This is a genomic window from Neobacillus solisequens (genome assembly GCF_051233465.1).
Classification (GTDB): Bacteria; Bacillota; Bacilli; order Bacillales; family Cytobacillaceae; genus Neobacillus.
The window spans coordinates 1-57245 of sequence record NZ_JBKFGJ010000001.1 but is presented as its reverse complement, the minus strand read 5'-3'; the positions used below and the strand labels follow the sequence as shown (position 1 = coordinate 57245).

Genomic DNA, 57245 nt, shown 5'->3' with positions numbered 1-57245 from the left:
TTCTTCTGTAATCCCGAGTTTTAACGCGATCTTTCCACCGTAGAAAAATAGTTCCTTGTTAAATTGATCTTCCCTGATCCCCTCTTGAATTGTTTTCAAGCTGTTCTCTAAATCTTCTTCCCGCTCGTAAGCCTTAGCAAGATGTAAATATAGTGAGTGGTATTCTGGATCAAGTTCTTTCAGCTCAGTAAACTTTTCAATAGCTGTACGATTGTAGCCTGCCTGTAGCGCGGTAAAAGCATAGCCGAATAAAGTATTAATTTCAAGTTTTTCTTCCAATGCTTTGTCATAATAAGGCAAAGCTTCTTCAAATGCTCCTGAAGAACTTAAAAGGTCAGCGATTCTTTGATGAATATTAACTCCCGCCATTTCGACGACTTCCTTTAAAACGCTTTCATATGCATTCATTGCCTTAGTTACTTCACCTTGCTCGCTGTAAAGTTCTCCCATAGCAAAATCAATCACGATCTCATTTGGCAATACTTCTTTTGCTTTTAGTAATTTGCTTTCGCAAACTTCGTAAAGCCCTTGTATTTGATAGAGATCTGCCAGAAGAAGCAATGATTGTCCAAAATGCACATCATGTTCAGATATTTTTTCTAGAACAAGAATAGCAGCTTCTTCTTCCCCAGCCTCAACGAGAATTTCACCCAATAGAACAAGTATTTCCCCTTCTTCTGGATAAGTTTCAAGCAAGTTTTCAGCAAGAGCCTTGGCTTCCTCCAGAAATCCTAATTGAAATAATTCCTCACTTAGAAGAAATTTCTCTTCAGGCTTTCCTTTTGTTAATACAACATTATATTCAATTAGAGCTTCATTATGTTGGCCATTTTCCAGCATCTGAATAATTTTATTCACTCTGTCCATAGTCTGATAACCTCTTCCCTTTACTTTAAAAAGAAATAGCATTCCCTGTTCTCTTTCCTTTTCAGGATGACCAAATCTTAGTTTAAAGTAAACATTTCAGCCTTGTAAATGCAATAACTTGTCTATTATATCATGATACTTTTTCTTTTCGACAATTAGGTCTCTACTTCCTTCTTTTTTAAGTAAAAGGGGTTAAAAGAAAATATTTTATGATGCATGTCTATATGTAAAACTATGCAGACATGAATTCGTCTATGACTTCAATAGAAAAAATAAAAGCTGCATGCAAGCAGCTTTATCTTGAAAGTTTATCTAAATGTGTAAAGAAATTTGGATAGGATACAGAGATGGCCTCTGATTGGTCGAGTTGAACTTCATCATCGCACAATAGAGCTGCTATAGACAGCATCATGCCAATTCTATGATCACCATGACTTGAAACTTGTCCGCCCATTAATTTGCACTTTCCATTAATAATCATACCGTCATCTGTTGCCACAATAGAAACACCCAATTTTTGTAATTCATGAACAACTGTATCGATGCGATTGGTTTCTTTTACTTTTAATTCTTCAGCATCTTTAATAACGGTTACTCCTTCAGCCTGAGATGCAAGTAAAGCAATAATTGGGATTTCATCGATTAATTTAGGAATTAATTTCCCTTCGATCACGGTACCTTTTAGGTTGGAAGTTCTAACGACCAAATCACCTGCTGGTTCAAATTGACTTTGGTTTTGCTGGACGATCTCCAAATCTGCCCCCATTTTTTCCATGACTTCGATGATTCCGGTACGAGTCGGATTTAAACCAACATTTTTCAAGACAATCTCACTTTCAGGTAATATTGCTCCTGCAACTAAGAAAAACGCAGCGGAAGAAATGTCTCCAGGTACATGAATCTCGGTGCCGGTTAATTTTTGCCCACCCTTTACCTTGATTACATTGTGATCTTTTTTAATTTCTCCTCCAAACCAACGGATCATCCTTTCAGTATGATCACGGGTTTCAACCGGTTCGATAATAGTTGATTCCCCATCAGCTTGCAGACCTGCCAAAATTAGGGAAGATTTCACTTGGGCACTTGCAACCGGAAGTTCATAATGAATTGGTGCAAGACTGCCTCCTCGAACGGATATAGGTGTGTAACAGCCATTATTCCGTCCATCAATAGCCGCTCCCATTTTGGATAATGGTACGGTGACCCTAGTCATTGGTCTTTTGCCAATGGATTGGTCCCCTACTAAGGACGAGTGAAACGGGCGTCCTGCTAAAATTCCCAGAAGTAATCGAATGGTTGTTCCAGAATTACCTACATCTAAAATTTCTTTTGGTTCCGTTAATCCTGAGTAACCATTTCCACTAATTCTTAGCTTTTCACCGTCTTCCTTAATAGTAACTCCTAATTTTCTAAAACAGGAAATGGTGCTTAAGCAATCCTCACCAGGAAGAAAGTTGGTAACTATTGTTTCCCCATGTGCAATGGAACCAAACATAACTGAACGATGGGAGATGGACTTATCACCTGGTACAGTGATTTCTCCTCTTAAGCTTTTTACTTTTGTCTTAAGTTTTAATGAAGACATCTTATCACCTTTTACAATTCATTTAAGTACCTATTGATGTTGCATAGCTTGAATAGGTAAGAATACACTTTTCTGCTCTTTGCCGATCTTCCTCAGTTTGAAAACTGATGACTAATACTCCATTAATATCCTCTCGTGTTTCGAGAATTCGAATGTTGGTAATACTAATTTGTTCCTTAGCCAAATAACCTGTAATTTCAGAGATGACCCCCGGATAATCCGGTACATCCACAAATAAATCATAAAAAGCAGGAATAGCACCTTTTTCTTTTGCCGGCAGTCCGTCGCGAAATTGCTTCGCCTGCTGAAAATACTGATAAATATCATCTGCATTGCCATTCTCTAAAATACCCTTTACCCAATTCATCTCATCTTGCCATTCCGTTAATAATTCGACTAAATTTTCACGATTATGGAGCAAGATGTCCTTCCACATTTCCGGACTACTTGAGGCGATTCTTGTGATATCCCGAAATCCCCCTGCAGCCAAACGCGGAATTAATGTTTCTGTTCCCGCCAATTTCTCTGTCTGCCGTACAATGGATGCAGCAATAATATGAGGGAAATGGCTGACAATGCCGGTCAAATAATCATGTGTTTCAGGTAAAATAGTCAAAAACTTTGCATGTGTTCCTTTTAACCAGGTTTTAAGTAATTCTACCTGGGCGTTTTCGACATGATTTTCAGGTGTCAAAAGATAAAAGGCATTCTCAAATAAGATCTCTTTTGCAGCCGTAACTCCACTTTTGTGAGAACCAGCCATTGGGTGGCCGCCGATAAAAGTAAATCCTTGTTCTTTTAGACAGTTTGCAGAATTAACAATGGTCCGTTTCGTACTGCCTGTGTCTGTTACAATTACATTTTTCTTCAATGGTAAATTTGCTAATAATTGAATAATGGATTGTGTTTCTTTAACCGGTGCTGCAATGATAATTAAGTCTGCTGAAATAGCTCCGTCACTAATATTTTCAGCAATTTCATCGATTACACCAAGCATCTTGGCAAGCCTTACCTGCTCACTATTGATATCGAATCCGAAAATAGAAGCAGTCGGATGCTCTTTTTTAATACATAGTGCCAATGAACCTCCGATTAATCCCAAACCTACTATAAAAATGCGGCCGTTCAAAAAATCTCCCCCTGCCCTAGGCCTTGCCTTTAGCGATTCGCCAAAAATTCCTTAATCGCACCTAGTACACCTTCATTTTCCTCATAAGAACCCACAGTAATCCTCGCCCCTGTTGGAAAACCTAAAGCTTTTCCAGAACGGACAATATAACCTTTTTCTAATAAATATTGAAATACTTCATCCCCGTCTATCTTGAAATCAATCAAAATAAAATTGGTTTGTGAAGGATAGTAATTCAAGCTATGCTGTTCACAAAAATCATAAAATTGTTGTAAACCCTGCCGATTTTTTTCTTTGCATGTTGTAATAAACTCTTGATCATCCAAAGCAGCTGCTGCCACCATTTGTCCTAATGTATTTACATTAAATGGCTCCCTTGCAGGTTCCAATGCTTTGATAATTTGTGGATTGGCCACACCATACCCGACTCTTAAAGCTGCTAATCCATATATCTTCGAGAATGTTCTAAGCACGATTAAATTTTGATACTTACGAGTCAATTCAACGGATTGATAGTAATCTTCAGCTACCACATACTCGAAGTAAGCCTCATCGAGAACGACAAGAATATGATCCGGTACTTGAGCTAAAAATCCGAGTAGTTTTTGCTTCTGAATATATGTACCAGTCGGATTATTCGGACTGCATAACCAAATGATATTTGTCTGTTCATCAATCGCTGCTAGCATAGCTTCCAAATCATGCTCACCATTTGCCAATAAAGAGATTTCTTTGAGTTTTGCTCCCTCAATAATGGCATTATGACGGTACTGCGAGAAACTAGGAGTTGCCATAATCGTGTTAGCACCAGGATGCAGTAGGGCCCTGGAAATGATTTGAATTATGTTATCAGAACCATTCCCAAGAATAAGCTCATTCTCCCTTACCTGTAAAAAAGCAGCAAGTTTTTCTCTTAAACGTGTCGCATACCCGTCAGGATAAATGGCCAAGCTATTCGGATTTGTTTGAAGGGCTTCATGTGCCAATGGTGAACATCCAAATGGATTTTCATTAGAAGCAAGCTTAATGATTTTATCTAAATTAAATTGTTTTTTTACAGAGTCAATTGATTTCCCCGGCTGATAAGGAGTTAGTGATAACAATTGTTCTTTCCATCTCATTTTCCCCACTCCAATTCAAAAAAATATTTTATAGGGCTAAGCTATTTGGCAGGTCTGGTCTTAGTACCTTTGCTCCATTTAAATATACATGTTTTATTTCAGATTGAGGTAATTCAGTATTTAAATGGATCATGATACGCACACACATTTTTAGTGCATTAGGAACAGATATCTCTTGCATACACATAACTGGAACATATGTCCACCCTTCAAATTTTCGTAAAGCCCTTGCTGGAAAAGCAGCAGTCAGATCATTAGTAGTTGAGATAAACACAGAAGCAACAGCTTCGGCTTGTATATCATTTACTTTTATTAATGCAGCAACTAGTTCCTCAGTCGCAGAAATAATGATATCCAGATCATCCATGTGAACCGTGGTTGCTCCTCTAACCCCTCTAATCATGAGATTCCTCCCCTCAGTTGAAATGATTTAGATTGTCTAATATGACGGTATCCGCTATTTTTCTTAAAACTGGCTGTCCTACTTGTTCAAGTAACACAAAATGGACAGACTCCCCAATCGATTTTTTATCCTGCTTCATTTTATCCAATAATTTTTCATTGGTAAGATGATTAGGAAAAACGGTTGAGTAACCAAGTTTTTCAACCCATTTCTTAAATTCTTCTACATTAAACGAAAGACCCAGTAACTGATTACTTAACTTTAATGCGAAAATCATTCCAATCATGACAGCTTCACCATGGGTAAAATTACCATATCCCATTTCTGCCTCAATCGCATGTCCCAACGTGTGACCAAAATTTAAAAAGGCACGAACCCCTGTTTCTTTTTCATCCCTGCTGACAAATGCATTTTTAATCTTAATACCCTGGTTTAAAGAATAGGACAACTGTTGTTGATTTAGCTGATTTAAATCACATATATTCGTTTTCAGCCATTGATAAAAATCCGCATCATAAATAAGAGCATGTTTAATAACCTCGGCAAACCCCGAGCGAATTTCACTAGGAGGGAGGGTTTTTAAAAAATCCAAATCATAAAAAACTGCCTCAGGTTGATAGAATGCACCAATCATATTTTTACCTTGAGGATGGTTGATTGCCACCTTACCACCAACTGCACTATCATGAGCTAAAATAGTTGTCGGAATTTGGATAAACGGGACACCTCGCATAAAAGTAGCCGCCACAAATCCTGATAAATCTCCAATTGCTCCTCCACCAAATGATAATACAATCGATTTTCGATCTAGACGGTTTTCAAGTGCAACAGTAAGGGCTTCATAGTATACTTCGAAGGTTTTGGCTTTTTCACCGGTTGGAGCCGTAAAAACAATCGGATTCCACTTTCCCAGAACACCTAACAGACGCTGAAGATGCAGCTTAGAAACGGTTTCATCTGTTATAATTAATATTCTAGTTAAGCTATTAAAATGAGTCTGTAAAAAAGAACTTAGTTCTTTAATAACACCTTCCCCCACAAAGGCATTGTATTGTTTTGACTCAGCTTGGATTTGAATAGTCTCCATTAAAATTCCCTCACATATTCTCGCTGCTTTTGAATCTCACTCGCTAAGGTTTCGAAACGGTCGCTATAAAACTGGTCGATTAATGCATTGGCAAGCTCCCAAGATACTACACTTTCTGCAACGACAGCTGCAGCTGGAACCGCACAACTGTCTGAACGCTCAATACTTGCAGAAAAAGGTTCTTTTGTTTCAATATCCACACTCATTAATGGTTTATATAAAGTAGGAATAGGTTTCATAACCCCACGAACAACAATCGGCATTCCAGTTGACATTCCGCCCTCAAAACCGCCAAGCCTATTCGTTTTACGAGAATACCCCTTCCCTTGTTCCCATATAATTTCATCATGCACTTCACTTCCAGGCTTTCTTGCTGCCTCAAAGCCGATTCCAAATTCAACACCCTTAAACGCGTTGATACTAACAATTGCCGCTGCAATTTTTGCATCTAATTTTCGATCGAAGTGAACATAACTACCGACTCCTGCTGGCATTCCTGTCGCAACTACCTCTACTATTCCACCGATAGAGTCTCCATTTTGTTTCGCTTCATCAATGGCTTGCATCATTTTTTGCTCAGCATTCTCATCAGCAGTACGTACTGGTGAATTTTCTGTAATTTCCTTCAATTTCTCCACGGAAAGTCCCGGGTTAATACTGGCCTTAATTCCGGCTATTTCCACTACGTAACCTACTACCTGAATCCCCAATAAAGATAATAGTTTTTTTGCAACGGCACCTGCCGCTACACGTACGGTAGTTTCCCGAGCCGAAGACCGCTCAAGGACATTTCGCATATCCCTGTGGCCGTATTTCATGGCACCGTTTAAATCAGCGTGTCCAGGACGAGGGCGGCTGACTTTTCGTTTTACTTCTTCCTCAAGCCCTTCATCAAGAGCTTCGGATCCCATAATTTTTGTCCAATGTTTCCAATCATTGTTCTTTACGACAAGGGCAATCGGTGAACCGAGCGTTTCACCGTGTCGAATTCCGGACATAATTTCGGCCGTATCCTTTTCAATTTGCATTCGTCGTCCCCGGCCATAGCCTTTTTGTCTTCTCGCTAATTCCTCATTTATGTCCTCAACCGTGATTGGCATTCCAGCTGGGAAACCTTCGATGATTGTCGTTAATTGCGGTCCATGGGATTCACCAGCTGTTAGGTATCTTATCGCCATTCTCTTTCCCCCTTCAACTCATTAAAGAATTATGTATCAATATAACATATCATGATGAAGAATCATAGTAGAACAATTCAGAAAATAGGTGTAAATTTTTATAAATGCGCTTACAAAAAAAAGCACTTGTATTTAAATACAAGTACTTTTTATGTGCTAGATTAATAAATCCACTCGTTAACAAGCTTTGCATATTCGGTTAACTCAGCTGTGTTAAAGAATAAACCGATTTCGCGTTCTGCACTTGCCGGGGAATCAGATCCGTGAATAACATTCTTACCAACAGTTATTCCAAAATCACCACGGATTGTACCAGGGGCAGCATCTTTAGGATTCGTTGAACCCATCATCTGTCTAGCAGTTGCAATAACATTTTCACCTTGCCATACCATTGCAAAAACAGGACCTGAAGTAATAAAATCCACTAATTCGCCAAAGAACGGACGCTCTTTATGCTCTCCATAATGCTGTTCAGCAAGTTCAGCAGGTATTTGCATTAATTTAGCTCCAACTAGTTGAAAGCCCTTTCTTTCAAAACGTGCGACAATTTCACCGATTAAATTGCGCTGTACACCATCAGGTTTAATCATTAAAAATGTTTTTTCCATTTGCTCCACTCCTAAACCATATGTATGATTGTAGTCTCTACAACCCACGAAAAATATTACCATTGTTTTGAATATTTCGCAACACAGAAAAGCGGAAGCGCCTTGGTCAGGGGCTGGAGCTAGACAACATAGAAAAGCTCCAGCACCTAAGTCAAGGGCTGGAGCAAAACCATTCTCGATATCCAATTAAGGAGCTCTTCCCGATACGGTTAGAAATTAGGATTTACGGCGGCCAATGTTTTTGGCGATATCGTAAAGTGCTTTTCTTGCTTTGTTTTGTGGTAACTCGTCTAAAACAGCAAGTGCTTTATTCAAATATAAATCACTTAATGCAAATGATTTTTCAATTGCACCTGATTGTTTGATCATTTGAATAATCTCTTTCATTTCATGAGGTTTCGTTGTTTCATTTACCGTTGAAATTTTACTTTTAATTTGCAAATCCTGCTCCATAGCAAACAGTGCTGGGGCAGTGATGTTTCCATGCAAAAGGTCACTGCCAGCAGGCTTCCCCAAATCCTTTTCCGTTGCAGTAAAATCCAAAATATCATCCGTAATTTGAAAAGACATACCGACATAATAACCATAACGGAATAATTTTTTATGGACGGATTCTTCAACACCTGCTGCAATGGCTCCCAATTGACAGCTAGCGGCAATTAACAAAGCGGTTTTACGCTTGATTCTTCGCAAATAATCACGAAAATTTTGATCAAACCGATATTTATCTTTAATTTGTTGAATTTCTCCTACAGTCACTTCGACAATCGTATTAGATAGTATTTTGTGTGCGAGCGGACTTTTGACATTTGTCATAAGCTCAAGTGCAAGAGCAAAGACAAAATCACCCGTATACATAGCGATTTGACTATCCCATTTCGATTTTACGGTTGGCTGTCCTCTGCGAAGGTCGGCATCGTCTATTACATCATCATGGACCAAGGAAGCCATATGTATGAGTTCAAGAGCTACAGCTACATCTTTCATAATGTGAATATCATAATGACCAAATTTCCCTGCAAGCAAAACAAAAACAGGACGAATTCTTTTTCCTCCGGCTTGTAGTGTGTGCATTGATGCTTGTTTTAGAAGAAGAGAATCAGTATGGATTGTCTCTCCCAGTTTTTTTTCAATTAAGTTAATATCCGAATTCAAAAATGAATACATCATTTTTAATTTCATTTGTATTCACCTGACTTTATCCTGTCTTTGTTTCCGTTTTTATCTATTTCTTATATCCAATATGAACAGCAGCTGCCCCACCGCTATATGCTTTATACTTTACTTCGTTGAAACCGGCTCTTTCAAATAATCGCGCCAATTCTCTCATTCCAGGAAAATCACGGGCTGATTCCTGAAGCCATGAATATTCTTTATAGCTTTTTGCAAATAACTTTCCAAAAAAAGGCATGATGAAACGGAAATAAAAATAAAAAAGTTGTCTATAACCAATTAAGGTAGGTTGAGAGGTTTCTAAACAAACAACGAGCCCGCCCGGTTTAACAACACGATGCATCTCTTTTAGTACCTCGAGGTAGTCAGGAACGTTTCTTAAGCCAAAACCGATTGTTACGTAGTCAAAACTATTATCCGGAAACGGTAGATCCATAGCATTTCCATGAACTAATTCTGCTTGTTTAAGACCTAACTTCTTTATTTTTTCTGCCCCAACATTAAGCATGTTTTGACTAAAATCAAGGCCAATCACCTTGCCATTCGGCCCCACAGCATCTGCCATTGCAATCGTCCAATCAGCAGTTCCACAGCATACATCAAGGGCTTTTGAACCAGGTTTTACATCCATTCTAGTCATAGTGTCTTTGCGCCATTTTATATGCTGTTGAAAACTGATTACAGAGTTCATTTTATCATAGTTTTCGGAGATTTTTTCAAATACATGATGAACTCGTTCTTCTTTTGATTGCTGCATGAGTTTACCCTTCTTCCACGATTGTTTTTGCATAAGGCTGATGTTGAGTTAATAAATTCGTTACTCTCTTACTCAAAAATTCATTGACAAAAGGAATATGCTGAAGGCCTTTTTCAATGACTCCTTTGGAGATCTCTAGATAATGGTCACACACGTTCAATAGTTGTTGTTTTTGTTCATGGGATAATTCCCCGAAGTTGTATTCTGAAACTGGTACAACTATTTTCTTTAAAGACTCAAATAGAAGTGAAGACTCCTCACGGATAAACTGGTATTTCTCTTTAAGTAACCGCTTAAAGAAAAAGAGATGAATGATTACATCTTTCCAGATATCTGCCTTAAAATATTCTGTGAACCTGACAATAATGGAACTCTCAATCATCTTAAGACTTGTCATTAATGTTTCTATTTCCTTAGAATCTTTATGATAAACCGAGATTTTGTTTTCATTAACTTCCTTTATACCTTGGGATAATGCTCTTATCAGCATAATATTTTCTGACTCTGCCAGAAGTTTATAGTATAATCCGCTGTAATAATCACCCGTTAGCACAGTAAGTTCCCGGGTTTTATCGTCTACTTTATACTTTGAGATATGTTCATGTGTATCCAACGCAATTTGAATAAGCATGGTTGAATGGGCAAAATTCTCCATTTCATTATACGGAACTTTTAACCATTCCATAATAGATATAAGAATTAAGAGTTTATCTTCATCAATCAACGGTGTTTCAATATATTTTAGCAAGTAAGTGTCAAAAACACTTTTTTCGACTTTCTCTTTAACGGATATAAATTTTTGTCGAATATCCTGCATTTTCATCACCCTTGCTTCCCCGAAGTAATATTTATATGTATGTTTACTGTTCTAATTTTTATATAACTACTAAATCTTAAAGATAAAAAATAATTCTTTATTAAAACAAGGCAGAAACCATTATAACATAAAAGCAAGTATAGGCACATAAATTTACAAAATAAATATACTTCCAGCTTGTTTGAATGTGAATAAAAGGTTATTGATTTATTTTTCCCTTATTTCTTGATTTCACTTTCAATTTCTCCAAATTGAGTTAAGATTTTTGCATTTCCCCTAATTTTGATGGCAGACGTATGCTCTGTAAATTGGGCAATTAATACTTCACCTTTATCGAGCTTTTCTGAATGATGAAATCTCGTATCAGATCCCCTCGTTAAGCCAATAACATTTACACCATCTTCACTTGCTTTAATAACTATATATTCACCATTTTGCTGACGTTTTTCCATAAACATCACTCCAAACAAAAAATTCTATCTTATTAAGCTTTAATCAAATTGAGTATCTCAGAGCGGGCGATTGGATTATCCGACAAGTTTCCACGAACCGCCGTTGTCACAGTCTTTGAGCCCGGTTTTTTAACACCGCGCATGGTCATACACATATGTTCCGCTTCCACCACAACCATAACCCCATGAGGATCAAGTTTTTCCATTATACTGTCTGCGATAGTAGATGTAATACGTTCCTGTAATTGTGGTCTTTTTGCCACGGCTTCTACTGCCCTTGCCAGCTTACTTAAACCTGTAACACGGCCATTTTTTGGAATATAAGCCACATGTGCTTTACCAAAAAAAGGAACAAGATGATGTTCACACATTGAATAAAATGGTATATCCTTAACTAATACCAATTCTTCATGATCTTCACTAAATATGGTTTCAAAATGGAGCTTTGGATCTTCATTTAAACCACTAAAAACTTCTTCATACATTTTTGCTACTCGTTTTGGTGTATCAAGCAATCCTTCGCGATTTGGATCTTCACCGATTGCCTCTAAGATTAAGCGTACAGCTTGCTCTATTTGAACGCGATTTATTTCTGCCACAATAATTCCCCCTATGCTAGTCAATTCATATTGACAAATACATATTAGCATACTAGCTGACATACAGGCAAAAAAGAAAAAGGCCATGGAATTTTTCCATGACCTTAGCTCTTAAGCATTCGCTTAAAGCAATAATTTATGTAATTATTTTACTGCGTCTTTAAGCGCTTTACCTGGTTTGAAAGCAGGAACCTTGCTTGCACCGATTTCGATCTCTTCTCCTGTTTGAGGATTACGACCTTTACGTGCAGCACGCTCACGTACTTCAAAGTTACCAAAACCGATAAGTTGTACCTTATCACCAGTTTTTAAAGCATCTAAAATTGCATCAAAAACAGCATCAACTGCTTTTGTAGCGTCCTTTTTTGAAAGCTCACTAGCTTCAGCAACTGCGTTAATTAGTTCTGTCTTGTTCATGCCTTTCACCTCCTCCCAAAGAATTTTCGATAAATAATAATACTTATCTACATTTCTAAACAATTTTTCTAATTTCTATACGTCATAGTGTTGTTTTATTACCAAAGTTATACAATTTTTTTCTTTAGAAGATATAATCTACCGTTTTGGATACAACCCTTTAAATAAAGGCATTACTACAACGTAAGTCTGTTAAAAGATTATCATAATCAAATCAGCATATCAAGAAGAAATCAAGAAATTATGGTAATCTTTTCTTAAGTTCGTCAAAATTCTACTAAATTTGCCTACTATAATAAAAAAAAGACTCCAAATCTGGAGTCTGGATTTATAGTATGATGGCAATTAGGCCGCCAGAACCTTCGTTGATGATCCTTTCAAGTGTTTCCTTTAATTTATATCGTGCATTTTCTGGCATTAAAGATAACTTTCCATGGATTCCTTCACGGACAATCGAACTTAAACTACGGCCGAATATATCAGAGTTCCAAATGGATAGTGGGTCATCCTCGAAATCCTGCATGAGATAGCGAACCAGTTCTTCACTTTGTTTTTCCGTTCCAATGATTGGGGCAAACTCTGATTCTACATCTACCTTGATCATATGGATGGAAGGAGCAACCGCTTTTAATCTTACCCCGAATCTGGCACCCTGGCGAATAATTTCCGGCTCCTCCAAGCTCATATCTGCGAGTGAAGGTGAGGCAATGCCGTAGCCAGTTTGTTTAACCATTCTCAGCGCATCGGCAATATGATCATATTCTGCTTTTGCGTGGGCAAAATCCTGCATCAGTTCAAGGAGATGATCCTTCCCTCTAATTTCAACCCCCACAATTTCTTTTAAAATATCATCATATAATTCATCCGGCGCCATTAAATCAATTTCAGCTACTCCTGAACCCATTTCAACACCTGCTAAACCAGCTCTTTCAATAAATTCAAACTCGCTGAATTGTTGAACTACCCGGTCGACATCTCTTAATCTCTTGATATCTTTTACTGTTTCTTTTACTGCATCCTGATAGCTTTCACGCAGCCAATGATTCTCCCTTAACACCATCACCCAGCTTGGAAGATTGACATTGACTTCAAGTACCGGGAATTCATAAAGGGCTTCTCTTAACACATTAAGCACATCATTTTCTCTCATACTTTCAACACTCATAGCAATGACAGGAATGTCATATTTTTCTGCCAAGTTTGAACGTAAGGTCTCTGTACTTGGATGGTAAGGTTGGGCACTATTTATAACCATGATAAACGGTTTTCCCACTTCTTTAAGTTCTTCAATCACGCGCTCTTCGGCTTCAATGTAGTTGCTTCTTGGAATTTCACCGATTGTGCCATCCGTAGTCACTACAACCCCAATGGTGGAATGCTCCTGGATTACCTTTCGTGTTCCGATTTCAGCAGCTTCATGAAATGGGATCGGTTCCTCATACCATGGGGTGTTAATCATTCTTGGGCCATTTTCGTCTTCATATCCTTTCGCCCCTGGGACGGTATAGCCCACACAGTCAACAAGTCTAATATTAACATTTAACCCCTCATCAACATGAACCGTAGCCGCCTGATTGGGGACAAATTTAGGTTCAGTGGTCATAATAGTTTTTCCTGCTGCACTTTGTGGCAATTCATCCTGTGCCCTTGATCTTTCCGCTTCACTCGCTATATTCGGTAATACAACAAGCTCCATAAATTTTTTAATAAAGGTTGATTTTCCAGTTCTAACTGCTCCTACTACTCCTAAATATATATCGCCGCCTGTTCTCTCGGCAATATCCTTAAAAATATCTGCCTTTTCCAAGTGATCCCCTCCTGATCATAGAGTAAAGTGGGATAAATTCATCCATATAGGTATTTTTGGATAGTATATGTTTATGATGTTGTCCTATCATGTTATGACACTTTTATAAAAATTTTTACCCCCTTATAAAAAATAAAAATTCACAAGAAGCTGTTATAATTCGTGCCATAGCTTTTTGGGGAGGGTTTCCATTTATGTTCACAGGATAGATATTGTCATCTATCACCGAACCAATTTTCCACAAAAAAACCCTTCTCCTACAATATATTTCTTCGGAAAAAGGTTATGACAAAATATATATTCTATTCTTCTAAAAATACTGGTTCATTTGTTTTAGCATCGACCGAAAGAGGAAGCGAAAATGCCGGTACAAACATTGAGTCGTTTGTAAGTATAGAACGGATATCTTCACCCGGCTTAACTCTATTGTTCCCATTTCTAAGGGCCTTGTATAGGTCAGGCCGATAATCTATATAGACTTGGGCTGAACCATTTATCACAAACGATAGATTCTGATTGGTAAAAGGGCTTTCCACTACAGGTTCACTTTTATACCCCAGTTTTTTAAAGTCAAGAGAGTAAACATTATTGGCAAGTTGCTTTTTATAGGGCGGATACCCCATTGCCTTTATTCTTAGATTTAGTTCACGTATGGTTTCGGCCATTCTAAGGTCAAGTAGTTTGACAGTTGGATTGGTTTCTACATCGATTAGGACATATTGAAAAATGCCTCCATTTTCATATGCATTTCCCGGTGGTTCAGCCATATATTTTGGTGTAATTTTTTTAAAGTCAATCGGATATTTTTGATAAATCGGTGTATCCGCTTCCTTTGTTTTAATGGGCAAAATTCCCCCATTGTCCTTTCTAAACTCATCCACTGCAGTTTGGACTGCTTGAATTTGGTCTTTATATGGTATTTGGTTTTTAGCCAATTCTTCCTTCGGATACATGCAGCCGGATAAGAGAAAAACGGATAGTACCATGAAGCATGCGAGCCATTTCCAATTCATAAAATCACCTAATTAATTATTTATTTATTAATTTTCGTTTATGTAAAAAAAACAATTAGTAAAGTTAATCCGGCAATAATCATAAAAATATAAGCCAAAACAGCTGTTATGATTTTAAAGGCTCCTTTTAATTTGAAACGACTTACATATATGGTGACGATAGCCAGCACCATAAAGCCCATTCCGGCAATCGAGATCCAATTTTTCAACATGCCTGGTGTCATTTTTAAACTCCCCCTTTTTTCGTCTGCTATTATACCATAAGAAATACTGTTCTTAAAAAAATAGGCTCTTTTGACTCCCGTCCAATTAACAGGGGAAACAGCTCAACAATGGGCAAAATAAAAAGCTGAAGTAGAAAGGGGCGTTTTCTACTTCAGCTAAGACTAAATAACCCATACTCCTGGCGTCAAACTACCATGTTACTTCGTTGCATTGTATGCATGTAAAAGGTAAAGGGTATCATCTTACGCCTATTTTCTTAGAGAAATGTCAGATATTATTTTGCAGGTATATCCCAAGCATTCATTTCATTCTTTTTTTTGGATCTTTATACATTTCTTTCATCTAGGATATTTACTAAATCTTCCAGTTCGTTTCTTTTTCCGCGAGCCATTAAAACATCTACGCCATCCTTTGGATCCTTACCGTTAAATAAGACGTCATAAAGGGCAGAGGTAATCGGCATTTTCACATCATACTTCTCGGCAAGCTGATAGGCAGCTTTGGTGGTTCTTACACCTTCAACAACCATTCCCATGCTGTCCAGGACCTCTTCTAGACTATGACCCTTACCTAACATGTTTCCTGCTCTCCAGTTTCGAGAATGAACGCTTGTACAGGTAACGATTAAATCCCCAATCCCTGTTAAGCCAGAAAAGGTTAAGGGATTGGCTCCCATTTTCGTACCTAAACGGGCGATTTCAGCTAATCCCCTTGTCATTAAAGCTGCCTTGGCATTGTCTCCATAGCCTAAGCCATCTGTGATTCCTGCGGCAAGTGCAATGATATTCTTTAATGCACCTCCGATTTCTACCCCGATCACATCAGAGTTTGTATACACTCGGAAATTTAGATTTATAAATAAATCTTGAATTTTCTCAGCAGCAGCCATATTTTCGGAGGAAACAGTCACTGTTGTTGGATGGCGTAAACTTACTTCCTCAGCATGGCTTGGCCCAGATAAGACGACAACATCCTTCAAGTAATCCTTAGGCATTTCTTCTTTAATAATTTCCGTAATACGTAACAGCGTATTGGGCTCAATCCCTTTACTTACATGAGTAATGACAATCGGTTTGAAAAGAACCTCTCGGACCCTTCCCAACACTTCTCTAATCGCTTTTGTCGGTACCGCTAAAACGACATTTTCGATACCGGATAATACATCACTCAAGGATCCATATGCCACGATTAGTTCAGGGAGGATAATTTCAGGCAAATACTTTTTATTTGTATGAAATTGATTAATTTCTTTTACCTGTTCCTCATCGTGGCTCCATAAACGTACTTCATGGCCATTATCCGCCAACACCATAGCCAGAGCAGTTCCCCAACTGCCTGCACCTAAAACAGCTACTGCAGCTTTTTTTCCCTCCATTACATTACACCGCCTTCAGTTATTTTCTTTCTCTTGCGTATATTTTTATTGGTGTTCCTTCAAACCCGAATGCATCCCTTATACGATTTTCAAGAAATCTCTCATAGGAGAAATGTAATAATTCCGGTTCGTTTACAAAAACAACAAATGTAGGAGGCTTTACAGAAACTTGGGTGGCATAATAAATTTTAAGACGCTTCCCTTTATCTGTAGGTGTAGGGTTCATTGCCACCGCATCCATAATAATATCATTTAAAACGCTGGTTTCTACACGCATAGAATGATTTTCACTAACCTGGTTAATCATCGGCAGCAGTGTATGAATCCGTTTTTTCGTTTTAGCGGATAGGTATACAATAGGTGCATAACTAAGGAATAAGAAATGATCCCTAATAGTTTGTTCAAATTCCTTCATGGTCTTTTCATCTTTCTCAATAGCGTCCCATTTATTCACCACAATGACGACTGCTCTGCCAGCCTCATGAGCATAACCAGCAATTTTTTTATCCTGCTCGATAATCCCTTCCTCAGCATTAATGACAACCAAAACAACATCAGATCGTTCAATGGCTCTCAAAGCACGGAGGACACTGTACTTTTCGGTATTCTCGTATACTTTTCCTTTTTTTCTAATACCTGCCGTATCGATGATCACATATTTTTGATCATTATACGTATAGGGTGAATCCACTGCATCACGGGTTGTCCCAGCTATATTACTGACAATGACACGATCTTCTCCAAGTATCGCATTGACTAAGGAAGATTTTCCAACATTCGGCCGCCCAATTAAAGAAAACTTAATGACATCTTCATCATATTCCAGTTGTTCATTTTTCGGAAAGAATTTCGCGGCTTCATCCAAAAGATCTCCTAATCCTAATCCGTGTGAACCAGAAACAGGGAAGGGTTCACCAAAGCCTAATGCATAAAAGTCATATAACTGCTCTCGCATCTCAGGATTATCAATCTTATTAACCCCTAAAACAATCGGTTTCTTTGATTTGTAAAGGATTTTGGCAACTTCTTCATCAGCTGCCGTGACTCCTTCTCTTCCGTTTGTTAAAAAGATAATAACATCGGCTTCATCAATCGCCACTTCTGCCTGTTGACGAATTTGTTCTAGGAACGGCTCGTCACCAATATCAATTCCTCCCGTGTCAATTATGTTAAATTCGTGTGTCAGCCATTCACCTGAGCTATAAATTCGATCCCTTGTCACGCCGGGAATATCCTCGACAATGGATACCCTTTCTCCAACAATCCTATTAAAAATTGTAGACTTGCCCACATTTGGTCTGCCTACAATGGCAATTACCGGTTTCACCATATGATCGCCATCCTTTCTATTCTATTATTTATGCAAGTTGGCTTCATGATTCTTCAAAAGATAAGAGATACCCTAAGAAATAAACCCTTCCATTCCTAGAAGGGCCTAACTTATATATTTTAGCAAATGTTAATCCTTTCCCGCAATGGAAAGTATCATTAAAGCTTTCTTTCTTTTTCTAAAAAATGAAAATGGTGTTGTAAAGTGGTTATGGTAGACTCGAGCATCTTCCATCCCACCAGTATTCCAGAAATTAAGGAAAAAACATCCAGATAGGACAGGTCACCTATTGAATAAGGAAATTGGTAGTTACTAATGAAATAGGCGTATAAAAATTCTCCCTGCATAGTGCCACAGGCAATCATTAATAATCTTCCCTTTAAGTCTTTGTGAAGAAGCAGGGCCAAGTATCCAATTACGGCACCCATCATCCACTCACGTTTAAATATAAGCCAAATCGGGTCGAAAATTTCGAATAAGAGAAAAGTAATATACGCGATGGATACAATAAGTGAACAAATGAAAAGATAGAGCATAGCACCTTTTTTTTCGAAACTTAAAAATAAATAGGTAAATAATAATAAAAACAAACCACCTAGGTAAATTTTATCATTTCCTATTGTCAAATAACGATCGGAAAAAATAATAATGACGAGAACAATAGCAGCTAATTTAAACCGATATGGATTTTGCTTACTCAAGATAAAGGTAACATACACCCAAAGCATCCAAAAAATCAAATAAAATAGAGTACCCTCCAAGGTCCACACACCTCCTATTATTTACATTATTGCTATTCTTTATGTACTTTCATACTTGCCTGCATAATATTTTTGGGATGATTTATCTTAATAGAAGGAGGTGCGAAAAGCATGGGAAAAGACCGCCAAGAGAAAAAGTTAAAAGAAAGTAAAAAAGTGGAGTCTGATCGTGATCAGGCATTACACTATCCCGGTTCTACGAAGCTTTCCAGTCCTGAGGAAGCCAGAGGATTAAATGACAATAAATATTAACGAAAAAAGCTCCCGGTTTTTTCCGGGAGCTTTTATATGGAGCGTCTGCTATAGGAACTAGTTTCAATACCTCTTTGAGTTAACCATTGATACGTTTCTCCAGTGATAACTAATGGTACTCTTTTTAAATCAGCCATTCGTTTTGCCCCAAGCGCTGTCATAATCATTTTCACTTCTTGTTGAAGGTTCTCAATTTCGGCAATTAAATGTTCCAGTCCCTTTTCAACTAGGATACGTAATAGATAGCCCGCCATTCCGACGGCATCTGCACCTAAAGCAATGCTCTTAACAATGTCTTCTGCACCCTTAATGCCGCCTGATGCAATCACAAATAAAGGACCTCCAGCCATTGCCTCTACAATTGAGACAGGCGTGGTTATTCCCCATTTTGCAAAATAGGAGAGTGCCTTATTCCTGCGTTTATTTTCAATTTCGGCGAAATTGGTGCCTCCAAAACCACCTACATCCACGATAGATACACCTACGGATGATAAAGCAGCAGCAGTTTCCTTAGACATTCCAAATCCAACCTCTTTAACGATTACAGGGACGTTTACGGAATTGACAATTGTCTCAATCCGGTTTAGAGCACCTTTAAAATCTCGATCCCCTTCCGGCATTGCTAATTCCTGAATAACATTTAAATGTATTTGCAAGGCATTCGCTTGCACCATTTCAATGACTGTTCGTGCCTCTTCGCCCGTTGCTTCACTGCCAATGTTGGCAAGAATGATTCCATTTGGGTTCTCTTTTCTGACTATTTCGAACGTATATCGTTCATTTTTATTTTTAACCGCAGCCATTTGAGAACCGACAGCCATGGCAAGACCCGTTTCTTTAGCCGTTTTAGCGAGGTCCTTATTTATTTGATACGTTTTTTCACCACCGCCACCGGTCATTGCATTGATAAAAATTGGCGAACTTAAATAAAGTTCGCCAATTGATTGGTCTAATCGAACATCGAACACACTAATATTGGGTAAGCTTTGATGAACAAATTTTATGTCATCAAAAGCAGAAGAAGGTTGTTGCCCGGTTTCCAGAGCAAAACGAATGTGGTCCCATTTACGTTCGGATCTAGACAAGTTCATCACCATTATTTTCTTAAATTCTTTAATTTATCGCCAATAACTTCCCCTAGTTGAAAACCTTTTGTTTCTTCAGGAAGTTCATAATCTATTTTTTCTTCCACATCTTTTTCAAGCAGGTCTTTAATACTTAATGATAAACGCTGTTCATTTTCGTTCACATCAAGGACTTTAACAGACACTTCTTGTCCTTCTTTTAATACCTCATGTGGAGTTCCAATGTGTTTATGCGCAATTTGAGAAATATGCACAAGTCCTTCAACACCAGGAAATACTTCAATAAACGCTCCGTATGAAACTAATCGTTTAACCTTTCCAGTTAATGTAGAACCTTTTGGAGCCTTCTCAGAAATATTGGACCATGGTCCAGGCAATGTTTCTTTGATGGAAAGGGAAATTCTTTCATTGTCGCGGTCAACGCTTAATACTTTTACTTGCACTTTTTGTCCTTCTTGAACGACATCCGTTGGTTTGTCTACGTGTTCATAGGATAATTGTGAAATATGCACAAGTCCATCAATTCCACCAATATCAACGAATGCCCCAAAATCCGTAATTCTTTGAACAGTACCTTCAATCACTTGCCCCACCTCAATAGAGTCAAGGCGATTTTGCTTTTGTTTTACCTTTTCTTCTTCTAAAACAGCTCGATGAGAAAGAATTAGACGATTCTTATCTTTATCAAGTTCCACAATTTTAAAAGTCATCTGTCTTCCTTTATAATCACTGAAATCCTCAACAAAGTAATTTTCTACTAGAGATGCCGGAACAAATCCACGGACACCAAGATCTACAACGAGTCCACCTTTGACGACATCTTTTACTTCTGTCTCAATGATTTCTCCGTTATTGAATTTTTCTTCAAGGCTGTCCCATGCTTTTTCAGCATCTACTTTTCTTTTTGAAAGGATGAGTGCTTCCTCTTCAACCTTTAAAACTTCTAGGTCAAGTTCGTCACCTTCAGCAACAACATCTGATGCTTTTTCAATATGGAGGCTGGACAACTCGCTAATTGGAATAATTCCATCAAGTTTACTGTCTCTAATATCAACAAGAACCTGTTTTTCTTCCACTTTTGTCACTTGCCCGGAGACCTTGTCTCCTACCTCAAAATTTCTTACTTCCACTTGATTTAACTCTTCAGACATATGTAATCCTCCTTCATCCATAACTGCAGAAACTAAACTATATATGATCCTAAACGGATTCATAAAAACTAAAGAATATTCAAAAAAAGAATCTCAATTATTAACTTCTTACAAATGCTCTATTTTGTCAAGCAGAACCTATTGATGTTCTTTAATAAGTTTATGAATTTCTGACATAATTAATTCGGTAACTATTTCAGCAGAGGCTTTAGATTTTCTTAATTCATCTAATTGAATGGGTTGCCCAAAAACCACCTTTAATTTATGTAAGCTTTTATATGGTCCAATCACAGCACAAGGAACAACTAAGCAATCCGACCTAAGAGCAAAGAACCCTGCTCCTGCCAAGCCTTTTCCTAAATCTCCTGTTTTACTTCTGGTTCCCTCAGGGAAAAGTCCTAATACATTTCCTTCTTTTAAAACTCCTATACCTTTTCGTAATGCTTCTCTGTCACTCATTCCTCGCTTAACAGGGAAAGCATTACATTTTCTGACAATTTCACCCAATACAGGAACTTTAAATATTTCTTCCTTTGCCATGAAATGAACAGGTCTTGGAGCCGAAATCCCAACAACAATAGGATCAAAATTATGGATATGGTTAGAGCATAACATCACTCCACCATCTTTTGGGAAATTTTCTGCCCCGATTACTTGTATTCGATACCAAGGTTTAAAAATGGAGTTCACAACTCCTCTAGCAAAAGCATAAAACGTCACCATCATCCAACCCTTTCAGACACAAGTGCCATTATTTTCTCGACTACTTCGTGAATGGTCAAAGAGGTGGTGTCGATTTCAATTGCGTCGTCAGCTTTTCTTAATGGAGCTACTTCTCTTTCTGAGTCTATTTTGTCCCTACGGGCTATTTCCTCTTTTAATTTTTCAAGATCAGATGGGAATCCTTTTTCTATGTTCTCATTATGCCGACGTACTGCTCGTTCTTCCACACTAGCAAGCAGGAAGAATTTCGCTTCCGCATTTGGTAGAACATGCGTACCGATATCCCGTCCATCCATAACAACGCCGCCATTTTTTGCAAATGCCTGTTGTCTTTTTACCATTTCCTCTCGTACCTTTTGATGCTTTGATACAATGGAAACAGAATTGGTTACTTCTGCAGTTCTTATCTCTTTTGTTACATTCTTCTGATCTAAGAACACCAATTGCCCATTTTCGGAAGGTTGAAGTTCAATTTCTGTATCCAGCAAGCAATCTATCATTGCTTCATGGTCTTCCAGATTAAGTTGGTTAGCAATTGCCTTAAATGTCAATGCCCGATACATTGCACCTGTATCTATATAGATATACGATAATTTTTCGGCAACAATTTTTGCAACGGTACTTTTTCCGGCTGCAGCAGGCCCATCAATCGCAATCGAAATTTTCTTATTCATAATTCCTCCTAAATACTTCCTGTTTTACACAAGGTTGTCCTTTTTCTATTTTACCACAAGATTGCATGATACTCCTTTTTTTCTTTACAAAATTAAAGCGATGTCTTTTATTATTTACCTTTTAGGGTTTGTAAAATATCTGTAAATTTAGTTTTACTAACTCCCTCATATTTGGTAATTTGTTTTAACTCAGGCATCACATCTAATTGATGAAAGATAAATTGAGATAAGAATAAAAAAAGAAACTGTACAAGGATGACTTTTATTAAAATTGCTTCTGCCTTTTTCAACATTTTTCCTCCAACCGATTTTTTACCTATTATTGGAGCAATGAAAATGTTTTATTCCCTAAGGTATATTTAGAAAAAGGCTGTGTTAAAGACCAGTGTTGGTTCTTTACACTCTGTTGATTGGAGCGGAAGGTGCGAAGACTCCTCGAAAATGCTAACGCATTTCCTTCGTGCGTGGGCGAATTCTAGGAAGAAAATCAACGTCCTGTGGGAGTACGGTTCTGGAGAGAACCCGCAGGCGCAAGCGCCGAGGAGGCTCGCCGAAACCCCCACGAACCGCTTGCACCTGGAGCGCAAATCAACAGCCAAGTTTAACAGAGCCATCAAAAAAGAAAGGAAAAGCAAACGCTTTTCCCTCATAGAACATTTTCATATATAGCTTCTGCATTTTTCAATTTCTCTACTTCCTCTTCTATTCCATTCTGGGCATTTATAAATATACGATAGGTGTCATCACCGATCGTTCCAAGGAATTCATAACAGAGGACCTCTTCATTAAGATCGTTGACAATCACTGCTTGCCGATCTTCCATTACCTTCAAATTCGGATTTATTTTCGCCCTTGCTTGTTCCAGGGTAATGGCTGGCTTCCCGAAGTTCCTTGTTTGAAATGATTTTAAGTATTCTTCTGCTGACACACCAACAATATCACCATTATCCAAGGCAACTTTTACTTTAATAGATTCAGGATAGATCCTGATTCCGTTGATATTGGTCACAAAATTAAATACACCAATACTATCATATTGTGTACTTTCAAAAGTTTCTAAATCCTTGAAGCCATTTTCCTTAAGGAATGCCAACGCCCGATTATTCGCGTCGTTTAAACTAATTACTTGTTTCTTCACATCACGGTTATTAATAAACCAAATTGGGTGGCCCGCTTTTTTGGTAAGATCCATACTTGCTTCTTGACCAGTTTGACCACTTTTCACCGCAACACTGTAAAATCCGTAATCCGAACCTTTCCCGTTTTCGGTAACTTTTATATTTACTTTTCCGTTTATATTCATATATTTTCGGGCAATTTGCACGGCATCTTGTTTTGAAATTTTCTTTCCTTTTATCTTTTTATAATTCTCATCCTTCTTTTGAAAATTTGCAAAGGTAGTCCCGTTATCAGATTCATTATAGCCTGTTACCGTTTTTTCAACGGTTTTAAAACCATCGATGATAGTATTATCCGTTGTTTCTTTACCAGATGCCAATGCTAATTCTACGTCCATCCAACGCAAATTATTTTTCAGTACCATGCTTTGAACTTTCCGCAGTTCACTCTGAATTTCTCCAGACTGTTGATATAAAGTATTTAAGGTTTTATACTCCTCTTTTGTAAGTGGTTCTTTATCAAGGTCTCTGACAGCTGTACGATAACTAAAATTCCCAATGTTAGCCAAAAACTCCTCTGTCTTATTGAATGGCAGTAATGTCAGGGGCAATTGCCCAACATCACCATGTGCTTGAGAAGTCAGGCGCCATACTTCCACTAAGGAAGGGGAAAGTGAATTTCTCGAATTCATTGCGAGAGTTGTACCGATTTTATCATGCAATAAATCCATTCTGTATGATAGATTATGAAAGGCCCGTTGATAGTTATTTTCAGCATTTAAAAGAACTGCATTTTTTTCCTGGTGTTCCTGGTAACCCCAATAGGCTGTTCCAGCCACACCAATGGCTAAGATTCCAATTAATATTCCTCTAATCACGCTTCATTCACCTCTACTTACAGAAAATATGTTTCCCAATCCGTTTAATTTGCGGACGACCCCAAATCCAGGAGCTGGTCGCTGTCGCAGGATTAAAATAATATAGTGCCTCGCCTGTTGGATCCCAACCGTTGAGTGCGTCCAATACTGCTTTTTTCGATGTTTCATTTGGCGTGAGCCAAATTTGTCCATCCGCAACTGCCGTAAATGCTCCCGGCTCAAAGATAACGCCTGAAACTGTATTTGGAAACGATGCACTATTAATACGATTTATAATAACTGCTGCAACCGCCACCTGACCTACATACGGCTCACCACGGGATTCACCATGTACTGCATTCGCCAATAATCTTATATCATTTTGCGAAAACCCTTTAGGGACGTTGGAAGCTGTTGGTTTACTCGCTGCTGTTTTTTTAGGGGCAGATGTTTTTTTTACAGGCGCTTTACTCTTTGATGCAGCGGTTTGTTTCTTCGGATCGACTCCACCATAATAGGTGAATTTTTTTCCTGACTGTATTTGTTGTTTGACAAATTGCTTATCGTACTTACTTGCTTTAACCAGTTTAGCCTTTGTGGTTGCACCTGCGATCCCATCAGTTGGCAAGCCAAATTTATATTGAAAGTTTCGCAGTGCCCAATAAGTACTCCAATCAAACACACCGTCAATCTTCCCATGATAAAAACCTGTATATTGCAGCCTAGCCTGAAGTTCAATCACATCATCACCTACTGCACCTTTTTGAATCACCTGTCTGGTAAAGGCATGTGCCACCTTTGAATCTACACAGGAAAGTGGCATTACTAAAATAATCGTCAACAGAAGTCCTTTTGATAGAAATTTTTTGATTGGCATGGAATAATAACCCCCATTGTAAATCTTTTTACAGTAACCCTATTTTTTGCTGTTCCAGTATTTTTATTCCAATAAAAAAACTCTACATATTTAGGAATGTAGAGTTTTTTGCATAGAATATTGTTTTTTCATATGATTGGCACTTAGGATCCTTGCAGTTTTTACTTTTGTTAAGCCAAACCACCAAAGGAAAATCATAAACGGGAATATCATGATTAACCAATGTTTTTGTGTCAGCAAAATGAAATCATAAAAACCATGGAGGATAAATGGCAAGAAAAGTGAAAGCATTAGCCATTTAGTTTTATTACCTTCCATAAATTTTGTTTTCCCAAAGTAAAAGCCCATAATGACACCGAACAACGCATGACTTGACACTGGTAAAAGTGCCCGTGTCATTGCATGTTCAATTCCATTAGCAATGAGGTAATATATATTTTCAACTGTAGCAAAACCAAGTGAAACTGCAACCCCGTACACAATTCCATCAAACGGTTCGTCGAACTCCACATGTTGGTAAACAGCATAATAGAGGATGAACCATTTGAAAAACTCTTCAAGAAGACTCGTACTTAAAAAGGCATCTAATAAATTAGAGTGAATTAAATTCTCAGTTTGGATCACATGCTGGATAAACATAATCGGGAACACCAGCAAAGCTCCATACAAAAAAGTCCGCAGTACAAACGAAATCGGTTCTGATTCATATTCATCTTTTAAATAAAAAAACAAAAGCAAGGCCAAACCAGGAGCAATCCCGGCAGATAATAATCCCAGCATGATGAACCTCTTTTCAAACCCATTTTCTTAATCGTAACATGGATGGAACCATAATGAAATGAAAGTTTTTATTTCCACTCTACTTTTTGGATTATTTTACCAATATCAAAAATGAATGTGTTCTAAATTGCTGGCAAGAGCAACCGCTAATTTGATTCTTGCTTTTTTAGAATCATTATCACTTCCAAGAATAACGCCTTTTTTATACAAATCATAGGCGCTTCCTTCATAATCATATGTTGTATAGACTGAGCCTTCCTCGGCACTGGTAGTGATCACAATCTTAATACCTTCTGAAATCGACTTTTCAATCTCTTCCATCATCTCTGGAGCAACCTGGCCTCGTCCTACTCCCTCAAGAACAATTCCTTTTACACCTGCTTCTCTGGCTACTTTTATAAACTTTCCATCTGCCCCGATGTAACATTTTATGATTTCAACTTGTGGAATAGATGAATTAATCTCAAAATATTCTCTTTTCACAGGCTTTTGAAAAACGTGAACTTCATCATTATCAATAATCCCCAGATATCCAAATCCAAAGACATTAAAACCTTGGATATTTGAAGCATGTTCTTTTTTTACATACCTTGCTGCAAAAATTCGCTCGTTAAAAACAACAACGGTTCCAACGTTATGTAAATCGTTTGAACAAGCAGAATAAATGGCATGTCGCAAATTTATATAAACATCGCTACCAAGATCATCTATTGAACGTTGTGATCCTGTTACAATTACCGGCCTGCTGTCTTTAATTGTTAAATCAAGAAAATATGCCGTTTCTTCCATTGTATCTGTACCATGGGTAACGACAACACCCGAAACTTGTTCATCCTTAAAATAACCGTCAATTTTATTTTTTAATACGACTAAGTCATCAAATGTAATATGAATACTCGCTTTTTGAAAAACGGATTCCACAATGACTTCAATGTCTGTAGGTAAATTACACATAGATGCCAGCTCTTCACCTGTTAATGCGCCTGAAGCTAATTTTCCTGATTCCTTATTTGGTTTACTGGCAATCGTTCCTCCTGTAGTTAACAATACAACCTTTTTCATTCCAATTTACCCTCTTTTCTCTTTTTCAAATATTGCATTTGCAATATGAAAACCGTGAAATCTCCCGTTTTCAATAAATATCTCATTCGCATTATTTCCTGCTGCAATAACCCCAGCAATAAAAATCCCCTCTATGTTCGTTTCATATGTTTCAGGGTGAAACGAAGGTCTTCCCGTTTCAGGGTCTATGGTAACCCCCATCATTTGTAAAAATTGATGATCAGGATGATAGCCTGTCATCGCAAAGACAAAATCATTTTTTATCTCTTTTTGGACTCCATTTTTCAGATAAATGACTTGATCCTCAGTAATTTCTTTCACAATGGAGTTAAATTCCATGTTTACTACTCCGTCTCGTACTAATGCCTCAAATTCCGGAAGAATCCATGGTTTAATACTTTGTGAATACTGTGAACCTCTATAAATAACCGTGACTCTTGCTTTTGCTTTAACAAGTTCTATGGCTGCATCGACACTGGAGTTTTTCCCGCCAATAACGCAAACATCCTTATCAAAATAAGGGTGAGCCTCTTTAAAGTAATGGGACACCTTTGATAATTCTTCCCCTGGAACGTTCATATAATTTGGATGGTCGTAATAGCCCGTGGCAATTACAACATAACGTGATTGGTAATCATTTTTATCGGTCTTTACCATAAATAGATCATCCTGTTTTGTTACCTCAACCACATGCTCAAAGGCATTGATGCGCAGGCCCTTTCTCATTGCCACTTCCCGATAATAGACAAGAGCCTGATTTCTTTTAGGCTTATAATTTTCGGTTAAAAACGGAACATCAGCAATCTCTAATTTTTCACTGGTACTAAAAAAGGTTTGATGTGTTGGATAATGATAAATGGAGTTTACAATATTGCCTTTCTCAATAATTAGCGGCTTTTTTCCGATTTCTTGCAGCGCAATTGCTGCTGCCAAACCGCATGGTCCCCCACCGACGATGATGATCTCTTCATTTTGCAAGTCCGTTACTCCCTTTCATCCAAATAAAATCTATTACATTATAATAAAAAAACTCCCATCTGTTAATGATAGGAGTTTTGTTTTGATATTTCAATATTAAATCCAGCCTCTAAAACGGCTTGCTTCAGCCATTTTCCTAACCCCAACCATATATGCAGCCAAACGCATGTCGACACGACGGGTCTCAGCTGTATCATATATATTGTTGAAGGATTTAACCATGACTTTTTCCAGTTTCTCTTCAACTTCTTCTTCTGTCCAATAATATCCCTGATTATTTTGAACCCATTCAAAATAAGAAACGGTAACGCCACCCGCTGAGGCAAGAACATCCGGTACTAATAAAATTCCACGTTCTGTAAGAATTTCCGTAGCTTCTAATGTAGTCGGACCATTTGCAGCTTCAACCACAATGCTGGCACGGATATTATGGGCATTTTCCTCTGTAATCTGATTTTCGATTGCAGCCGGTACAAGAATATCGCATTCAAGTTCAAGTAATTCTTTATTTGTAATGGTATTGTTAAAGAGTTTTGTAACAGTTCCAAAGCTGTCACGCCGGTCTAATAAATAATCAATATCAAGGCCATTTGGATCATATAGTGCGCCATAAGCATCGGAAATGCCGATTACTTTCGCCCCTGCATCATGCATAAATTTCGATAGGTAGCTTCCGGCATTTCCGAAGCCCTGAATAACAACCCTTGCTCCTTCAATTGAAATGCCCTTCTTTTTCGCAGCCTCCCGAATACAAATCGTTACACCTTTCGCAGTGGCTGAATCACGGCCATGTGAACCTCCAAGTACCAATGGTTTCCCTGTAATAAACCCAGGGGAATTAAATTCGTCAATTCGGCTGTATTCATCCATCATCCAAGCCATAATTTGCGAATTAGTAAATACATCGGGAGCAGGAATATCCTTTGTAGGTCCTACAATTTGACTGATAGCCCGTACATATCCACGGCTCAATCTTTCAAGTTCCCTAAAAGACATGTCGCGTGGATCACAGACGATTCCGCCTTTACCGCCACCATATGGAAGATCAACGATTCCGCATTTTAAGCTCATCCAAATTGAAAGAGCCTTCACTTCAGTCTCTGTAACACCGGGATGAAAGCGAATTCCACCTTTTGTTGGACCGACTGCGTCATTATGCTGTGCGCGATAACCGGTAAATATTTTAACTGAACCGTCATCCATTCTGACGGGAATTTTAACAGTCATCATACGTAATGGCTCTTTTAAGAGCTCGTAAACCTCTTCAGGATATCCTAATCTATCAAGGGCTTTATGAATAACTGTCTGTGTAGATTTTAACACATTATGTTTGCCCTCTTGATTAGTCTTTTCAGTATCTTTTTCGGCTGCCATTTGTAAACCTCCTAAGAAATCACTTTTACGAATGTTGTCCGCGCTTTCAGTCACAAGTATACACCTTTACATGAGTAATGCAAATAATTAATATATATACTTTTTTTGTTTAATACCGTGTATATGTAAACGTTACCACGCATGATGGCAACGTTAAATTTTTATTCCGTATTCCAGCTGATAATAGTCATACCGCCACCTTCATATAGCTGCATTATTATACCCTTATTTAAAATAATGCATTATGGTCTCGATTGCATTTTTCTCCAAAATCCTGTTTCCGTATTCCGCCAAAATATAAGGACTCTGAATAGACGCATTTCCGAATTCGGCTAATAAGGGTGCCGTAATTTCTCTTGACCCCGCTTCTTTATCGAGCAATAGAAAATATTGATTATTCATTCTATATAAACTTCCACCAAAAATATTCAGTGAAGCCAGTCTTTTTGAAAGGTTAATAATGTCCTCAAATTCCTCAAATTCATATAAAAGATCCTCGAATCCCCCCACTCTAACCTGCATCTCTATAAATCCATCTGCTAATATTTCTTCATCTTCTTTAACATCATCAACCGTAATAATCATTATCAACCCTTGTGCATGGAGGGAGAAAATTTCCACCGCTACAGAACCCCTTATATCAACATCAAATTCTACACTTGCCTCTTCAAGTAAATCATGAAAGAGCTGATTCCATTTACCTGAATCTTTCCATATTTCCTCATTGGATAATCCTCTTTCAAACAAATCATCAGAGGTTAAAAAAATTTTAATTTTATTTGCTGCTAAGCGTTCCAAGCGCATGATTTAGCCCCCTGCCGTGACCTAACTCTTGTTTCTAGAGTATGCATCGGGGCGTATATTGTGAATGTCTTACATGTTAATTGATGCTACACTGTAAATGACACTAACACACAAGATTAAGAGAGAATGTTCCCATCCCAACTGAAATAAAAAGAAAAAAACAACAAGACAACCTATCGAATTGAACAAAAAATACCACTTTTGCTCCTTTTGCTTACTGAATATCTTTCCCAAAGTATGTATAAGATCTCTAAAAACTCTCCCAGTAAAAATTACTCCAAGAAAAAAGGCCAATGTAGCAGCAAAAAACTCAAGAGGATGAATGACCAGTTCGATAAAAAAGTCCCCCAGTATAAACGGATGCTGAACAGTAATCCATTTAATGACTAAATAGCCGCAAATAAAAACTCCTAAAAGTCTAATAAGCCTTAAAAACATCAAAATCCCTCCCATAACCAAATGTATGAGAGGGATTTACATTCTTTTCATATTTTTCAAAGTATTATACTTCTTTAATACTCAAAATCCGGAATCCATGTTCCTCCAGTTTTTTAATAAATTTATCAATATTATCTTTCTTCTCAATTTTCATCACGATTCTTCTGACAAGTTTATCAGTTTCATCAAAGGTAACTAGTGAAATAATATGCTCATGAAAATGATGGGCAATTTCAGCTAACCTTGCAATTCTGCCCTCTGTTTCGACAGAAGTAAAAGCGATTCTCACACCTGGACGATTGACTCCAAAAGCGCTTTCAAAAGAGCTTAAAACATCTGCCCTTGTAACGGCTCCAAGAAATTCAAGATTATCATTTACTACAGCTAACAGAGGAAAATCCTTCAAGTCTAGCAAAGTTTTTTCAAATAGTTCTGCACCCTTTAAATACCTATCTTGATATTTAGCAAGATCTTTAACTAAGGTTGAAGCTAAATATTCCTCTTTTGGTTGATTTGAAAGAAAATAATTTTCATAAATACTATATCTGGTAATAACCCCGGCGTAAAGGTTGCCACTCAAAACCGGTAATCCATCAATCTTGTGGGCTTCAAGCCTTTCAAGTGCAGAAGCTAAGGTTTCTGATTCTAGTGCGGTCACACATTCCTGTTTTGGAATCATGATATTCTTTACAAACATACCCATCACCTCAATGTAAATTACTTCACCTTTATTATACTTCTATATCTGGGGCAAAAAACCTCTAATATATTAAAGATTTATGTCATGTGACGAAAAATTTTTCATATGATTAATTGATGATGAATAAGGAGGTATGGTATGAATACTCATCTTAAAAGCTATCATCCGTACGCAAGTCCATTTGATCCTTGTAAACCCATTCTTGAAAAAGCCTATTCTACACCACCACATTTATATATTGGTTTCCAACCACCCAATTTGGAGCAGTTTTCACCTATGGAAGCTCTGAAGGCTGGGACCCTGTGGAAGGATTTTTATGATCCGTGGTACAGTCCTTATGAGAAAGGAAAAAGGGGGCCGTCAACATGAAGCAGGTTCCCGCTGAATATTATCAACTTATGGAACAACTCCAGGCAGTAGATTTTGTTTTGGTTGAACTGACCCTTTATTTAGATACCCATAATGATGATATGGAAGCAATAAATCAATTCAATCATTATGCAAAGGAAAGAAAAAGATTAAAAAAACAATTTGAAAGTCAATTTGGACCACTACAACAATTTGGCAATAGTTATTCTAATTATCCTTGGAATTGGGACGATAGTCCATGGCCTTGGCAAGTTTAATAGAAGGAGGGATCGTGTTACATGTGGATTTATGAGAAAAAATTACAATATCCGGTTCGCGTTAGTACATGTAATCCCATGTTAGCAAAATTTTTAATTGAACAATACGGCGGTGCTGACGGGGAACTTGCTGCTGCCCTAAGATATTTAAATCAACGTTACACGATTCCCGATAAAGTAATTGGCCTTCTCACGGATATTGGAACAGAAGAATTCGCTCATCTGGAGATGATTGCCACTATGGTGTATAAATTAACCAAAGATGCCACTCCTGAGCAATTAAAAGCGGCAGGGCTTTCAGAGCATTACGCGGATCATGATAGTGCCCTTTTTTATCATAATGCAGCAGGTGTCCCTTTTACGGCAACCTATATCCAAGCAAAAGGAGACCCAATCGCTGACCTTTATGAAGATATTGCGGCGGAAGAAAAAGCCCGAGCCACCTACCAATGGATTATCAATATGAGTGACGATCCAGATTTGAATGATGGTCTCAGGTTTTTGAGGGAAAGAGAAATCATTCACTCCCAACGGTTCCGTGAAGCAGTTGAAATCTTAAAGGATGAAAAGGGAAAAAAGAAAATATTTTAACTAGGAAGCAGTTGGACCTGCTTCTTATTTTTTTTCATGGTACAGGTTAATATCATAGGCTTTTTTCATCACATCAAAGACAATGTGCCTATTATTCCACTGTTCTTCTTTTTTCCATAAGTCTTTACTCCGATCTACAATTTCACAGCGGAGTTCTTGGTATTCTTTTTCTTTCTTTTCCTTTTGCTGTTTCAATACATTCATAGAACCGTATCCAATAATTGTAAGAGCTAATAATACTATATTCACCTGATCATTCACCGAAGCTGTGAACATGGCCATGAATGAGTAGGAATAATACTTGGCTATTGTAAAATAAAAATACACGAAATAAATAAGTGCCAATAACAAAGTGGCATATATTGAAATAAAATGTTTTTTTTCCGCCTTATCAAATTTATCCTTCCGTTTCCTAACATTCTCGAGCATTTGCTTTGTAGCTTCATCTGTATATTCCAAAGATTGAATCGGAGAATCCATCACTATCCCTCCATTTCTCCCTACATACTTATGAGCTTGTCTCCCTTTTTATGTATAAAAAAAACCGATTATTTAATCGGTTTTGGTTATTGGTTGAGCGGAATTTTCAAGACTTGCCCTTCTGTTAATTGGTCGCCTTGAAGTTGGTTGGCTCGCTTAATGATGTCCATCCCAGTTTGTGATCGATAATATTTCATGGCAATACCAAATAAAGTTTCTTTTGCCCTTACGGTATGGTATACAACTTTACTTGTTTGTTGTGGAGCTGGTTTTGGTTGAGGCTTTACAACTACCTTTTGTGGTGTACTATTTTTGTCCGAACCGCCGAAATTAGCCCCACCTTGATTGGAAACCTCTCCGGTATTTGGTGGCGCTGTTTCTGATTGGATTTGACTGTTCTCATCCTCTTTACCAACTGGGGTGTTTTCTGTTTTTCTTTGATCTTTTATCTTTTTTTCTTTGGTAGTTTCCAAATTCACCGTTTCATATCCAACATGTTCCCCTGATGTTTTAACCGCATTTGAAATTTTATGTCCATCCCGATAGAAAATAACACTGAAAATAATGACAGGAAGGAGAAAAAAGAATAACACTAGTAACCTGATCACTGGATATTTAACTTTCCATTTCATTTTCTTTTTCTTATTGCGATGCAGCTGTTCCCTTGGAGGCAGCGGGTCCATATTTTCAACTGTATGATTAGTATTGCCATTTAATTCTTTCACTTTTTGTCTTAAGCTTTCTGCTTGATCTCTATATTGATCTTCTTTATTCATAAACCCCAACTCCTTTATCACAAAAATCATTTCCTAGATCTGAACTTTATATAGACCCCTAATAAAAAATCAATAATAAAATGCATAACGATTGTAACAGCTAAATTATTAGTCCACTCGTACACGAAGCCAATCAATAGGCTTAGTGAAACGATATTAACAAATAAAAACCAATTAAATAGATACCGATAGTGTATGATGGCAAAAATGAAACTTGCCCAAATAAGTCCCACTTTCGTTTGAATGATTCCTCGAAACAATAATTCCTCACTAAATGCAACAAAAAAGGCGATAAAGAGAATGTGAAATACATTTCGATTTTTAAAAATTCGTTCGTTTAATCCCCCATCATCATAATAAGAAGCAGGTAACCATTTCATTAGAACCGCATCTATCATGACAACCACAATTCCGAGAGACAAACCTATCGTTATAATTTTACTGTCATGTATGCGAAACTGATTAAAATAGGAGAAATGATCATAAAAGAGCCACCCCAAAATGAACGAAGCAATCAACAGAATGATCTGTGTCAGATAGAGATGAAAAAGCAGTTCCCGATCCGTTAAACCTGAAATTAGTTCATTATATTTCGTTTTCATTTGTTTTACCCACTATTAATTAATAATTTTGCAAGATATTCTTTCCATGTTTCTGCTACTTTTCTTTCCTTCATATTGTGGTTCATCGCTTGATAATCCATAAGTTCCAGCCCACAATAATCACAGCAAGGCGTTACCTTTTCCTCCACTATTTCATCGAAGAATTCCAATATGAGTTCTCTTCTGCATCGTTTTGCCAAGATCCAATTTTTCATATAGAATATTTGGTCCTTTTTAACAGCCAATCGCTCATAAACAAACTTCAATATTTTCTCTTTTAAGCGATCATTTGATTCTTCCAATGAAGATTCGTTAAAGAAACCCTCCATAATTCTCCATTGTACTTCCGTAAATCCCCCAAGTTCCTTTAAATGAGCATGTAGCTCAGAACCGTCCACTTTAGAAATTTCCCTAAAAAGCCAATCAATTTGCTGCGGAGATGGCAGTTCTCCTTCCACCAATTGAAGAGGGATCTGTTCATCCCCTGGTGTATATAACAAAATCGCGATACTCGGTTTACCGTCACGTCCTGCTCTTCCGATTTCTTGTAAATATGACTCTAATGTCATCGGCATGTGGAAATGGATAATAAATCGAATATTTTCCTTATTAACGCCCATTCCAAACGCACTTGTAGCACAAATAACATCAAGCTGATCATGAATAAATTGCTGTTGAATTAATACTCGGGTATTCTGGTCAAGACCGCTATGATAAGGACTTGCTTCGCATATTCTCTGATCGGTCAATAGGGTTGCCATGGATTCAGCTGTTTTTTTACTGGAAAAATAAATAATGCCCGGCTTCGGTAGCTTAGACACCAACTCTAAAATTCGCTGCTCCTTTTCTTGGTATCCTGTTACTTCTTCCAAATATAATCCAATATTAGGACGATCAATGGATGAAATAACCTTTGAAACCTGTTTAAGGTCCAAAGACTGAATAATATCCTCCCGTACTTTGTCAGTTGCAGTAGCGGTAAGAGCAAGTGTTAATGGACTACCGAGTTGCCTGCGGATCACTCCAAGTTTGGAGTAATCTGGACGAAAGTCATATCCCCATTGTGAGATGCAATGGGCCTCATCGACTACAAATAAATCTATGGCTAGCTTTTGAAGCTTATGAATGATGTAGGGAATGGTTAGCATCTCAGGTGAAATAAATATATACTTATACTCATTTATATGATGAAGAACTCTATTTTTCTCATCTATAGACAGAAATGAATTTAGCGCCACTACTCTTTTTTCACCAAACCGTTTAAACTGCTCAACCTGATCAAGCATTAGTGATAGAAGTGGAGAAATGATTAAAATGTGTCCAGTTAGGACATAGCCTGGGAGATGGTAACATAATGTTTTACCAGTTCCGGTAGGGAGCATTGCCAACGTATGCTGTCCGGAAAGAATAGAGGTAATAACCTCCTTTTGTCCCGGTTTAAAGGTAGAATAGCCAAATTCCGTTTTTAATATTGTTTCTAAATCCATTATTGAACACCATACTTCGCCAAAACTAATCTGATTTGAAAGTAACTAGCTATTTTAACCTGGTCCTTAATATACTTGAGCTGTTTTGTGGTTAAACGCTTCGCCTGCTCTATAATCATTTCCTGTAATTCTTTATGAACATAGTCCTCAATCGAAAAATCATCTCTATGCAGGGCAATTTCTACAAGATGGTCTTCAATTGTACTCATTTTTAAATGACGTTCCGCCGCAATCATTTCAATTGAATAGCCTGATTTTAATAAATTCCAAGTTTTCCTTGTGGATTGAGTCATATCATTGTCCTGATCCAAACCATGCAAAAGAAAAGCTAGCAACGGAAAAGATAATAGATCACTTGAGATTTTTTGAATCATGAAATGTAGAATATTTAAGAAATCAAGATGGTAGTCCAGCGGGTCTAGATTTACTCGTTTCGCTGCTTGCAGAGATGTCAATCCAATCTGCCCGAATCCGGTTAGACGAAATACCATTAAAGAAGGGTTCATCTCACCAACCCCTTCGAAACAGCTGTTAATTTCAGAATAAAGTTCCGTTCCAAGTTCATGTCTTGAGACTTGAACTTGATGTACAACTTTTTTAAGCCAGTCTTGAACGTCCTTATTTTTTTGGATCGGAATATATCTGGTTTCTCCATAAGCAAAATGGGAAGCAACTTGAACAAATAAGGAAAGCCGCTCCCAAAAAACAGAGCTAATCTTTTGATATGTCCATCCATTTATATATTTTAGTCCTGAAAAGCTTTCTAAAATCCCCTCTCCAATTTGTGAAGGAAGATATTTTTGTTCACCGCAAGTTGTTATCAATCGTTCTTCTTCCATTACTTGTATAAAGGAATCAAACTCATCCCTAGTTATCGTTTCGAAGATCCCAAAATACTTCTTTAGCCTAAATAAATGTGCGTCTTGAATGGTTTGCGCTGACTTTTTTCCATTAAACAGATGAAAGATGGAATAAACCGTCCTTTCATTATTCAATCTTTTTAGACAATCTAGTATAACTGATTTACATTGGTTCAACGCATACACATCCTTTCCGACAATATTCCCCAAATTCCTCTTTATTCTACCATGAAAAACGTTTTCTTGTTGTTCAAAATTGTAGAAGTGACCAAAATAAACCGTAACTGGGATAAATGTATTTTTCTATTGAAAAGTTGTCGATACAGTTTTACAATAGAAATGTGAAATTTGTTTTCCAATTCATGTTTGGAAAATAGGTAAGACAATTTTTGTTATTTAACTGGGAGGTTTTTTTCATGGCAAAGTATACAATTGTAGACAAGGAAACCTGCATCGCATGTGGTGCTTGTGGCGCAGCTGCTCCAGATATCTATGATTATGATGATGAGGGGATTGCATTTGTAACTCTTGACGATAACGAAGGTATTGTTGAAATTCCAGATGTATTAATCGATGATATGATGGACGCTTTTGAAGGTTGCCCAACTGATTCTATTAAGGTTGCTGACGAACCATTCGATGGCGATGCAACTAAATTTGAATAAGTAAAAGATATTGATAAAGCTACTACTCCTCACCATTTATGGTGAGGGTTTTTTATTTGTCTACAAAACAAAAGACAGCCAAGTTAAATGGCTGCCCTTAAACCTTTATGCGTTTTTTACAGGCGATAATTTTTGAATCCAAGACTGCATCCTTATAAATAGGAGCATAAATATAATAGACATCATTACACCTTTTAAGATATTAAAAGGAAGAATAGCCGGCACCACATAATTTCGCATATCCGGATAGTTTAATAGTGCTGTGTAGGCAGGCAAGATAATGAGGTAATTTAAAATACTCATCATGATTGCCATAATCACTGTACCTGCAATTAATGCAAGTGTCATACCCTTCCTTGTTTTAAGTTTGTTATAGACAAAATAGGTTGGTAATATAAACAGAATACCCGCTAAAAAGTTGGCTATATGCCCAACCGGAATTCCTGTCTGGCTTCCTGTTGCAATGTAATTCAGTATATTCTTGAAAAATTCAACTAAAATTCCCGCCACAGGGCCAAAAATTAATGTGGCAATCAGTGCCGGAATATCACTGAAATCGACAAACAAAAAATTCGGAAAAAGCGGTAACGGGAAATTTAACAACATGAGCAGATACGCGATACTACTGAGCATTCCAATCGATACCATTGCTTTTACCTTTGTGTTCTTCTTTTTCTTCATTTTCCTCTCTCCTTTTTTGATCCATCACGTTTAGGAAGAGAGGTTCAGCCATCATCACCTTATAATAAAACTCCCTCAAGAAAAAACTTGAGGGAGTTAACAAGGCATGCTTAATAAACGTTCAAAACTATAAAATTTTGAGACGCTCGCAGAACCTCCATCTTCTCCCATCCAGACTATACTGTCGGCTTTGGAATCTCACCAAATCCTGCCTTGCGGCTCGCGGGCTCAAGAGTCGAACTCTAATACCGCCGATCGGGAATTTCACCCTGCCCCGAAGATAGATCGATATAAATTTACAACTTTATTATACTTAAAAGTAGTAGTTTTGTTAAGTAAAAAATGTTGAATCATTTTTTTGTATGGTAAAAGGCAAAAAAAATACCCGTGAAGCAACTACTTACACGGATTCATACCATTTATCGAATGGTCAGGATTTGATTGGGTTGAATCAAATCGGTTGTTAACCGATTGATTTCTTTTATTCTTGTAACTGTTACATTATTTTTTTGAGCAATGGATGACAATGTATCGCCTTGTTTGACTGTGTATTTTGTCGCTATATGATTCGTTATGGAAGGCGAAGTCTGCTGGACTTTTTGCGAACTTACCTCTACAATAGCTCCTTGAGCACTGGCAATGCCGCCCTTCACTAAATCCCCTACATCCGCCTTCCCAAGAATTCTTTCTGGATCAATGGCGTTTCTCTTATCATAACTCCATTCTAACTGATGGGATTCAAAATGTAGGTGAGTTCCTGTAGCCTGTCCAGTTCTGCCCATACTTCCAATCATCTCACCTTGATTAACTGTTTGACCTTCTAACACATCACGTCTATTTAAATGGGCATATACTGTTACTAAGTTGCTAGGATGTTTAATGAAAACCACATTACCATATGTATTTGAAAAATAGGATTTTACTACTTGACCACGGTCCACTGCGAGGACAGGGGTATTGATTTTGCCTGCTATATCAATGCCTTTATGTTTGCCTTGTCTGGTCCCAAAGGTATCGGAAATTACGCCATCTGAAGGCCAGATCCATTGGTCATTACCACTAATTTCGGAAGGACCTGCTGCATCTGTATGCCTCCCTCCCAAAAATAGCAGACTGACACATAGTGCCATGATAATCGCAATCAGAAACCTTCTTATGTAATCACGCAAAACTGTCTCCTCCTTATAACTTGTCCTTTCCTACGATATGTTCCAACCTTTACATTTAGACCATTTGTAGAGGAAAGGAATTCCCTGACCATACTTGTTATAATTTGGAGTACATCCCCTTTTTATGCAAAAAAAAATCAACCTGGTTTTTTGGGTTGATTTTTTTGTTATGCCTATTCATTTAGATTCGGTGCCAATGGTACTTTATTCTCTTTTAATAAATCAAATGGTCCTAGATGTTTTAAAGATGAATTCTTGACAACTACCTTATCTGCCCCAAATTCTTTAGCTGTAAGTAATAAAGCTTCAAAAGCCTTGGTTGCCAATTGACTGTCCTGTAATTTTTGATCTCCTTTAATGGATACATATAAAACATGATCCGTCAGTGAAACATCATCAATTTGAATGGTTTGCGCTAAAGGACTCTTTAACCCTATTGGTTGATCCTTCCTCATTGCATCCAAGGCCGTATGAACATCTCTGTAAGGTTTAGTTGAAGGTGTTAACAATGGCTGGTTACCATCATTTGGGTAATAGAAGAAGTAAGCATGCTGTTTGTCAAATTGAACATCTAGATGGTCAATGGTACCATAGTTGCCAAATTCAATTCCTGGTTTACCACCTGTTGAAAGTATGATTTTGGTAATATTGCTGTTTGAGGCAACGTCTTTTTTCAAAATTTGGAGAAAGTTTATTTCATTTGCTGATCCTTGACTATATTCGTGATCTGGTGGAACATCTACAATAAGAGCATTTTGCTTTTCATCCCAATTGATATCGGCATTTAAGGGATAATAATCGGTCAATCCCAAGTCTGTTTCTTTTAGGTCCTTCATTTTTTCCTTAAAAATAGGAAGCCACGATTGATCTTTTGCATTTTTTATGATCATTGAAATCGGAACTAGAAATTGTGCCTGTGCATCAGGAACCCAAAAAGTTAACACTTTGCCATTCCCAACATCTTCATCATAGATGGCCGATTTTGCAGGTACATTTTTAACCGGTTCAATTATAGTTGTTTCTGAATCGGACTGTTCTTCTTGAACGGGTGCACTTTTTTTCATCATTGTTTGATTTTCCGCTGTATCGTATTTCTGGCTGACTGTTGATTTTTCATCTGATGATTGATCCATTGAGTATAGATTACTATTCATGAATTTTGGAACTAGAAGAAAAAAAAGAAACAGGGCAGCCGCGGCAGCAATACCCGGAACAATCCATGCTGCGATTTTGCGCTTTTTTATCGGAAGATTCCGATATATGTCATGCGGATGGCGATAATCTTTGATTTCAGGCATTCTTCTTAAAAGTTCCACGAGCTCTTTATCGCTCCACTCTGACTTTTTCATTCTCTTGTCCCTCCTTTTCATAAAAAGTTTCCATTTGCTTTCTTAAAATCTTCAATGAACGGTGCTGGGTTGTTTTTACTTTGCTTTCTGTCCACCCTAAAGTTTGTGCCGTTTCTGCTATAGATAAATCATGAATAAATCGCAATAGAACGACAGCTCTTTGATCGATTGTGCAATATTCCATGCATTTGTATACACATTGTATTTCTTCGTTCTGCACAGTAATTTCTTCTGGAATGGGAAAATCATCTTTTACTTGAGTAGTGGACCAATCAAATTTATCAAGAATCTTTTCCTTCCAGCCTTTTTGTTTCCGGAAGAAGTCAATGGCAACGTTCCGTGCTATAGAAAATAGCCAGGTCTTTTCACTGCTTTTTCCTTCGAATCGGTTATATGATTTAAAGACTCTTATATAAACCTCTTGGACTAAATCCTCGGCTTGTTCGCGGTTTCTGACCATATAAAATAGAAATTGAAAGACGTCTTGATGATATTTTTGATAAAGTTCATCAAAAACGGAGTCCATGTATTTCCCTCCCCGTTCAACATATTAGTCGGAATCTATGTAAAAAAAGTTTCATTCATTACATATACTAGACTGTTTTCCATGAAAAAGGAAGAAATAATTTGACTCAAAAAAAGAACCTACCCCAGTAAGATGGTAAGTTCTAGATAAAACGTGGTATCAATGTTTCCCGTGTATCAAGATGAGTCGGGAAATAGTTTGTTTTTTTTACGATTTTCGTGGGATGATGAAGGAAAATGTCGTTCCATGACCTATTTTGCTATGGACTGATATGTGTCCTTTATGGGCATCAATAATATTTTTGGCAATGGCTAGTCCAAGGCCTGTGCCGGATCTTCCTCTTGTTCTCGCTTTATCTGCCTTATAGAACCGTTCAAAAACAAATGGAAGATCATCTTCAGGAATACCTGAACCAGAATCTTCGACTTCTATTTTAATGCCTTTTTCCTCAAGTCCTGCTTTTAATTTAACTGTTCCGCCCTGTGGAGTATGTCTCATGGCATTATCTATTAGATTTGTCAACACCTGTTCAATCCGATCAGGATCAAACCTGATTGACGAGATCTCAGTTGGTATTTCTGCTGAAAGTAAGATACTGTTGTCTTTTGCCAAGCCTTGAAATTTATGAATAATCCTGTTTAAAAATGAAGCAAGATCCACATCCTCTAGTGTTAATTGAATATGTCCCGCTTCCATTCTTGCAAGATCAAGCAACTCATTGACGAGACGGCCCATTCTTAACGATTCATCGTAGATGACCTTCGCCATTTCCCTTTTCTCTTCCTGAGATTCAGCGATATTATCCACAATTGCTTCACTATATCCTTGGAGCATGGAAATAGGCGTCCTAAGCTCATGGGACACATTAGCAATAAAGTCTTTTCTCATTTTTTCCAACTGTCTCTCTTCTGTCATATCCCTTAAAACCGCAACAGCTCCACGAATAAAGCGATTACTGTATAGTGGCGAAACTAGAATCACCCAATGTCTGCCTTGAAGAGAAATTTCTCCTATTTGTTCTTTTTCCGTGTCCACCGCTTCCTGAAAAAGTTCCATCACTTTGGAAGGAATCTCTTCCGCTTCTCCGCCAAAACTACCCTTTTCATAATACCAGTATTGAAGGAATCGATCGGCTGGTGGATTGGTAATTAATATGGTTCCATCACGATTAAAAGTAATAACTCCGTCTGCCATGCTGCTTAAAATACTGGAAAGCTGTTCCTTTTCCTGACTTAAGGCATTCATATTAAATTTTAATTGACGTCCCATCTGGTTAAAGGCCGTTGCCAATTCACCAATTTCATCATGGGTAAGAATCGGAACCTTTGTATCAAATTTTCCTCTAGCCACTTCAAATGCCGCTTCCCGCATTTTCCTTAATGGTGCTGTCACCCTGGTTGATAAAAAGAACGCAAAAATAGTTGTTAAAATAATAGCGACCCCAGCAACAAGCAGAATGAATTTTGTTGTTGATCTGGAAGTTTCCTGCATGACATCTAGGGATTGGTAAATAAACACAGCGCCATCCTTTTCACCAGAAAGATGCAGCGGAACCCCGATAATCGAGTAGTTGGCTTTTTGATCTGTTTGATTACTCTTTAAAGAAAGAGTAGAAATTTTCTCAACCGATGATTTCCCCTTAAACACTTTTGATAAAACCGGATCATGACGGATCTCACTAATGGATAATTTATGATCTTTCTCTGTGTTCGGAGAATAGTAGATTTCGTGATCATTTTTAATAATGACAACTTTTGTTACATCATCGATAATTTCCCAAGAAATTTCCAGACCTAAAGGCCATTTATTATCCTGATGTGATTCCAACACATCAGCAATTTTATCAGCTGTATTGGTTAATTCTGTTTTAGTTTCACTGATATTATTATTTTGAAAAAATTCAAGAAGCATTACTGTTAGAATAAACAAAACAAATGCTACTAAAAAAATGATGGTAAACCATAATTTACCTACTACACTTCGCAAAAAGGTCATTCATTAACAACCTCGAATTTATACCCCACTCCCCAAACAGTTACAATCATCCTAGCGGCTTGCTCAGATACTTTATTTAATTTTTCTCTTAACCGTTTTACATGGGTATCAACTGTTCGTAAATCACCAAAGAATTCGTAATGCCAAACTTCTTTTAACAATTGTTCACGATCAAACACCTTATCTGGAGCTTTTGCAAGGAAGTATAGTAATTCATATTCCTTTGGAGTTAAACTAACCTCTTTTCCATCAGCCGTTACTCTGTGGGCATCATTATCTATTGTTAAATGTGGAAATACAATGACATCCTTTGTAGTGGTTTCCGTTTGTAAGTAGCTAGTTTGTGATGATCTTCTAAGCAACGCTTTGACACGCAAAACAACCTCACGCGGACTAAACGGCTTTACAATATAATCATCGGTACCAACCTCAAAACCTTGTACTCGATTTACTTCTTCGCCCTTAGCTGTTAGCATGATGACCGGCGTAGCCTTCTTTTCCCTTAGTTCTCGACATACCTCTATACCATCTTTTCCAGGCATCATTAAATCAAGGAGAATAACATCGTAATCATTAGCAAACGCTTTTGATAACGCTTCATTACCATCCTCTGCTTCATCAATAATAAACTCTTCTCTTTCCAAATACATTTTTAATAGGCGGCGAATTCTTTCCTCATCATCAACAACTAAAACTCTAATGTCTTTATCCATTAATAAATCCCCCCATGATGTTTATTTTACAAAAAGGTGTAGTATTTTGCTATATTTTCACTGTAAATACTCGCATTAAAAGTGTCGAAAATTTGACAAATTAAAACTTGTGGTGGAAAACTTTTTAAAAAGCCTCCACTCCTAAAAAGTGAAGGCTATATGATTTATTATTCATTCCTATTTTTAAAATTATGAACCTGCATATGAATGTAATCCGGCAATGACTAAGTTAACTGCTACTAAGTTAAACATAATAATGACAAACCCTATTACTGCTAACCAGGCTGATTTTTCACCATGCCAGCCTTTGGATAGACGAAGATGCATAAAAGCTGCATAGAACAACCAAGTAATAAGCGCCCATACTTCTTTTGGATCCCATCCCCAAAAACGTGACCAGGCTACTTGGGCCCAAATCATTGCAAAGATTAATGCCCCTAATGTAAACACCGGAAATCCGATTAACACTGAACGATAACTAATCTCATCGACAAAATCAAGCTTTATATTCTTAACGAACGGCTGAAGGGCAGCTGCAATACGTTTTCTTAAAATGAGTCGGATTATACAATATAAGATAATACCACCAAATAAGGACCAAATTACCGTATTTAATTTCTTTGCGTTAATAAACGCCGGCACTTCAATTATTGGCTTTAATCCGGTTTCTGTTTCCAGTTTCCCTTCATGTGGTCCGGTTAAAGCAGGCATCGTGTACTCCACTGTAGCCTCATTATCGTGTTTATCAATCCAAGTAAATTTCTCATGGTAACTTAGGGCTGAGAAGGTTGTAGATACTGCAACAAACCCTAGAACTGTAACCAATGCAAACATGACCACTTCAAGCCAAAAGGTTCTTTTGGATGACTTTGTTTGATCAATCGCTTTGACCAAATAAATCAGACCTGCGGCAAAACTAATAGCCAAAATCGCTTCTCCAATTGCTGCAGTTGTTACATGGATCTGAAGCCAGTAACTTTGCAACGCCGGAATAAGCGGTGTAATATCTCTAGGAAACATACTTGCATAGGCAATCACTAAGATTGCGACAGGCATCGTGAATAATCCTAGTAAGGTAGTTCTGTAAATAAAATAAATGACAATAAATGCCCCTACTAATGCCATGCCAAAGAAAGTTGTAAATTCAAACATATTACTTACCGGGGCATGTCCGGCAGCAATCCATCTTGTAATAAAATAGCCCAGTTGTGATACAAAACCACCAATGGTCAAAAGAACCGCCATTTTCCCCCATCTGTTTGTGCCTTTATTTTCATCAGTGGTTTTCTTTGCTTTAATAGAACCACCAAAAAATAGCGTTGCTATTAGATAAAGTATAAAAGCAATAAACAATAAATTACTACTAAGCGATGCCAACTATTCTTCCTCCTTATCCCCTTTTTCCGATTGAAGTTGATCCTCGGGCAGGTTAAATTTTGTACCAGCTAAAACTACCTCCAGCTCCCGTTTTAAACCATACCAATTTTTATTTGTATGAGCAGCAATCCAGTGCTGTCCATTTTTCTTCTGAATCCAAATGCGCCGGTGATTCCAATATGCACCTTGGACAACCCCAATCATAAATATGATTCCTCCTAAAATAATCACCCATATGGAAGAATCCTTTCGAACCGTAAATCCAGATACATTTTTCGTACTAATTCCTTTAAAAGCCATTTTATACGTATTTTCTCCAAGTGGTTCGATGGTTTGTCTAATGGCAACAAAACTAGTTTCCCCTTTAGGATTATCAGGAGTAATCATCCGAAATATAAAGGCGGGATTGTTTGGCACACGTGATTTCGTAGAAGGTTCTCCATTTTTAGCAAACTCAAAGTCAGGAAAATAATTAAGAATCTTGACTGAATATCCATTTCCTAACTCATAAACTTCTTTTGGGTTCCGAAGATTAATAGTCAGATTTCCGAAGGCCTCGTCCGTACCTTTTTTGATGAGTGAAAAAGTCATCGAATTCATTTCACTTCTAAAAGAAGACTGGTATACGGAGTAACCATCAAATGTTAATGGATGGTTAACCCGCACCTTAAAATCTTGCACTTCTTTCAGAGTCGGCTTCTCACCAGGCAGACTTTTCCCTTTGCGTTGATAGAGTGTGACATTTGACTGGTAATTTTTCACGACATTGCCGTTTTTATCAAGTGCCTTCTCAAAGGTTTTATCTTTATTTTTATCATAGTGTTGGAGAATAAACTGATTGTTTTTTAGATAAAATTTGTCTTTGGTTTCGGGAATTTGTGCAGTTTCTCCTTCCCTAACCCAAAGATTCTCATTTACGTAAAATCCAGGAATGAACCGAAGCATTGCCCCAAATAAGAATATAATTAAGCCCACATGGTTTACATATGGACCCCAGCGGGAAAAACGGCCTTTCTCCGCCAAAAGATTACCATTCTCTTCCCGAACATGATAGCGCTTATTTTTTAGCATCTTTTTTACAGTATCAAAGTCCGAAGGGTCGATCTGTCTACTTGTTCCAAATACACGCTGCCGTTTAAGGAAGCCCTCATGTCTCGTTACGTTTTGAGCTTTTAATGCTTTATAAAGTGGTACAACCCGGTCAAGGCTGCATATAACCAAGGAAATACCTATCATGGCAATTAATAGCAAGTACCACCACGAACCATATAAATCATCAAGTCCCAGTTGATAATAGAGTTTTCCAAACCAGCCATACTCCTGTTCATAATACACCTCAGGAGGAAGGTCGATATACATTTTTTGCGGCAAAATCGTTCCTAGTATGGATGCAACTAGGGTGATAATAATTAGCCATACGCCAACCTTGACAGATGAAAAGAAATTCCAAACCTTATCAATGATTGACTTATTGTACGTCTGTGAACGGCGTGCACTGCCTTCATAGCGCATGTCCAATAATTGCCTGTTAGCCATATCATCCTGCTCATCGAGAACTTTTCCACAAGCTTCACATAATACGGTCCCATGGGGATTTACATGGCCGCATTCACATTTTACATCTTTCATCTTTAAAACTCCTTGCATCCCTAAGGTTTAATTTTCTCCATAAACTCCCTGACCATATATTCTGTCATCTCACCAGTATGGTATTTAACTACTTTTCCGTTTTTATCAATAAGAAATGTAGCTGGAAGCGGATCAATACCATAGGCTGTCATGACTTCCTTATCTTGATCGATCATGATTGGAAAATCGAGTTTATATCGGTCTCTGAATTGCTTTACAGCTAACTCTGACTCTTGAATATCAACAGTTAAAACCTGAATCCCCTGATCTTTAAACTGATGGTATTGACTGTTGATATAGGGCATTTCTTTTTTACATGGAGGGCACCACGTTCCCCAAAAATTCAAGAAAACTCCCTGGCCCCGATAATCATATAGGCGATGTTTATTTCCTTGTAAATCTACCAAAACAAAGTCGGGAGCTGTGTCACCCACCGCCACCTTTTGTTTTTGGTCTTTCGTCAAATTTGCATACAGCGAATACGCAACGGCAGCACCCAAAATGACTAAAATGATAGTCCTTATGACTAAACGCCGTTTTTTCATATAAAACCCTCCATTAAAAACATGACACAACTATACAAAATTATAGCATTAATAACATAAACACAGTGAATAACCAAGATATAAAATGTGACGTATTTATGAATTTTTCTTAGATGAATCCTGGGCAAGGGCTCTTAATTGCTTTACTTCATGCGGTGTTAGTTCCCTCGCTTCACCAGCTTTAAGACCTGAAAGGGTTAGGGATCCGTATTGTTCACGTTTTAATTTAATCACTTCATGACCAATGGCCTCAAACATTCTTCTTACTTGGCGATTTCGTCCTTCATGAATCTTCATTTCAACAATAGAGGTTTGCTTCTTATTGTCGGCAGATGTCAATTTGACTCGTGCCGGAGCTGTTTTACCATCTTCGAGTTTAATTCCTTTTTCTAATTTTCTAAGGTTTTCTTTTAATGGAATTCCTTTTATTTTCGCTACATACGTTTTTTCAATTTCATGTCTAGGGTGCATTAATAAATTAGCAAATTCACCATCGTTGGTTAGTAGCAACAATCCTGATGTATCGTAATCAAGACGGCCAATAGGAAAAATTCTTTCCTTTAATCCCGGGAAGAAATCAGTAACGACTTTTCTTCCTTTATCATCGCTGACACTTGAGATGACGCCGCGCGGCTTATAGAGTAAGAAATAGACAGGTACTTCTTTTTCAATTGGAATTTCATTCACTTCAACCTTATCAGATGAAGACACCTTGACTCCTAATTCTGTTATGACCTTGCCGTTTACTTTTACTCTTCCTTGTTTGATTAGTTCTTCTGCTTTTCTTCTAGAAGCAATGCCGGCACTGGCAATTACTTTTTGTAAACGTTCCATATATTCACCTCAAAATAATAATCCTCTTGACCAAAATAAACTTTTACCTAAAAAATTTTGGTTAAAAAGCTTCCATTCTTGTCTACTGAATTATGACACAAATCCTTCACTTTTCAAAGCTTTGGGCATTATATAGGAAAAATAAAAAAGTAAGATCCATGTTAAAAGGAACTTACTCTTTTTAATGTATTTATTTCGCACCAAAAATTAACGCTACAACAAAGATGGACACGATAATTCCCACGACATCTGCCAGGAGCCCGACTTTTAGGGCGTCTCCCATTTTTTTGATTCCAACCGCACCAAAATAGACGGTTAAGACATAGAAGGTGGTGTCAGTGCTTCCTTGTAGTACGGATGCCAAGCGTCCGATAAAAGAGTCGGGTCCATATACGGAAATTAAGTCACTGGTCATGCCAAGGGCAGCTGTTCCGGAGATTGGTCTAATAAGTAATAATGGTACGATTTCAGCGGGTACTCCAATTGCGGTCATGAAGGGACGAAGCCAATTCATTAACGCTTCTAACGCACCTGATGCCCTGAATATGGAGATGGCCACTAGCATCCCCACAAGGAAAGGAATAATGGAAACTGCTATTTTAATGCCTTCTTTTCCTCCCTCAACAAAGCTTTCATAGGTAGGCACCTTTTTATAGGTTCCATACAATAAAATCGATCCGATGAGAACAGGGATAAAAGTTAATGAGACTAGCGAAATATACTCCATTCACCCTCACCTTTTTCGGCTTCTGCGATAATAAAAAAATCGATCTATAAGCACAGCCCCAATTGCCGAAAGGATGGTAGCAACAATGGTAGGAACAACAATTTCGGTAGGGGATGCGGAATGATAAGTCATTCGAATGGCGATTACCGTTGTCGGAATAATCGTAATGCTCGCTGTATTGATTGCCAGAAAGGTGATCATAGAACGGCTTGCTTCATTTTTTTCGCCATTTATTTTTTTTAATTCCTCCATAGCTTTAATGCCTAAAGGTGTAGCAGCGTTTCCCAATCCAAACATATTGGAAATCATATTGGAAAGCATATAACCCATTGCAGGGTGATTGGGCGGGACTTCCGGGAATAACCGCTTTACGGCTGGTCGGAAAAGTCTTGCTAATTTTTCAAGCAGCCCAGACTCCTCGGCAATTTTCATCATTCCTAACCAAAAAACTAACACACTAATTAGTCCAATACACAAGGTAACTGCTTCCTTCGCTCCATCAAAAACAGCTTTATTGACCTCTGCTATCGTCCCGTTAAACAGTGCAAAAACAATTCCTACTATGGTCATGAACACCCAAATATAATTAACCATGTGGATTCACACCAATGAATGAAAAAAATATGTCTTTTACATGATCTAAAAATCCCTGTTTCTTTCTTGGTATGTTTTCAAAATAGATTGGCGTTTCTTTAACTGCTCTGCCGTCTAAATAAACGACCGCTTTCCCAACAATTTTCTCATGTTTTTTAGAACGGTCCCAGTTTTTTTCCGGCTTGTTTAATTTATATTTTACCGTGAATTGTTTCATTTCCTTACTGGTAGCCGGAAAAGTAATGGAAGATTTAACGTATAATTGGTCATGATAATATTTAGGTTTTTCGATCGTAATTTTCCCTTTTGACAAAACCTCTGCCATATCATAATGGTTAAACCCCGTTTCATACATAGAGATATGGTCATCCCAGTCGTTTGGATCATTTAAAGTTACAGCAATTAAATTCATGTCCCCGTTTGTCGCTGTTGTAACCAGGGTTCGTTTCGCAAGTTTGGTATACCCTGTTTTCCCCCCTGTACAATATTTATATTTTGACAATAGGCGATTTTTGTTTTTCCAGACCCGGTCCCAATTTTCCGTTGGATTCGGGGCCCGATGGACTTTTGTACCGGATATTTTTTGGAAGGTTTTGTTTTGCATGGCGTATCGCATTAAAATTGCCATATCATAAGCTGTTGAATAATGATCCTCATGATCATCAAGACCATGCGGATTGGAAAAATGACTATTAAGCATGCCAATTTCCCTGGCCTTTTGATTCATCAGATAGGCAAATCCATCCACACTTCCACCCAGGTATTCCGCTATTGCTACGGCTGTATCATTCCCAGATCGGAGCATCAACCCATAAACCAGATCCTCTAGTTTTATTTTTTCTCCCGGCTTTAAATAAACTGAAGACCCTTCAGCGTGTGTAGCATTTTCGCTCACCTTCACATATTTGTCCATTTTCCCTGATTCAATAGCTATGATCGCTGTCATGATTTTCGTAATACTAGCGATTCTCCTTTTTGTATGGGCATCTTTTTCGTAAAGGATGCGGCCGGAATTCTGTTCAATCAATACAGCACTTGCGGCACTAATTGAAGATGCGTTTGTGTTGACTGGATAGCTTGCAGCAAATAGTGTCACCATGAGGGAAAAAATAGTTAGCTTTAGAATCATTTTCATTCAATATACCTCGTCCCTCTTTTAATATATTTAAAGTGTATGCTGGACAAGGAGTGTTATGACTTTTTTCCGGATGAAACTTGATATTTCACTGATCAAACCAGCGGCCATTTCCTATCTGCTGCTTTTTCCAATCTAACGGTGACATCATGCCAATTCACTAGATTCCACCAATTCTCTACATATTGGGCACGATTATTTTTATATTGGAGATAGTAAGCGTGTTCCCATACATCAAGGACCAATAAGGGAACCGTATCCCATTGAGTGAGGAGCATATGTCGTTCTGTTTGAAGAATTTCTAAATGTCTGGCTCTCGGTGACCAGACCAAGATCGCCCACCCTCCACCTTCTACCTGTTTGGCAGCCTCGGTAAAATGGTTTTTAAATCCATCAAAGTCGCCAAAGTATGCTGTGATCTCTTCCCTTAACAGACCATACGGACTTCCGCCTCCATTTGGGCTCATATTGTTCCAAAAAATCGAATGCAAATAATGTCCTGAACCGTGAAAGGCCAGTTCTCTTGACCAATGCTTAACCATGGTAAAATCTTTTCTCTTTCTAGCTTCTTTTAAATTCAGCTCAGCCCGGTTTAAACCCTCCACATATGAACGATGATGCTTATCATGATGAAGTTGCATTATTTCCTCCGAAATAAACGGTTCTAATGAATTGTAGGGATAAGGAAGTTCTGGTAGAGTATGGCCACCAGGAGGAATTGGTTTTTCGACCAACCAAATCGTCCCCACTCCCTCCTCTTGTTTACGTTGGAAATAGGCCTCCATCTGTTCGTGAATATTTTCTGCCTTTACTTGAAGCCCAAGTAATTCATCATTTGTTAAATCACGTTTAGTTCCCTCAATCAATTCAGTAAATTCTTCAAGCTTTCCCCACAATTCCGAATCCTGCATAACATTTTTGGATTGGAGAAATTGTTTCATTTGCTCATTCCAAATGAACAAGTCATTAACATAACGACCAAAGCGATCCATTAAAATCCCTCATTCCCATTATATTTTTTCTAAATGTTATGAGAGAATTTTTTCCTTAGAACAAAGAAAGGCTGCCACACTTATGTATGACAGCCCCTCTATTTTATTTAGATTGAGTTATTTTAGTTCGGTAATCTGTTTCGTAATACTCCAATTCTTCTCTGATTCTTTGGAAGTCTCCCTCAAGGCTCTTAATCAATTGAACAACAGGCTCAGGAACATTACGATAATATTTAATGGAGTTCCTTCCTGTGTACGCGGATCGGCTATCCTCATACCAAGCATCATTTTTTGGTGAGAAAAATTCATTGATACATTGGTGATAAATTCGATATAAGGTTTTCTCAGCGGCTGCTTTTTGAAAAGGTTCGCTCTGTAGAATAACCGAACATGCATCTAAGCCTTCTTCGCCATATACTACAAGCTTACGTAAATTTGAAAAAATCTGTTTTAAATATGTTTGATCGTCTTCCTGTTCAAGACCAAATTGAGAAATAGTTGCTTCATTTAAGAAGCCACCAATTGTTGAACTCGTTTTTGTCAGAAATTCTTTTACATCATTTAACTGTGTATGAACTAATGTATTTGCCATTGTTTACCCCTCCCGGTTATCTTGGTTATGCTATTTAGGCTGTTTGATAAATTCAAGCGGTGATGAAAGCTCATAGCCATTTTTTTGTTTAAGGGAAATAAAAATTTCTGGTAGTTTTTCAAAATCAACATCCTGAAAATAGGATGCAAATTCATATTTTGAATTTATATATACTCGTTTTCTTGCACGTAAACCCGGATTTTTTAATAAGCAAACAAGAGCTACGATATCCTTAAATGCCACCTCTAAGCCATCTTGAGTAATGATTGGATCACTTTGAAAAGGGGTAAATTCTTGAAAAGACTCATCAAAATATCTTACATATAAGACATGCAGCGTTTTTTCTTCGCCATTTTCTACAAAAGTCACTTCACTTCTGTTAAAAAAGTCCTCAGAAGTATTTGATTTTTCTTTTTCTAATTCATAGCCTCTGCATTGTTTTATGAACACCATAATCCCATCCTTTGCCGTCATCCTCAGTCTCTATACATTATAAATAAGAGTATTCTTATTTTATCATATATTTCTCGAATAGTTTGAAATTAGGAGTTAATTGTTTCTTGAAACTTCTCAAAAAACAAATCGGCTTCTTCCTGAATAAATTCTTCTTCGACCTTTTCAGGAAGCGGTGGAAGTTCGTTTAAGTTTTTTAAGCCAAAATAATCAAGAAATTCTTTGGACGTCCCATATAAATACGCTCTGCCCGTTCCTTCTGCACGGCCAACTTCTTTAATTAACGCTTTTGCCATTAGTGTGTTGATGGGTCTTTCCGTTTTGACCCCACGAATTTCCTCGATTTCAGCCCTAGTAATCGGTTGCTTATAAGCAATAATCGCCAGTGTTTCTAGTGCTGCCTGTGACAATGTCGTTGTATTTGGGGAATCTACCAGCTTTTTTAAATAATTGGCGTTTACCTTTTTGGTAGCAAGTTGATAGGAACCAGCCAACTGAACAATCATAATGCCACGATTCGAATCTGTTTCATACTGCCTGTTTAACTCGTCGACTACTTCATTTGCTTTAAACTCGTCAATTTCCATGACTTCTGCTATTTGCTTTAAAGACAGTCCCTCGTCACCTGCTGCAAACAGCAGGCTCTCTAGGATACTCGTCCAATTAATGAGTTCCAATAATATCTGCCCCTTTCTTAACTGCCTGAATGAAAATATCTGCAAAATTCCCCTGTTGTTGGGCATCAACTTCATTTCTTTTCATTAATTCTAAAATGGCTAAAAAAGTCACAACAATATGATCCTTTGTAGGGTATGGAAATAAGTCATAAAACTTCTTTCGGCCATTGAGCTGTTTTAATTCAACCATAATCTCTGACATTCTGGTCTCAATTGAAATTTCCTGACGGGTAATTTTTGTTGCCAATGGCTTTTGTAATTTTTTCCTACGCATTAATTTTTGGAAAGCTGCTAGCATATCGTAAAGAGAAACATTGACCTCTGTTCTTGAAGGTTGTATGTCCTTTGTAAAATCTGATAAATCACTAGGTGGTTTTGTGAACATTAAACCACGTTCCTCTTCCAACACTTTCAAGTCATGAGCTGCCTCTTTATATTTTCGATATTCAATTAACCGTTCAACCAGCTCTTCACGTGGATCTTCTTCAAGTGATAGATCTAAGTCCTCGTCGGTTATGTTTTCCTCATGTTTTGGCAGAAGCATTTTACTTTTAATTGCTAATAAGGTAGCAGCCATTACTAAGAATTCACTGGCAACATCCAGCTTAAGTTCATTCATGGTTTTAATATAGTCAAGATATTGCTCTGTAATTTGGGCCACTGGGATATCATAAATATCAATCTCCAAACGGTTTATTAAATGAAGCAATAAATCTAACGGCCCTTCAAAGGCATCAATTTTTACTTGATACGGCATTACTTTTCACCAAAATTCTAAATAAATGATGTTTCTTGTAGATATTGAGCTATTTCTAGTATAGAGGATTCATCAAGGTTATCCAATAGAAAATTCGCCCGTGTATTGGCCATCTCCAAAAGATGTGATACGTGCCTATAACATTGGACAAATCCCCTACATATGATAACTGTGAAAAGAAAAATGAAACAGGAGGTAATCATAAATGGCTGATGGAGTAGGCTTCGGCGGCGGATTTGCCTTAATCGTCGTATTGTTCATTTTATTAATTATTGTAGGTGCAGCTTGGGTTTGGTAAAAGAATCATGAATGAAAGAGTCCGTTGTAGCGGGCTCTTTTATTTTGATATACACTTATTCCAAGTAAACACAGCATTTATATGGTAAACTTCAAGAAAACGATTGTCAGGGGAGAATTACTTGTATCCAAATGAGTATATCAGCTATTTAGTTCATTTTCACGGTGATCGTGATTATTTTGAATGTCATGAGATCCTTGAAGAGTATTGGAAGAATACGGAACCAGGGAATAAGGAATCCGTTTGGGTTGGACTGATTTTATTGGCGGTGTCGTGTTATCATCATCGTCGGGGGAATTTTGCAGGTGCTGTAAAAACATTGGAAAAGGCCATACCCATCTTTGAATCGAAACCAAATATGATTCAACAACTTGGCCTGAATTGTCATGACCTTAATCTGATGTTAAAGGAGCGACTTTCTGACATTAAGGATAGGCACATATACAAAAGCCTTAATCTTCCAATTGCGGATACTGCATTATTACAAACCTGTGTAAAACTGACAGAAACAAAAGAGGAACTATGGGGAAAAGAAAGCGACATGAGCAATAACGGGATTGTTCATCGTCATTATTTGCGGGATCGCAGCGATGTCATCTCTGAAAGGTTACGGTCATTAAATGAAAAAAAAGGCAGCGGATGACTCGTTGCCCTTTTGTTTTGTTAACAAAAATCACAGCGTTCGATAAATGATGATGTTTGCTCATTGGAAATAATATTTTTATCGGGATACATTTCCTTTAGCTCTTTTACCATACGTTTGCCTATTCCTTGAAATCGATGTGATGGATTCACTGATATATGCTGAATTTCCATTTCGTTGGTATCCTGATAATTCTGAACTCCAATCAACCCGATTATGTCTTCTTCTTTCCATAGGAATAATTGGCGATTCTCTTCCGTTTCATATTCTTTCATGGTTTGCTGCAGCTTCTTTAAATCCTTTTCTGCTGGCATAAATGACAGCAAGCCCATGGCAATTTTTTCAAATGTTTTCTTATAGCGAATTAACATTTAGATCCCTCATTATATGAAATAAACCGTTAACATTAGGTTAAACAGTATTCTAGTTTTTCCCAATCCCTGAATCATAAACCTACTTCATTATATGTAAATGAAATGATAAATGTTTCATTAATCAACATGATACATAAATATTAACAGTACATCAATAAAAAAAAAACATTAATGCGGAGCAATGAGAGCCCAATAAATAATTCCCCAGATAATAGAAAGGCTGATTAAAATACCGAACAACATCCAATTTCTTTTTTTCATGAAGGTCCCCCGAATAAACAGTTGCTACTGAACATCATTCTACACTATATAACAAAAATAATCCATTTTCATCAAATTAAAACCTAATTTAGGAAAATTAATCATTCTATGAAACTTCTATTTTGGAATTTACGTTAATATTAATGGAATCGGTTATATTATGTAATAGAAATTATTTTTTGTAACTTGAGGAGGCTAACATGAAAAGAATATCGATTTTCATCCTTGCTGTGGTAATCCTGTTTAATCCAGTCCGGACTATGGCTGACATGGCTGAGGGTGACATGATTGTTACGTTGGGAGAAAATTTAACAGAAATGCAAAAAAATAGCCTGTTAGAAGAAATGGGGGCGCCAAAAGATGTCCAAATTGTAACAGTATCTAATCAGGAGGAACATCAATATTTAGGCAAATATGTGGCAAGTTCTTTAATTGGGACAAAGGCGATTTCTTCTTCAGCGGTTACGATTGCAGCAAAGGGATCGGGGATTAAGGTAAAAACCAAAAATATCAATTGGGTTACAGACGAAATGTATGTGAATGCCCTCATCACTGCGGGAGTGAAGGATGCTAACATTTATATCACTGCTCCCATTTCTGTTTCAGGGACAGCTGCTTTAACCGGAATTATTAAGGCCTATGAAATTTCAGCTGATAAAACAATCCCAGAAGATGTAAAACAGGCAGCAAATCAGGAAATGGTGGAAACGGCTAAATTAGGTGATGCTATAGGTCCTGAGAATGCAGCTGCCCTTATTGCTAAAGTAAAGGAAGAAGTTGCTAAAAATAAACCAAAAAATGATGCAGAATTACGTAAAATCATTGAGCAGGCTGCAAACGATTTAAATGTAACTTTGACGGAAGATCAGATCCAACGATTGATGGACTTATTTAATAAGTTAAAGGGCTTGGATATTGACTGGGGCCAAGTTAGCGACCAGTTGAACAAAGCAAAAGACCAGATCTCAAAATTCTTGCATTCAGATGAGGGACAAGGATTTTTAGATAAGTTGAAGCAATTTTTTATTTGGTTAATTGATGCGATTAAATCTATTTTTTCCTAACACAAAAAGCTGTCGCTTTTGATCTGACCCAATAAAGTTAGACAAAAAGTTTAGGCTGCTTCCAAGACCTGAGTTCGGTATTCGACTGGACTTAGGTCTTTTAATTTCGCCTTCATTCGTTTGTGGTTGTAATAGTGAATATAATCAGCTAATTCCCGCTCAAAATGCTCTATACTATCAAATTCCTGTAGATAAA

67 protein-coding genes and 1 riboswitch (1 of these 68 running past the window's edge) are annotated in these 57245 nt (G+C 37.5%); of the genes, 8 read left to right on the top strand and 59 right to left on the bottom strand.

Annotated features, from left to right (window positions below; all coding sequences use genetic code 11):
- The 20 genes from ACI3K6_RS00335 to ACI3K6_RS00240 all read right to left on the bottom strand — a co-directional run.
- Positions 1-867, bottom strand: partial view of a tetratricopeptide repeat protein gene (locus ACI3K6_RS00335; RefSeq protein WP_435553241.1) — the 5' portion only. The gene continues 399 nt to the left of window position 1, outside the view; only the first 867 of its 1266 coding nucleotides appear in the window; its start codon is at positions 865-867; its stop codon lies beyond the left edge, outside the window.
- A gap of 295 nt (positions 868-1162) precedes the next feature.
- Complete coding sequence (aroA, locus tag ACI3K6_RS00330; RefSeq protein WP_435553240.1) at positions 1163-2452, bottom strand: 3-phosphoshikimate 1-carboxyvinyltransferase; 1290 nt, start codon at positions 2450-2452, stop codon at positions 1163-1165.
- A gap of 22 nt (positions 2453-2474) precedes the next feature.
- A complete protein-coding gene (locus ACI3K6_RS00325) occupies positions 2475-3581 on the bottom strand; it encodes a prephenate dehydrogenase (RefSeq protein ID WP_435553239.1) in 1107 nt (368 codons plus the stop codon).
- A gap of 29 nt (positions 3582-3610) precedes the next feature.
- Complete coding sequence (hisC, locus tag ACI3K6_RS00320; protein ID WP_435553238.1) at positions 3611-4702, bottom strand: histidinol-phosphate transaminase; 1092 nt, start codon at positions 4700-4702, stop codon at positions 3611-3613.
- A gap of 28 nt (positions 4703-4730) precedes the next feature.
- Positions 4731-5105: a chorismate mutase gene (aroH, locus tag ACI3K6_RS00315; protein WP_435553237.1), complete on the bottom strand. Its 375-nt coding sequence runs from the start codon at positions 5103-5105 to the stop codon at positions 4731-4733.
- Between the two features lie 13 nt (positions 5106-5118).
- Positions 5119-6192: a 3-dehydroquinate synthase gene (gene aroB / locus ACI3K6_RS00310; protein ID WP_435553236.1), complete on the bottom strand. Its 1074-nt coding sequence runs from the start codon at positions 6190-6192 to the stop codon at positions 5119-5121.
- On the bottom strand, positions 6192-7364 hold the full coding sequence (gene aroC / locus ACI3K6_RS00305; RefSeq protein WP_435553253.1) for a chorismate synthase: 1173 nt from the start codon (positions 7362-7364) through the stop codon (positions 6192-6194). Before aroC ends, aroB begins: the two co-directional genes overlap by 1 nt.
- Positions 7365-7531: 167 nt before the next feature.
- Positions 7532-7978, bottom strand: a complete 447-nt coding sequence (gene ndk, locus ACI3K6_RS00300; protein ID WP_335481431.1) for a nucleoside-diphosphate kinase — start codon at positions 7976-7978, stop codon at positions 7532-7534.
- Between the two features lie 216 nt (positions 7979-8194).
- The gene (hepT, locus tag ACI3K6_RS00295) at positions 8195-9160 is read right to left on the bottom strand and encodes a heptaprenyl diphosphate synthase component II (protein WP_335481433.1); all 966 of its coding nucleotides are present in this window, start codon (positions 9158-9160) and stop codon (positions 8195-8197) included.
- Positions 9161-9203: 43 nt separating this feature from the next.
- Positions 9204-9908: a demethylmenaquinone methyltransferase gene (locus ACI3K6_RS00290; protein WP_335481435.1), complete on the bottom strand. Its 705-nt coding sequence runs from the start codon at positions 9906-9908 to the stop codon at positions 9204-9206.
- A gap of 4 nt (positions 9909-9912) precedes the next feature.
- The gene (locus tag ACI3K6_RS00285; protein WP_435553235.1) at positions 9913-10725 is read right to left on the bottom strand and encodes a heptaprenyl diphosphate synthase component 1; all 813 of its coding nucleotides are present in this window, start codon (positions 10723-10725) and stop codon (positions 9913-9915) included.
- Between the two features lie 218 nt (positions 10726-10943).
- Positions 10944-11177: a trp RNA-binding attenuation protein MtrB gene (gene mtrB / locus ACI3K6_RS00280; RefSeq protein WP_335481439.1), complete on the bottom strand. Its 234-nt coding sequence runs from the start codon at positions 11175-11177 to the stop codon at positions 10944-10946.
- 32 nt (positions 11178-11209) lie between these two features.
- Positions 11210-11776 carry a GTP cyclohydrolase I FolE gene (gene folE, locus ACI3K6_RS00275; protein WP_335481441.1) on the bottom strand — a complete coding sequence of 189 codons (567 nt, stop codon included), beginning with the start codon at positions 11774-11776 and terminating at the stop codon, positions 11210-11212.
- Positions 11777-11920: 144 nt separating this feature from the next.
- A complete protein-coding gene (locus ACI3K6_RS00270) occupies positions 11921-12193 on the bottom strand; it encodes an HU family DNA-binding protein (protein ID WP_335481443.1) in 273 nt (90 codons plus the stop codon).
- A gap of 328 nt (positions 12194-12521) precedes the next feature.
- Complete coding sequence (spoIVA, locus tag ACI3K6_RS00265) at positions 12522-14000, bottom strand: stage IV sporulation protein A (protein WP_335481445.1); 1479 nt, start codon at positions 13998-14000, stop codon at positions 12522-12524.
- Between the two features lie 302 nt (positions 14001-14302).
- A complete protein-coding gene (locus tag ACI3K6_RS00260; RefSeq protein ID WP_435553234.1) occupies positions 14303-15013 on the bottom strand; it encodes a hypothetical protein in 711 nt (236 codons plus the stop codon).
- A 38-nt stretch (positions 15014-15051) separates the two neighbouring features.
- Complete coding sequence (locus ACI3K6_RS00255; protein ID WP_335481449.1) at positions 15052-15237, bottom strand: DUF2768 domain-containing protein; 186 nt, start codon at positions 15235-15237, stop codon at positions 15052-15054.
- Positions 15238-15563: 326 nt separating this feature from the next.
- Positions 15564-16613, bottom strand: a complete 1050-nt coding sequence (locus tag ACI3K6_RS00250) for an NAD(P)H-dependent glycerol-3-phosphate dehydrogenase (RefSeq protein ID WP_335481451.1) — start codon at positions 16611-16613, stop codon at positions 15564-15566.
- 19 nt (positions 16614-16632) lie between these two features.
- Positions 16633-17943 carry a ribosome biogenesis GTPase Der gene (gene der, locus ACI3K6_RS00245; protein ID WP_335481453.1) on the bottom strand — a complete coding sequence of 437 codons (1311 nt, stop codon included), beginning with the start codon at positions 17941-17943 and terminating at the stop codon, positions 16633-16635.
- A 158-nt stretch (positions 17944-18101) separates the two neighbouring features.
- Positions 18102-18704, bottom strand: coding sequence for a YphA family membrane protein (locus ACI3K6_RS00240; RefSeq protein ID WP_435553233.1), 603 nt, complete (start codon positions 18702-18704; stop codon positions 18102-18104).
- 111 nt (positions 18705-18815) lie between these two features.
- Between ACI3K6_RS00240 and ACI3K6_RS00235 the strand changes: the two genes are divergently transcribed.
- The gene (locus ACI3K6_RS00235) at positions 18816-18956 is read left to right on the top strand and encodes a YpzI family protein (protein ID WP_335481457.1); all 141 of its coding nucleotides are present in this window, start codon (positions 18816-18818) and stop codon (positions 18954-18956) included.
- A gap of 32 nt (positions 18957-18988) precedes the next feature.
- Here the strand turns inward: ACI3K6_RS00235 and fni are convergent, their stop codons facing one another.
- From fni to ACI3K6_RS00165, 14 genes are all read right to left on the bottom strand, one after another.
- A complete protein-coding gene (fni, locus tag ACI3K6_RS00230) occupies positions 18989-20047 on the bottom strand; it encodes a type 2 isopentenyl-diphosphate Delta-isomerase (protein WP_335479870.1) in 1059 nt (352 codons plus the stop codon).
- Between the two features lie 5 nt (positions 20048-20052).
- Complete coding sequence (gene rpsA / locus ACI3K6_RS00225; RefSeq protein ID WP_435553232.1) at positions 20053-21192, bottom strand: 30S ribosomal protein S1; 1140 nt, start codon at positions 21190-21192, stop codon at positions 20053-20055.
- 138 nt (positions 21193-21330) lie between these two features.
- A complete protein-coding gene (locus ACI3K6_RS00220) occupies positions 21331-21912 on the bottom strand; it encodes a lysophospholipid acyltransferase family protein (protein ID WP_335476568.1) in 582 nt (193 codons plus the stop codon).
- Between the two features lie 2 nt (positions 21913-21914).
- Positions 21915-22589, bottom strand: a complete 675-nt coding sequence (gene cmk / locus ACI3K6_RS00215; RefSeq protein WP_335476474.1) for a (d)CMP kinase — start codon at positions 22587-22589, stop codon at positions 21915-21917.
- Between the two features lie 110 nt (positions 22590-22699).
- Positions 22700-22879 carry a YpfB family protein gene (locus tag ACI3K6_RS00210; protein ID WP_435553231.1) on the bottom strand — a complete coding sequence of 60 codons (180 nt, stop codon included), beginning with the start codon at positions 22877-22879 and terminating at the stop codon, positions 22700-22702.
- 356 nt (positions 22880-23235) lie between these two features.
- Entirely contained in the window at positions 23236-24585 is a 1350-nt protein-coding gene (gene ypeB, locus ACI3K6_RS00205; RefSeq protein WP_335476477.1) for a germination protein YpeB, read from the bottom strand.
- A gap of 13 nt (positions 24586-24598) precedes the next feature.
- On the bottom strand, positions 24599-25387 hold the full coding sequence (gene sleB / locus ACI3K6_RS00200; protein WP_435553252.1) for a spore cortex-lytic enzyme: 789 nt from the start codon (positions 25385-25387) through the stop codon (positions 24599-24601).
- 144 nt (positions 25388-25531) lie between these two features.
- Positions 25532-26221: a glutamic-type intramembrane protease PrsW gene (prsW, locus tag ACI3K6_RS00195; protein WP_335476481.1), complete on the bottom strand. Its 690-nt coding sequence runs from the start codon at positions 26219-26221 to the stop codon at positions 25532-25534.
- Between the two features lie 105 nt (positions 26222-26326).
- Positions 26327-27283 carry an asparaginase gene (locus tag ACI3K6_RS00190; protein WP_335476483.1) on the bottom strand — a complete coding sequence of 319 codons (957 nt, stop codon included), beginning with the start codon at positions 27281-27283 and terminating at the stop codon, positions 26327-26329.
- A gap of 6 nt (positions 27284-27289) precedes the next feature.
- Positions 27290-28261: a YpdA family putative bacillithiol disulfide reductase gene (locus ACI3K6_RS00185; RefSeq protein ID WP_435553230.1), complete on the bottom strand. Its 972-nt coding sequence runs from the start codon at positions 28259-28261 to the stop codon at positions 27290-27292.
- 96 nt (positions 28262-28357) lie between these two features.
- Positions 28358-29635, bottom strand: coding sequence for a Glu/Leu/Phe/Val family dehydrogenase (locus ACI3K6_RS00180; RefSeq protein ID WP_335476487.1), 1278 nt, complete (start codon positions 29633-29635; stop codon positions 28358-28360).
- A gap of 225 nt (positions 29636-29860) precedes the next feature.
- Positions 29861-30439 (bottom strand): adaptor protein MecA, encoded by a 579-nt coding sequence (locus ACI3K6_RS00175; protein ID WP_435553229.1) that lies wholly within the window; start codon positions 30437-30439, stop codon positions 29861-29863.
- A 69-nt stretch (positions 30440-30508) separates the two neighbouring features.
- Positions 30509-30877 carry a hypothetical protein gene (locus ACI3K6_RS00170; protein ID WP_435553228.1) on the bottom strand — a complete coding sequence of 123 codons (369 nt, stop codon included), beginning with the start codon at positions 30875-30877 and terminating at the stop codon, positions 30509-30511.
- A 64-nt stretch (positions 30878-30941) separates the two neighbouring features.
- On the bottom strand, positions 30942-31574 hold the full coding sequence (locus ACI3K6_RS00165; protein ID WP_335476494.1) for a CBS domain-containing protein: 633 nt from the start codon (positions 31572-31574) through the stop codon (positions 30942-30944).
- Positions 31575-31715: 141 nt separating this feature from the next.
- Between ACI3K6_RS00165 and ACI3K6_RS00160 the strand changes: the two genes are divergently transcribed.
- The 3 genes from ACI3K6_RS00160 to ACI3K6_RS00150 are packed head-to-tail and all read left to right on the top strand — an operon-like array spanning position 31716 to position 32794.
- Positions 31716-31946 carry a spore coat associated protein CotJA gene (locus ACI3K6_RS00160; RefSeq protein WP_335476496.1) on the top strand — a complete coding sequence of 77 codons (231 nt, stop codon included), beginning with the start codon at positions 31716-31718 and terminating at the stop codon, positions 31944-31946.
- Positions 31943-32203: a spore coat protein CotJB gene (locus ACI3K6_RS00155; protein ID WP_435553227.1), complete on the top strand. Its 261-nt coding sequence runs from the start codon at positions 31943-31945 to the stop codon at positions 32201-32203. Before ACI3K6_RS00160 ends, ACI3K6_RS00155 begins: the two co-directional genes overlap by 4 nt.
- Positions 32204-32224: 21 nt before the next feature.
- A complete protein-coding gene (locus tag ACI3K6_RS00150) occupies positions 32225-32794 on the top strand; it encodes a manganese catalase family protein (protein WP_435553226.1) in 570 nt (189 codons plus the stop codon).
- Between the two features lie 24 nt (positions 32795-32818).
- Here the strand turns inward: ACI3K6_RS00150 and ACI3K6_RS00145 are convergent, their stop codons facing one another.
- The 5 genes from ACI3K6_RS00145 to ACI3K6_RS00125 form a co-directional block, all read right to left on the bottom strand.
- Complete coding sequence (locus ACI3K6_RS00145; RefSeq protein WP_335476506.1) at positions 32819-33274, bottom strand: DUF2663 family protein; 456 nt, start codon at positions 33272-33274, stop codon at positions 32819-32821.
- Positions 33275-33360: 86 nt separating this feature from the next.
- A complete protein-coding gene (locus ACI3K6_RS00140) occupies positions 33361-34050 on the bottom strand; it encodes a LysM peptidoglycan-binding domain-containing protein (protein WP_435553225.1) in 690 nt (229 codons plus the stop codon).
- A gap of 26 nt (positions 34051-34076) precedes the next feature.
- Positions 34077-34652 carry a CPBP family intramembrane glutamic endopeptidase gene (locus tag ACI3K6_RS00135; RefSeq protein ID WP_435553224.1) on the bottom strand — a complete coding sequence of 192 codons (576 nt, stop codon included), beginning with the start codon at positions 34650-34652 and terminating at the stop codon, positions 34077-34079.
- A gap of 5 nt (positions 34653-34657) precedes the next feature.
- Positions 34658-36139 carry a RecQ family ATP-dependent DNA helicase gene (locus ACI3K6_RS00130; protein ID WP_435553223.1) on the bottom strand — a complete coding sequence of 494 codons (1482 nt, stop codon included), beginning with the start codon at positions 36137-36139 and terminating at the stop codon, positions 34658-34660.
- Positions 36139-37176: a YpbB family protein gene (locus ACI3K6_RS00125; RefSeq protein ID WP_435553222.1), complete on the bottom strand. Its 1038-nt coding sequence runs from the start codon at positions 37174-37176 to the stop codon at positions 36139-36141. The genes ACI3K6_RS00130 and ACI3K6_RS00125 overlap by 1 nt, the downstream gene beginning before the upstream one ends.
- A 239-nt stretch (positions 37177-37415) precedes the next feature.
- Here ACI3K6_RS00125 and ACI3K6_RS00120 point away from each other — a divergent pair, with 239 nt between their 5' ends.
- Entirely contained in the window at positions 37416-37664 is a 249-nt protein-coding gene (locus ACI3K6_RS00120; protein ID WP_079509594.1) for a ferredoxin, read from the top strand.
- Positions 37665-37769: 105 nt separating this feature from the next.
- On the opposite strand, the gene ACI3K6_RS00115 is transcribed toward ACI3K6_RS00120, so the two are convergent.
- The 18 genes from ACI3K6_RS00115 to ACI3K6_RS00030 form a co-directional block, all read right to left on the bottom strand.
- Positions 37770-38345: an ECF transporter S component gene (locus tag ACI3K6_RS00115; protein ID WP_335476516.1), complete on the bottom strand. Its 576-nt coding sequence runs from the start codon at positions 38343-38345 to the stop codon at positions 37770-37772.
- 155 nt (positions 38346-38500) lie between these two features.
- A riboswitch (FMN riboswitch) is annotated at positions 38501-38631 on the bottom strand.
- Between the two features lie 133 nt (positions 38632-38764).
- Positions 38765-39475 (bottom strand): peptidoglycan DD-metalloendopeptidase family protein, encoded by a 711-nt coding sequence (locus tag ACI3K6_RS00110; RefSeq protein WP_435553251.1) that lies wholly within the window; start codon positions 39473-39475, stop codon positions 38765-38767.
- A gap of 212 nt (positions 39476-39687) precedes the next feature.
- Complete coding sequence (locus tag ACI3K6_RS00105) at positions 39688-40863, bottom strand: hypothetical protein (RefSeq protein WP_435553221.1); 1176 nt, start codon at positions 40861-40863, stop codon at positions 39688-39690.
- A complete protein-coding gene (gene sigX, locus ACI3K6_RS00100; protein WP_435553220.1) occupies positions 40838-41389 on the bottom strand; it encodes an RNA polymerase sigma factor SigX in 552 nt (183 codons plus the stop codon). The genes ACI3K6_RS00105 and sigX overlap by 26 nt, the downstream gene beginning before the upstream one ends.
- A gap of 207 nt (positions 41390-41596) precedes the next feature.
- Positions 41597-43384, bottom strand: coding sequence for an ATP-binding protein (locus tag ACI3K6_RS00095; RefSeq protein ID WP_435553219.1), 1788 nt, complete (start codon positions 43382-43384; stop codon positions 41597-41599).
- Complete coding sequence (locus ACI3K6_RS00090) at positions 43381-44097, bottom strand: response regulator transcription factor (RefSeq protein ID WP_435553218.1); 717 nt, start codon at positions 44095-44097, stop codon at positions 43381-43383. Before ACI3K6_RS00090 ends, ACI3K6_RS00095 begins: the two co-directional genes overlap by 4 nt.
- Positions 44098-44286: 189 nt before the next feature.
- Complete coding sequence (ccsB, locus tag ACI3K6_RS00085; protein WP_435553217.1) at positions 44287-45474, bottom strand: c-type cytochrome biogenesis protein CcsB; 1188 nt, start codon at positions 45472-45474, stop codon at positions 44287-44289.
- Positions 45475-47103 (bottom strand): cytochrome c biogenesis protein ResB, encoded by a 1629-nt coding sequence (gene resB, locus ACI3K6_RS00080; RefSeq protein WP_435553216.1) that lies wholly within the window; start codon positions 47101-47103, stop codon positions 45475-45477.
- 20 nt (positions 47104-47123) lie between these two features.
- Positions 47124-47648, bottom strand: a complete 525-nt coding sequence (resA, locus tag ACI3K6_RS00075) for a thiol-disulfide oxidoreductase ResA (protein ID WP_435553215.1) — start codon at positions 47646-47648, stop codon at positions 47124-47126.
- Positions 47649-47744: 96 nt separating this feature from the next.
- Positions 47745-48482 carry a 23S rRNA pseudouridine(2605) synthase RluB gene (rluB, locus tag ACI3K6_RS00070; RefSeq protein ID WP_335476535.1) on the bottom strand — a complete coding sequence of 246 codons (738 nt, stop codon included), beginning with the start codon at positions 48480-48482 and terminating at the stop codon, positions 47745-47747.
- 190 nt (positions 48483-48672) lie between these two features.
- Positions 48673-49209, bottom strand: coding sequence for a spore maturation protein (locus tag ACI3K6_RS00065; RefSeq protein ID WP_335476537.1), 537 nt, complete (start codon positions 49207-49209; stop codon positions 48673-48675).
- A 6-nt stretch (positions 49210-49215) separates the two neighbouring features.
- Positions 49216-49803, bottom strand: a complete 588-nt coding sequence (locus tag ACI3K6_RS00060) for a nucleoside recognition domain-containing protein (RefSeq protein ID WP_435553214.1) — start codon at positions 49801-49803, stop codon at positions 49216-49218.
- Positions 49796-50938, bottom strand: coding sequence for a D-alanyl-D-alanine carboxypeptidase family protein (locus ACI3K6_RS00055; protein WP_435553213.1), 1143 nt, complete (start codon positions 50936-50938; stop codon positions 49796-49798). Before ACI3K6_RS00055 ends, ACI3K6_RS00060 begins: the two co-directional genes overlap by 8 nt.
- A 95-nt stretch (positions 50939-51033) precedes the next feature.
- On the bottom strand, positions 51034-51930 hold the full coding sequence (locus tag ACI3K6_RS00050; protein WP_335476543.1) for a superoxide dismutase: 897 nt from the start codon (positions 51928-51930) through the stop codon (positions 51034-51036).
- A 103-nt stretch (positions 51931-52033) separates the two neighbouring features.
- Positions 52034-52522 (bottom strand): YpuI family protein, encoded by a 489-nt coding sequence (locus ACI3K6_RS00045; protein WP_435553212.1) that lies wholly within the window; start codon positions 52520-52522, stop codon positions 52034-52036.
- A gap of 30 nt (positions 52523-52552) precedes the next feature.
- Positions 52553-52972 carry a hypothetical protein gene (locus tag ACI3K6_RS00040; protein ID WP_435553211.1) on the bottom strand — a complete coding sequence of 140 codons (420 nt, stop codon included), beginning with the start codon at positions 52970-52972 and terminating at the stop codon, positions 52553-52555.
- A 92-nt stretch (positions 52973-53064) separates the two neighbouring features.
- Positions 53065-53652 (bottom strand): SMC-Scp complex subunit ScpB, encoded by a 588-nt coding sequence (gene scpB / locus ACI3K6_RS00035; protein WP_435553210.1) that lies wholly within the window; start codon positions 53650-53652, stop codon positions 53065-53067.
- On the bottom strand, positions 53639-54409 hold the full coding sequence (locus ACI3K6_RS00030; RefSeq protein ID WP_335476551.1) for a segregation/condensation protein A: 771 nt from the start codon (positions 54407-54409) through the stop codon (positions 53639-53641). Before ACI3K6_RS00030 ends, scpB begins: the two co-directional genes overlap by 14 nt.
- A gap of 205 nt (positions 54410-54614) precedes the next feature.
- On the opposite strand from ACI3K6_RS00030, the gene ACI3K6_RS00025 reads away from it, so the two are divergent.
- Positions 54615-54707 carry a YjcZ family sporulation protein gene (locus ACI3K6_RS00025; protein ID WP_335476553.1) on the top strand — a complete coding sequence of 31 codons (93 nt, stop codon included), beginning with the start codon at positions 54615-54617 and terminating at the stop codon, positions 54705-54707.
- Positions 54708-54828: 121 nt separating this feature from the next.
- Complete coding sequence (locus ACI3K6_RS00020; protein WP_435553209.1) at positions 54829-55350, top strand: DUF309 domain-containing protein; 522 nt, start codon at positions 54829-54831, stop codon at positions 55348-55350.
- Between the two features lie 20 nt (positions 55351-55370).
- On the opposite strand, the gene ACI3K6_RS00015 is transcribed toward ACI3K6_RS00020, so the two are convergent.
- Positions 55371-55721 (bottom strand): GNAT family N-acetyltransferase, encoded by a 351-nt coding sequence (locus tag ACI3K6_RS00015; protein ID WP_335476557.1) that lies wholly within the window; start codon positions 55719-55721, stop codon positions 55371-55373.
- 464 nt (positions 55722-56185) lie between these two features.
- Here ACI3K6_RS00015 and ACI3K6_RS00010 point away from each other — a divergent pair, with 464 nt between their 5' ends.
- Positions 56186-57049, top strand: coding sequence for a DUF1002 domain-containing protein (locus ACI3K6_RS00010; RefSeq protein ID WP_435553208.1), 864 nt, complete (start codon positions 56186-56188; stop codon positions 57047-57049).
- Between the two features lie 50 nt (positions 57050-57099).
- Here ACI3K6_RS00010 and ACI3K6_RS00005 read toward each other — a convergent pair.
- Positions 57100-57245: IS3 family transposase (locus ACI3K6_RS00005; protein ID WP_435553250.1), on the bottom strand; the 146-nt coding region annotated here is incomplete at its 5' end.

What these genes read in the sequence shown, in the direction of transcription:
- ACI3K6_RS00160 (WP_335476496.1), top strand. Translation starts at nt 31,716, where the DNA reads ATGAATACTCATCTTAAAAGCTATCATCCGTACGCAAGTCCATTTGAT.
- hepT (WP_335481433.1), bottom strand. Translation starts at nt 9,160, where the DNA reads ATGAAATTAAAAATGATGTATTCATTTTTGAATTCGGATATTAACTTA.
- rpsA (WP_435553232.1), bottom strand. Translation starts at nt 21,192, where the DNA reads ATGTCTGAAGAGTTAAATCAAGTGGAAGTAAGAAATTTTGAGGTAGGA.
- rluB (WP_335476535.1), bottom strand. Translation starts at nt 48,482, where the DNA reads ATGGAACGTTTACAAAAAGTAATTGCCAGTGCCGGCATTGCTTCTAGA.
- ACI3K6_RS00260 (WP_435553234.1), bottom strand. Translation starts at nt 15,013, where the DNA reads ATGAATTGGAAATGGCTCGCATGCTTCATGGTACTATCCGTTTTTCTC.
- ACI3K6_RS00190 (WP_335476483.1), bottom strand. Translation starts at nt 27,283, where the DNA reads ATGAAAAAGGTTGTATTGTTAACTACAGGAGGAACGATTGCCAGTAAA.
- ACI3K6_RS00170 (WP_435553228.1), bottom strand. Translation starts at nt 30,877, where the DNA reads ATGTTTTTAAGGCTTATTAGACTTTTAGGAGTTTTTATTTGCGGCTAT.
- ACI3K6_RS00180 (WP_335476487.1), bottom strand. Translation starts at nt 29,635, where the DNA reads ATGGCAGCCGAAAAAGATACTGAAAAGACTAATCAAGAGGGCAAACAT.
- ACI3K6_RS00045 (WP_435553212.1), bottom strand. Translation starts at nt 52,522, where the DNA reads ATGGCAAATACATTAGTTCATACACAGTTAAATGATGTAAAAGAATTT.
- ACI3K6_RS00010 (WP_435553208.1), top strand. Translation starts at nt 56,186, where the DNA reads ATGAAAAGAATATCGATTTTCATCCTTGCTGTGGTAATCCTGTTTAAT.
- aroH (WP_435553237.1), bottom strand. Translation starts at nt 5,105, where the DNA reads ATGATTAGAGGGGTTAGAGGAGCAACCACGGTTCACATGGATGATCTG.
- ACI3K6_RS00235 (WP_335481457.1), top strand. Translation starts at nt 18,816, where the DNA reads ATGGGAAAAGACCGCCAAGAGAAAAAGTTAAAAGAAAGTAAAAAAGTG.
- ACI3K6_RS00025 (WP_335476553.1), top strand. Translation starts at nt 54,615, where the DNA reads ATGGCTGATGGAGTAGGCTTCGGCGGCGGATTTGCCTTAATCGTCGTA.
- ndk (WP_335481431.1), bottom strand. Translation starts at nt 7,978, where the DNA reads ATGGAAAAAACATTTTTAATGATTAAACCTGATGGTGTACAGCGCAAT.
- sigX (WP_435553220.1), bottom strand. Translation starts at nt 41,389, where the DNA reads ATGGACTCCGTTTTTGATGAACTTTATCAAAAATATCATCAAGACGTC.
- ACI3K6_RS00105 (WP_435553221.1), bottom strand. Translation starts at nt 40,863, where the DNA reads ATGAAAAAGTCAGAGTGGAGCGATAAAGAGCTCGTGGAACTTTTAAGA.
- hisC (WP_435553238.1), bottom strand. Translation starts at nt 4,702, where the DNA reads ATGAGATGGAAAGAACAATTGTTATCACTAACTCCTTATCAGCCGGGG.
- ACI3K6_RS00165 (WP_335476494.1), bottom strand. Translation starts at nt 31,574, where the DNA reads ATGTTTGTAAAGAATATCATGATTCCAAAACAGGAATGTGTGACCGCA.
- prsW (WP_335476481.1), bottom strand. Translation starts at nt 26,221, where the DNA reads ATGCTGGGATTATTATCTGCCGGGATTGCTCCTGGTTTGGCCTTGCTT.
- ACI3K6_RS00015 (WP_335476557.1), bottom strand. Translation starts at nt 55,721, where the DNA reads ATGTTAATTCGCTATAAGAAAACATTTGAAAAAATTGCCATGGGCTTG.
- mtrB (WP_335481439.1), bottom strand. Translation starts at nt 11,177, where the DNA reads ATGGAAAAACGTCAGCAAAATGGTGAATATATAGTTATTAAAGCAAGT.
- ACI3K6_RS00285 (WP_435553235.1), bottom strand. Translation starts at nt 10,725, where the DNA reads ATGCAGGATATTCGACAAAAATTTATATCCGTTAAAGAGAAAGTCGAA.
- resB (WP_435553216.1), bottom strand. Translation starts at nt 47,103, where the DNA reads ATGAAAGATGTAAAATGTGAATGCGGCCATGTAAATCCCCATGGGACC.
- ACI3K6_RS00030 (WP_335476551.1), bottom strand. Translation starts at nt 54,409, where the DNA reads ATGCCGTATCAAGTAAAAATTGATGCCTTTGAAGGGCCGTTAGATTTA.
- resA (WP_435553215.1), bottom strand. Translation starts at nt 47,648, where the DNA reads ATGAAAAAACGGCGTTTAGTCATAAGGACTATCATTTTAGTCATTTTG.
- ACI3K6_RS00130 (WP_435553223.1), bottom strand. Translation starts at nt 36,139, where the DNA reads ATGGATTTAGAAACAATATTAAAAACGGAATTTGGCTATTCTACCTTT.
- ACI3K6_RS00120 (WP_079509594.1), top strand. Translation starts at nt 37,416, where the DNA reads ATGGCAAAGTATACAATTGTAGACAAGGAAACCTGCATCGCATGTGGT.
- ACI3K6_RS00090 (WP_435553218.1), bottom strand. Translation starts at nt 44,097, where the DNA reads ATGGATAAAGACATTAGAGTTTTAGTTGTTGATGATGAGGAAAGAATT.
- ACI3K6_RS00290 (WP_335481435.1), bottom strand. Translation starts at nt 9,908, where the DNA reads ATGCAGCAATCAAAAGAAGAACGAGTTCATCATGTATTTGAAAAAATC.
- ACI3K6_RS00175 (WP_435553229.1), bottom strand. Translation starts at nt 30,439, where the DNA reads ATGCGCTTGGAACGCTTAGCAGCAAATAAAATTAAAATTTTTTTAACC.
- ACI3K6_RS00055 (WP_435553213.1), bottom strand. Translation starts at nt 50,938, where the DNA reads ATGAAAATGATTCTAAAGCTAACTATTTTTTCCCTCATGGTGACACTA.
- ACI3K6_RS00050 (WP_335476543.1), bottom strand. Translation starts at nt 51,930, where the DNA reads ATGGATCGCTTTGGTCGTTATGTTAATGACTTGTTCATTTGGAATGAG.
- ACI3K6_RS00155 (WP_435553227.1), top strand. Translation starts at nt 31,943, where the DNA reads ATGAAGCAGGTTCCCGCTGAATATTATCAACTTATGGAACAACTCCAG.
- ACI3K6_RS00140 (WP_435553225.1), bottom strand. Translation starts at nt 34,050, where the DNA reads ATGAATAAAGAAGATCAATATAGAGATCAAGCAGAAAGCTTAAGACAA.
- ACI3K6_RS00110 (WP_435553251.1), bottom strand. Translation starts at nt 39,475, where the DNA reads ATGGCACTATGTGTCAGTCTGCTATTTTTGGGAGGGAGGCATACAGAT.
- ACI3K6_RS00270 (WP_335481443.1), bottom strand. Translation starts at nt 12,193, where the DNA reads ATGAACAAGACAGAACTAATTAACGCAGTTGCTGAAGCTAGTGAGCTT.
- ACI3K6_RS00065 (WP_335476537.1), bottom strand. Translation starts at nt 49,209, where the DNA reads ATGGAGTATATTTCGCTAGTCTCATTAACTTTTATCCCTGTTCTCATC.
- ACI3K6_RS00145 (WP_335476506.1), bottom strand. Translation starts at nt 33,274, where the DNA reads ATGGATTCTCCGATTCAATCTTTGGAATATACAGATGAAGCTACAAAG.
- ACI3K6_RS00250 (WP_335481451.1), bottom strand. Translation starts at nt 16,613, where the DNA reads ATGGAGGGAAAAAAAGCTGCAGTAGCTGTTTTAGGTGCAGGCAGTTGG.
- cmk (WP_335476474.1), bottom strand. Translation starts at nt 22,589, where the DNA reads ATGAATAAGAAAATTTCGATTGCGATTGATGGGCCTGCTGCAGCCGGA.
- ACI3K6_RS00150 (WP_435553226.1), top strand. Translation starts at nt 32,225, where the DNA reads ATGTGGATTTATGAGAAAAAATTACAATATCCGGTTCGCGTTAGTACA.
- ACI3K6_RS00115 (WP_335476516.1), bottom strand. Translation starts at nt 38,345, where the DNA reads ATGAAGAAAAAGAAGAACACAAAGGTAAAAGCAATGGTATCGATTGGA.
- sleB (WP_435553252.1), bottom strand. Translation starts at nt 25,387, where the DNA reads ATGCCACTTTCCTGTGTAGATTCAAAGGTGGCACATGCCTTTACCAGA.
- ACI3K6_RS00135 (WP_435553224.1), bottom strand. Translation starts at nt 34,652, where the DNA reads ATGAAAACGAAATATAATGAACTAATTTCAGGTTTAACGGATCGGGAA.
- ACI3K6_RS00255 (WP_335481449.1), bottom strand. Translation starts at nt 15,237, where the DNA reads ATGACACCAGGCATGTTGAAAAATTGGATCTCGATTGCCGGAATGGGC.
- der (WP_335481453.1), bottom strand. Translation starts at nt 17,943, where the DNA reads ATGGTGAAACCGGTAATTGCCATTGTAGGCAGACCAAATGTGGGCAAG.
- aroB (WP_435553236.1), bottom strand. Translation starts at nt 6,192, where the DNA reads ATGGAGACTATTCAAATCCAAGCTGAGTCAAAACAATACAATGCCTTT.
- ACI3K6_RS00095 (WP_435553219.1), bottom strand. Translation starts at nt 43,384, where the DNA reads ATGACCTTTTTGCGAAGTGTAGTAGGTAAATTATGGTTTACCATCATT.
- fni (WP_335479870.1), bottom strand. Translation starts at nt 20,047, where the DNA reads ATGAACTTGTCTAGATCCGAACGTAAATGGGACCACATTCGTTTTGCT.
- ACI3K6_RS00060 (WP_435553214.1), bottom strand. Translation starts at nt 49,803, where the DNA reads ATGGTTAATTATATTTGGGTGTTCATGACCATAGTAGGAATTGTTTTT.
- aroA (WP_435553240.1), bottom strand. Translation starts at nt 2,452, where the DNA reads ATGTCTTCATTAAAACTTAAGACAAAAGTAAAAAGCTTAAGAGGAGAA.